The organism is Nocardia sp. CC227C (assembly GCF_030767025.1).
Classification (GTDB): Bacteria; Actinomycetota; Actinomycetes; order Mycobacteriales; family Mycobacteriaceae; genus Nocardia.
This window is the reverse complement of the sequence record NZ_JASITE010000007.1, coordinates 339245-396915: the sequence shown is the minus strand read 5'-3', so window position 1 is coordinate 396915 and position 57671 is coordinate 339245. Positions and strand designations below refer to the sequence as shown.

General features: G+C 69.5%; 51 protein-coding genes and 1 riboswitch (2 of these 52 running past the window's edge). Of the genes, 21 read left to right on the top strand and 30 right to left on the bottom strand.

What is annotated here, in order from left to right; translation table 11 throughout:
* Nucleotides 1-826, bottom strand: partial view of an NAD(P)-dependent oxidoreductase gene (locus tag QMO76_RS17435; protein WP_306362353.1) — the 5' portion only. The gene continues 56 nt to the left of window position 1, outside the view; only the first 826 of its 882 coding nucleotides appear in the window; it begins with the start codon at nt 824-826; its stop codon lies off the left edge, out of view.
* Nucleotides 827-911: 85 nt separating this feature from the next.
* On the opposite strand from QMO76_RS17435, the gene QMO76_RS17430 reads away from it, so the two are divergent.
* Nucleotides 912-1328, top strand: coding sequence for a helix-turn-helix transcriptional regulator (locus tag QMO76_RS17430; protein ID WP_306362352.1), 417 nt, complete (start codon nt 912-914; stop codon nt 1326-1328).
* A 46-nt stretch (nt 1329-1374) separates the two neighbouring features.
* On the opposite strand, the gene QMO76_RS17425 is transcribed toward QMO76_RS17430, so the two are convergent.
* Together QMO76_RS17425 and QMO76_RS17420 are read right to left on the bottom strand one after the other, a co-directional pair.
* On the bottom strand, nt 1375-2790 hold the full coding sequence (locus QMO76_RS17425; protein ID WP_372341996.1) for an NlpC/P60 family protein: 1416 nt from the start codon (nt 2788-2790) through the stop codon (nt 1375-1377).
* Between the two features lie 336 nt (nt 2791-3126).
* Nucleotides 3127-3678: a DUF6676 family protein gene (locus QMO76_RS17420; protein ID WP_306362350.1), complete on the bottom strand. Its 552-nt coding sequence runs from the start codon at nt 3676-3678 to the stop codon at nt 3127-3129.
* Between the two features lie 213 nt (nt 3679-3891).
* Here QMO76_RS17420 and acnA point away from each other — a divergent pair, with 213 nt between their 5' ends.
* The gene (acnA, locus tag QMO76_RS17415) at nt 3892-6690 is read left to right on the top strand and encodes an aconitate hydratase AcnA (RefSeq protein ID WP_306362349.1); all 2799 of its coding nucleotides are present in this window, start codon (nt 3892-3894) and stop codon (nt 6688-6690) included.
* A 227-nt stretch (nt 6691-6917) separates the two neighbouring features.
* Nucleotides 6918-7484 carry a TetR/AcrR family transcriptional regulator gene (locus tag QMO76_RS17410; protein WP_029925007.1) on the top strand — a complete coding sequence of 189 codons (567 nt, stop codon included), beginning with the start codon at nt 6918-6920 and terminating at the stop codon, nt 7482-7484.
* A gap of 80 nt (nt 7485-7564) precedes the next feature.
* Here the strand turns inward: QMO76_RS17410 and QMO76_RS17405 are convergent, their stop codons facing one another.
* Nucleotides 7565-7942, bottom strand: coding sequence for an MmcQ/YjbR family DNA-binding protein (locus tag QMO76_RS17405; protein ID WP_306362348.1), 378 nt, complete (start codon nt 7940-7942; stop codon nt 7565-7567).
* Between the two features lie 170 nt (nt 7943-8112).
* Between QMO76_RS17405 and QMO76_RS35370 the strand changes: the two genes are divergently transcribed.
* The 4 genes from QMO76_RS35370 (at nt 8113) to QMO76_RS17385 (ending at nt 10497) form a co-directional block, all read left to right on the top strand.
* Complete coding sequence (locus QMO76_RS35370) at nt 8113-8283, top strand: hypothetical protein (RefSeq protein ID WP_372341994.1); 171 nt, start codon at nt 8113-8115, stop codon at nt 8281-8283.
* Between the two features lie 154 nt (nt 8284-8437).
* Nucleotides 8438-8854 (top strand): thioesterase family protein, encoded by a 417-nt coding sequence (locus QMO76_RS17395; protein ID WP_306362346.1) that lies wholly within the window; start codon nt 8438-8440, stop codon nt 8852-8854.
* 171 nt (nt 8855-9025) lie between these two features.
* Nucleotides 9026-9511 carry a hypothetical protein gene (locus tag QMO76_RS17390; protein ID WP_306362345.1) on the top strand — a complete coding sequence of 162 codons (486 nt, stop codon included), beginning with the start codon at nt 9026-9028 and terminating at the stop codon, nt 9509-9511.
* Nucleotides 9512-9534: 23 nt separating this feature from the next.
* Entirely contained in the window at nt 9535-10497 is a 963-nt protein-coding gene (locus tag QMO76_RS17385; protein ID WP_306362344.1) for an MvdC/MvdD family ATP grasp protein, read from the top strand.
* Between the two features lie 63 nt (nt 10498-10560).
* Here the strand turns inward: QMO76_RS17385 and QMO76_RS17380 are convergent, their stop codons facing one another.
* Nucleotides 10561-10812: a helix-turn-helix domain-containing protein gene (locus QMO76_RS17380; protein ID WP_306362343.1), complete on the bottom strand. Its 252-nt coding sequence runs from the start codon at nt 10810-10812 to the stop codon at nt 10561-10563.
* Between the two features lie 81 nt (nt 10813-10893).
* Nucleotides 10894-12525, bottom strand: a complete 1632-nt coding sequence (locus QMO76_RS17375) for an ABC-F family ATP-binding cassette domain-containing protein (RefSeq protein ID WP_306362342.1) — start codon at nt 12523-12525, stop codon at nt 10894-10896.
* 417 nt (nt 12526-12942) lie between these two features.
* Between QMO76_RS17375 and QMO76_RS17370 the strand changes: the two genes are divergently transcribed.
* Nucleotides 12943-13689, top strand: coding sequence for a VOC family protein (locus QMO76_RS17370; protein ID WP_306362341.1), 747 nt, complete (start codon nt 12943-12945; stop codon nt 13687-13689).
* Between the two features lie 237 nt (nt 13690-13926).
* On the top strand, nt 13927-14862 hold the full coding sequence (locus QMO76_RS17365; RefSeq protein ID WP_306362340.1) for a cutinase family protein: 936 nt from the start codon (nt 13927-13929) through the stop codon (nt 14860-14862).
* Between the two features lie 4 nt (nt 14863-14866).
* Here the strand turns inward: QMO76_RS17365 and QMO76_RS17360 are convergent, their stop codons facing one another.
* The 5 genes from QMO76_RS17360 to pruA form a co-directional block, all read right to left on the bottom strand.
* Nucleotides 14867-16105, bottom strand: coding sequence for a YhgE/Pip domain-containing protein (locus QMO76_RS17360; RefSeq protein ID WP_306362339.1), 1239 nt, complete (start codon nt 16103-16105; stop codon nt 14867-14869).
* A 48-nt stretch (nt 16106-16153) separates the two neighbouring features.
* Nucleotides 16154-16525: a glycine cleavage system protein GcvH gene (gene gcvH, locus QMO76_RS17355; RefSeq protein WP_306362338.1), complete on the bottom strand. Its 372-nt coding sequence runs from the start codon at nt 16523-16525 to the stop codon at nt 16154-16156.
* Between the two features lie 15 nt (nt 16526-16540).
* A complete protein-coding gene (gene gcvT / locus QMO76_RS17350; protein WP_306362337.1) occupies nt 16541-17659 on the bottom strand; it encodes a glycine cleavage system aminomethyltransferase GcvT in 1119 nt (372 codons plus the stop codon).
* A 134-nt stretch (nt 17660-17793) separates the two neighbouring features.
* Nucleotides 17794-17881: riboswitch (glycine riboswitch) on the bottom strand.
* Between the two features lie 137 nt (nt 17882-18018).
* On the bottom strand, nt 18019-18984 hold the full coding sequence (locus QMO76_RS17345; protein WP_306362336.1) for a proline dehydrogenase family protein: 966 nt from the start codon (nt 18982-18984) through the stop codon (nt 18019-18021).
* Nucleotides 18981-20636 (bottom strand): L-glutamate gamma-semialdehyde dehydrogenase, encoded by a 1656-nt coding sequence (pruA, locus tag QMO76_RS17340; protein WP_306362335.1) that lies wholly within the window; start codon nt 20634-20636, stop codon nt 18981-18983. Before pruA ends, QMO76_RS17345 begins: the two co-directional genes overlap by 4 nt.
* Before the next feature lie 138 nt (nt 20637-20774).
* Between pruA and QMO76_RS17335 the strand changes: the two genes are divergently transcribed.
* Both QMO76_RS17335 and QMO76_RS17330 read left to right on the top strand, forming a co-directional pair.
* Nucleotides 20775-22409 (top strand): CdaR family transcriptional regulator, encoded by a 1635-nt coding sequence (locus QMO76_RS17335; RefSeq protein ID WP_306362334.1) that lies wholly within the window; start codon nt 20775-20777, stop codon nt 22407-22409.
* A 270-nt stretch (nt 22410-22679) separates the two neighbouring features.
* On the top strand, nt 22680-23123 hold the full coding sequence (locus QMO76_RS17330) for a hypothetical protein (protein ID WP_306362333.1): 444 nt from the start codon (nt 22680-22682) through the stop codon (nt 23121-23123).
* A gap of 103 nt (nt 23124-23226) precedes the next feature.
* Here QMO76_RS17330 and QMO76_RS17325 read toward each other — a convergent pair whose 3' ends face one another.
* From QMO76_RS17325 to QMO76_RS17305, 5 genes are all read right to left on the bottom strand, one after another.
* Complete coding sequence (locus tag QMO76_RS17325) at nt 23227-24240, bottom strand: LLM class flavin-dependent oxidoreductase (RefSeq protein ID WP_306362332.1); 1014 nt, start codon at nt 24238-24240, stop codon at nt 23227-23229.
* 59 nt (nt 24241-24299) lie between these two features.
* A complete protein-coding gene (locus tag QMO76_RS17320; protein WP_306362331.1) occupies nt 24300-24929 on the bottom strand; it encodes a TetR/AcrR family transcriptional regulator in 630 nt (209 codons plus the stop codon).
* A gap of 272 nt (nt 24930-25201) precedes the next feature.
* Nucleotides 25202-26563 carry a cytochrome P450 gene (locus tag QMO76_RS17315; RefSeq protein WP_306362330.1) on the bottom strand — a complete coding sequence of 454 codons (1362 nt, stop codon included), beginning with the start codon at nt 26561-26563 and terminating at the stop codon, nt 25202-25204.
* A gap of 100 nt (nt 26564-26663) precedes the next feature.
* Nucleotides 26664-27827: a lipase family protein gene (locus tag QMO76_RS17310; RefSeq protein ID WP_306362375.1), complete on the bottom strand. Its 1164-nt coding sequence runs from the start codon at nt 27825-27827 to the stop codon at nt 26664-26666.
* A 127-nt stretch (nt 27828-27954) separates the two neighbouring features.
* Nucleotides 27955-28452 carry a TetR/AcrR family transcriptional regulator gene (locus QMO76_RS17305; RefSeq protein WP_306362329.1) on the bottom strand — a complete coding sequence of 166 codons (498 nt, stop codon included), beginning with the start codon at nt 28450-28452 and terminating at the stop codon, nt 27955-27957.
* A 194-nt stretch (nt 28453-28646) separates the two neighbouring features.
* Between QMO76_RS17305 and QMO76_RS17300 the strand changes: the two genes are divergently transcribed.
* On the top strand, nt 28647-29147 hold the full coding sequence (locus tag QMO76_RS17300; protein ID WP_306362328.1) for a nuclear transport factor 2 family protein: 501 nt from the start codon (nt 28647-28649) through the stop codon (nt 29145-29147).
* A 32-nt stretch (nt 29148-29179) separates the two neighbouring features.
* Here the strand turns inward: QMO76_RS17300 and QMO76_RS17295 are convergent, their stop codons facing one another.
* Genes QMO76_RS17295 through QMO76_RS17285 form a run of 3 tightly spaced genes read right to left on the bottom strand, consistent with a single transcriptional unit; the run spans nt 29180 to nt 33105 of the window.
* Complete coding sequence (locus QMO76_RS17295; RefSeq protein WP_306362327.1) at nt 29180-30610, bottom strand: aspartate ammonia-lyase; 1431 nt, start codon at nt 30608-30610, stop codon at nt 29180-29182.
* Nucleotides 30611-30628: 18 nt separating this feature from the next.
* Complete coding sequence (locus QMO76_RS17290) at nt 30629-31657, bottom strand: asparaginase domain-containing protein (protein WP_306362326.1); 1029 nt, start codon at nt 31655-31657, stop codon at nt 30629-30631.
* On the bottom strand, nt 31654-33105 hold the full coding sequence (locus QMO76_RS17285; RefSeq protein WP_306362325.1) for an amino acid permease: 1452 nt from the start codon (nt 33103-33105) through the stop codon (nt 31654-31656). The genes QMO76_RS17290 and QMO76_RS17285 overlap by 4 nt, the downstream gene beginning before the upstream one ends.
* Before the next feature lie 166 nt (nt 33106-33271).
* Between QMO76_RS17285 and QMO76_RS17280 the strand changes: the two genes are divergently transcribed.
* The 3 genes from QMO76_RS17280 to QMO76_RS17270 all read left to right on the top strand — a co-directional run bounded on the left by QMO76_RS17280 (nt 33272) and on the right by QMO76_RS17270 (nt 39517).
* Entirely contained in the window at nt 33272-33949 is a 678-nt protein-coding gene (locus tag QMO76_RS17280; protein ID WP_306362324.1) for a FadR/GntR family transcriptional regulator, read from the top strand.
* A gap of 205 nt (nt 33950-34154) precedes the next feature.
* On the top strand, nt 34155-38183 hold the full coding sequence (locus QMO76_RS17275; protein WP_306362323.1) for a Pls/PosA family non-ribosomal peptide synthetase: 4029 nt from the start codon (nt 34155-34157) through the stop codon (nt 38181-38183).
* Nucleotides 38180-39517, top strand: coding sequence for a M1 family metallopeptidase (locus QMO76_RS17270; protein WP_306362322.1), 1338 nt, complete (start codon nt 38180-38182; stop codon nt 39515-39517). The genes QMO76_RS17275 and QMO76_RS17270 overlap by 4 nt, the downstream gene beginning before the upstream one ends.
* A gap of 9 nt (nt 39518-39526) precedes the next feature.
* On the opposite strand, the gene QMO76_RS17265 is transcribed toward QMO76_RS17270, so the two are convergent.
* The 4 genes from QMO76_RS17265 to QMO76_RS17250 all read right to left on the bottom strand — a co-directional run bounded on the left by QMO76_RS17265 (nt 39527) and on the right by QMO76_RS17250 (nt 42049).
* Nucleotides 39527-39970, bottom strand: a complete 444-nt coding sequence (locus tag QMO76_RS17265; protein ID WP_306362321.1) for an SRPBCC domain-containing protein — start codon at nt 39968-39970, stop codon at nt 39527-39529.
* Entirely contained in the window at nt 39964-40344 is a 381-nt protein-coding gene (locus QMO76_RS17260) for a metalloregulator ArsR/SmtB family transcription factor (RefSeq protein ID WP_306362320.1), read from the bottom strand. The genes QMO76_RS17265 and QMO76_RS17260 overlap by 7 nt, the downstream gene beginning before the upstream one ends.
* Nucleotides 40341-40793 (bottom strand): SRPBCC domain-containing protein, encoded by a 453-nt coding sequence (locus QMO76_RS17255; RefSeq protein ID WP_306362319.1) that lies wholly within the window; start codon nt 40791-40793, stop codon nt 40341-40343. Before QMO76_RS17255 ends, QMO76_RS17260 begins: the two co-directional genes overlap by 4 nt.
* Nucleotides 40794-40867: 74 nt before the next feature.
* A complete protein-coding gene (locus QMO76_RS17250) occupies nt 40868-42049 on the bottom strand; it encodes a glycosyltransferase 87 family protein (protein WP_306362318.1) in 1182 nt (393 codons plus the stop codon).
* 485 nt (nt 42050-42534) lie between these two features.
* Between QMO76_RS17250 and QMO76_RS17245 the strand changes: the two genes are divergently transcribed.
* Complete coding sequence (locus QMO76_RS17245; protein ID WP_306362317.1) at nt 42535-42771, top strand: hypothetical protein; 237 nt, start codon at nt 42535-42537, stop codon at nt 42769-42771.
* A 60-nt stretch (nt 42772-42831) separates the two neighbouring features.
* On the opposite strand, the gene QMO76_RS17240 is transcribed toward QMO76_RS17245, so the two are convergent.
* Nucleotides 42832-43785, bottom strand: coding sequence for a class I SAM-dependent methyltransferase (locus QMO76_RS17240; protein ID WP_306362316.1), 954 nt, complete (start codon nt 43783-43785; stop codon nt 42832-42834).
* A 177-nt stretch (nt 43786-43962) separates the two neighbouring features.
* Here QMO76_RS17240 and QMO76_RS17235 point away from each other — a divergent pair, with 177 nt between their 5' ends.
* Nucleotides 43963-44673: a S1 family peptidase gene (locus QMO76_RS17235; RefSeq protein ID WP_306362315.1), complete on the top strand. Its 711-nt coding sequence runs from the start codon at nt 43963-43965 to the stop codon at nt 44671-44673.
* A 3-nt stretch (nt 44674-44676) separates the two neighbouring features.
* On the opposite strand, the gene QMO76_RS17230 is transcribed toward QMO76_RS17235, so the two are convergent.
* Genes QMO76_RS17230 through QMO76_RS17220 form a run of 3 tightly spaced genes read right to left on the bottom strand, consistent with a single transcriptional unit; the run spans nt 44677 to nt 49589 of the window.
* The gene (locus tag QMO76_RS17230; protein WP_306362314.1) at nt 44677-48501 is read right to left on the bottom strand and encodes a SpoIIE family protein phosphatase; all 3825 of its coding nucleotides are present in this window, start codon (nt 48499-48501) and stop codon (nt 44677-44679) included.
* Between the two features lie 19 nt (nt 48502-48520).
* Entirely contained in the window at nt 48521-48871 is a 351-nt protein-coding gene (locus QMO76_RS17225) for an STAS domain-containing protein (RefSeq protein WP_306362313.1), read from the bottom strand.
* Nucleotides 48872-48911: 40 nt separating this feature from the next.
* Nucleotides 48912-49589: an ANTAR domain-containing protein gene (locus QMO76_RS17220; protein WP_372342002.1), complete on the bottom strand. Its 678-nt coding sequence runs from the start codon at nt 49587-49589 to the stop codon at nt 48912-48914.
* 268 nt (nt 49590-49857) lie between these two features.
* Here QMO76_RS17220 and QMO76_RS17215 point away from each other — a divergent pair, with 268 nt between their 5' ends.
* The gene (locus QMO76_RS17215) at nt 49858-50733 is read left to right on the top strand and encodes an RNA polymerase sigma factor SigF (RefSeq protein WP_306362312.1); all 876 of its coding nucleotides are present in this window, start codon (nt 49858-49860) and stop codon (nt 50731-50733) included.
* Between the two features lie 132 nt (nt 50734-50865).
* Nucleotides 50866-51975, top strand: coding sequence for an alanine dehydrogenase (ald, locus tag QMO76_RS17210; protein WP_306362311.1), 1110 nt, complete (start codon nt 50866-50868; stop codon nt 51973-51975).
* On the opposite strand, the gene QMO76_RS17205 is transcribed toward ald, so the two are convergent.
* Entirely contained in the window at nt 51972-52496 is a 525-nt protein-coding gene (locus tag QMO76_RS17205; RefSeq protein WP_372341993.1) for an Lrp/AsnC family transcriptional regulator, read from the bottom strand. The two genes, ald and QMO76_RS17205, sit on opposite strands and share 4 nt — an antisense overlap.
* A 277-nt stretch (nt 52497-52773) precedes the next feature.
* Between QMO76_RS17205 and QMO76_RS17200 the strand changes: the two genes are divergently transcribed.
* Both QMO76_RS17200 and galK read left to right on the top strand, forming a co-directional pair.
* Entirely contained in the window at nt 52774-53580 is an 807-nt protein-coding gene (locus tag QMO76_RS17200) for a carbonic anhydrase (RefSeq protein ID WP_306362310.1), read from the top strand.
* A gap of 631 nt (nt 53581-54211) precedes the next feature.
* Nucleotides 54212-55309 carry a galactokinase gene (gene galK, locus QMO76_RS17195; RefSeq protein WP_306362309.1) on the top strand — a complete coding sequence of 366 codons (1098 nt, stop codon included), beginning with the start codon at nt 54212-54214 and terminating at the stop codon, nt 55307-55309.
* A 22-nt stretch (nt 55310-55331) separates the two neighbouring features.
* On the opposite strand, the gene QMO76_RS17190 is transcribed toward galK, so the two are convergent.
* Nucleotides 55332-57035 carry an L-lactate permease gene (locus tag QMO76_RS17190; RefSeq protein WP_306362308.1) on the bottom strand — a complete coding sequence of 568 codons (1704 nt, stop codon included), beginning with the start codon at nt 57033-57035 and terminating at the stop codon, nt 55332-55334.
* Between the two features lie 105 nt (nt 57036-57140).
* Nucleotides 57141-57671 carry the 3' portion of an AraC family transcriptional regulator gene (locus tag QMO76_RS17185; RefSeq protein ID WP_306362307.1) on the bottom strand. 282 nt of this gene lie beyond the right edge of the window, so only the last 531 of its 813 coding nucleotides appear in the window; the start codon falls outside the window, past its right edge; it ends in the stop codon at nt 57141-57143.

Here is a 57671-nt window from a genome sequence, read left to right as displayed (position 1 = left end):
CCGCATTCAACGCGCGTCGGAGTACGGTGTTCGCGGCATCGACTATGCCGGTGTCGATTCCGTGGCGTGCGATCACGCCGCGGAGCGAGGCGAATGCTTCGGACGCTGATGCGATGGTGGTGTCATGGCCGGGATAGTGACCGGCGTCGACCTGTTCGGCGGTGTGCGCCATCATCTCCAGGAGCAGATCGACCACGGCGGGCACGAACGGGACGAGTTCGCCGCCCTTGATCCCCTCGGCCTCAGCGAGTGAGATGCCGAGTGACACACCGAAGAACGAGAGCCAGAACACCGACACCAATGCGGCGTCGAACGCGGCGGCGCGACCGAAGTCCGCGCCCAGATACGACCCCTGTCCGGCGAGTACCTTCAGTGCCGGTTCGGCTGTCCGATAGCCAATTTCGGAGCCCGAGTACAGCATGAGCGCTTCCGCCGTCCCGATGCCGTGCGGAACCGCCATGACAGCACCATCCACGTAATCGGCGCCGTGGTCCGTGGCCCATCGAGCACGCGTTCGCGACTGCTCGGGGGTCGAGGACGTCAGGTTCACCAGGACCCGTCCGCGCAGCGCCGGGCCCACGGTGCTCAACGTCTCCGCCACCGCCGCATCATTGAGCAGCGACACCACGACCAGCGGAGCGGCCGCGACCGCCTCGACCACCGACGATCCACGTGTCGCTCCGAGGCCGACCAGGGCCTCGGCCTTCGTCTCGGTCCGATTCCATACGGTCGTCGGATATCCCGCCGCCAAGAACGCCTTGGCGATCGCCGATCCCATCGGCCCGAGCCCCAGCACCGTGACGGGCGTGCGCGATTCTTCGGACATCCGATACCTCCACATTGTTTGAGATTTGTCCAACAATAATTGTTGTATGATCGTCAAACTGTCAAGGGCTGGAGGAGGTGAGTAGGTGCCCGCGGAACTGCCACACCCGGAAACCGCCGACCTCGAGCTGGCGGCGGTCATGCACGCACTGTCCGATCCGGTCCGCCTCCAGTTGGTGGCCTGCCTCGCCTGCGACGAGGGCGAGAACTGCGGTGAGCTCAGCCAGAGCATCGAGCTGCACAAATCCACGCTGTCGCACCACTACCGCGTATTGCGGGAAGCGGGAATCACCAGAACGACCGTCAGCGGCCGCACCAGGCTGATACGCCTGCGCTACCAGGATTTGCAGGCCCGGTTCCCCGGGCTGCTGGATGTCGTGTTCCGCGGCCTCGTCGACATGATCGAGGACGACGAACGGTGGGACGGTTCCCCCGCGGACCGCGCGAAGTTGCTCACCGCGTTGAAGCGACCGGTGGACGCGCGCCCCCTACCCCAACCGTGACACGGGATCGGCGCGACGCGCCGGGCGGTTCGTGCGCGATTCGCGTTCAGACGATCCGCACCGCGTAGGGCATGATGCCGTCCTCGCGGACCGGGGAGACGCGGACGACGTCACCGGATTGTGGTGCTTCGACCATTTTGCCGCCGCCGAGGTAGAGGGCCACGTGTTGGCTGCCGCCGGGGCCCCAGAAGAGCATGTCGCCGCGTTCTCGGGCGGAGACGTCCACGCGGGTGCCCATGTTGTACTGGTAGCCGCTGTAGTGCGGGAGGGAGACGCCGACGCCCGCGAAGGCGTAGATCATGAGGCCGGAGCAGTCGAAGCCGACCTTGTTGTAGTCGCCGTAGCTGTCGGCCACGCCGCCGTCGCGGATGCCGAGGGTGGGGCCGTTCTCGTTGCCGCCGCCCCAGGCGTAGTCGACGCCGAGCTGCGACATGGCGCGGTCGACGACCGTTTCGATGAGTTCGGCGCGGCTGCCGGAGGGGATGCCGGGGAGCGTGCCGGAACGCTGCGGGGGTGGGGAATCGCCGAGTTGGGTGTGCGGGCGGTGGGTGGCGGCGGCGCCGGCGGCGCGTTCGGCGGCGGCGCGATCGGCCGCGACCCGGGCGGCGGCGGCCGCGGCGGCCGCGCGGTTCGCGGCTTCCTCGGCCTGACGCTGCTGATCCCAGGCGATGAAGGCGTCGCGCTGGCTTTGCAGACCATCCACCCGGGCACGGGCCTCGTTGAGCCGCTGCTGCGCCGAGTCCCGTTGCGCCACCAGGCCGTTGCGGACGGCCGTCTGCTGGTTCAGCTCGGCCTGGGCGGCGGCCACCGCGTTCTCCGCCTCCACCTTCTTGCGTTCGGCATCGGCCGCGGCGGCGTCGGCGATCTGCTGGGCGCGGCGCGCCTCGGCATTCTTGTTGGCCTGATCCACTTGGGCGCGCCGCAGCCCGTCCACCACCTGCCGCTGATTCTTCGAGGCGATGGTCAGCACCTGGGCGCGCGCCAGCGCGGTCTCCGGATCGGGCGCGGACAGGTACGTCACCAGCGAGGTGGAGCCGGGGCGCATGTAGATCTGGGCGACGAACTTGTTGAACTCGCGATGCGCGGCGTCGACGCGGGCACCCGCGTCGGAAAGCTCCTGCTTGCTCGTCACGACGGCCTGGGCGGCGGCATCGGCGGCGGCGCGTGCCCGCTGCAGATCCACCAGCGCCTTGTTGACCGCCTCGCGGCGCGCGGCCACCGCGTCGTCGAGATGGCGCAGCTGCTGTTCGATCGAGGCGACCTGGTTGATCAGGGCGCCCACCTCGCCGACCCCGGCATCGACCTGCGCGCCCGCGTCGGCGATCTCGCTGTCGCTCGGATTGGGCGGGGGTGGCGGCACCGCGTGGCCCGTATTCACGCCCACCGCGAAAACCGTTGCCACGACTAGCAATCCCGCAGCGACCCGTACCGGGCGTCCCCGCCACGTCGCCGGTAGTCGCATCGCACCTCCCTGGATCCCGCTCGGCCCCGGGGAAAGGGAGCGAACAACTGCCCCATGGACCTCAACCACACCATCCGAAACACCGGACTCCCGAGGCCCGCACGACACTTCTTCCCCAGGAGTGGCGTGGCGCCACGCTACGACACCCGCGCACCGAGATCGGGGAGGCACGCCACAATGACCAACATTCAATTCACTCGTTGCCGGTTATTAACCCGATCCATATGACGCGTCAGGCATCGGGGACAGCACTCTCGCGGCCGGTCAGCACCCGGCCGCTGGCAACCAACGAGTGAACGAGAACCGGATGCGAGAGCGCACCGGATTTCGGAGAGATCAGGCGACCGGGTCGCGGTCCTTCGCGGTGCCGGACGCCCCCGCCGCGCGTCGTGACTTCACCACGTACAGCCCGGCGATGATCGCCACCAGACCGGCCACCAGCACGGCCGTGATCAGGGTCCATGACAGACCCTCTTCGGACTTCATGCGGTCCACGAAGATACGCGCCGCTTCCTCGGTGTGCGCCGGTCCGCGGTATTTCGCCTTGTCCTCGGCCCATTCCAACCGCGCGCGGCTGTAGGTGTCGCTCCAGGTACCCACCCAGTCGTCGCTGAAGACGACCACGGTGCCCTGTTCCTGCTTGCCCACCTCGGTAGCCAGATCGCGGAGCTTGGCTTCGATACCCGGATTGCCGGGTATGACGACAATGTTCAGGTCGATGCCGTGTTCACGAGCATCGGCGGCGATATCGGCGAGGCCGTCCTGCTTCCGTCCCTCGGGTGCGGCGACGTGGTTGTCGGCGAGATCGCGGAGAATGGCATCCAGATCGGTGTCCGGCGGTAGCTCGGCGAGCGCAGGGGTGAAAGCCTGGGTGTACGAGACGGTCACGGGTGCAGAGTACGGGACCGGTTGTCACATCACCTCACCACGGCGCGCCGACCGGCCGGCCACATCGGTCCGAATGCGCCCGGGACCCCTCCCCCGCGCGTTCACAGGACAAGCGTACTGTTAGGGTTGCACCCGGACGAGGCCGCGCGCCTCGACGAGCCATCGGCACAGCCCCGCCGGTGGCCCCCATTCACAGACGAGTGGAGCTGAAACGTGACGAGTATCGATACTTTCGGCGCCAAGGGCACCCTAGAGGTCGGAAGCAACTCCTACGAGATCTTCCGTCTCTCGGCCGTGCCCGGCACCGAGAAGCTGCCCTACGCACTGAAGGTCCTCGCGGAGAACCTCCTCCGCACCGAGGATGGCGCCAACATCACCGCCGACCACATCCGCGCCATCGCCAACTGGGATCCGAGCGCGGACCCCGACACCGAGATCCAGTTCACCCCGGCCCGCGTGATCATGCAGGACTTCACCGGCGTGCCGTGTGTCGTCGACCTCGCCACCATGCGTGAGGCCGTCACCGCCCTGGGCGGCGACCCGAACAAGGTGAACCCGCTCTCCCCCGCCGACATGGTCATCGACCACTCGGTCATCCTCGACGTCTTCGGCCGCGCCGACGCCCTCGAGCGCAACGTCGACCTGGAGTACCAGCGCAACTCCGAGCGGTACCAGTTCCTGCGCTGGGGCCAGGGCGCCTTCGACGACTTCCGCGTCGTCCCGCCCGGCATGGGCATCGTGCACCAGGTCAACATCGAGTACCTGGCCCCGACCGTCATGGTCCGCAACGGCCAGGCCTACCCGGACACCTGCGTCGGCACCGACTCGCACACCACCATGGTCAACGGCCTGGGTGTGCTGGGCTGGGGCGTCGGCGGCATCGAGGCCGAGGCCGCCATGCTCGGCCAGCCGGTCTCCATGCTGATCCCGCGCGTCGTCGGCTTCAAGCTGACCGGTGAGATCCAGCCCGGCGTGACCGCCACCGACGTCGTGCTCACCGTCACCGACATGCTGCGCAAGCACGGTGTGGTCGGCAAGTTCGTCGAGTTCTACGGCAAGGGCGTCGCCGAGGTGCCGCTCGCCAACCGCGCCACCCTGGGCAATATGAGCCCCGAGTTCGGTTCCACCGCCGCCATCTTCCCGATCGACGCGGAGACCATCAACTACCTGCGCCTGACCGGCCGCACCGACGAGCAGCTCGCGCTCGTCGAGGCGTACGCCAAGGAACAGGGCATGTGGCACGACCCGGACCACGAGCCCGCCTACTCGGAGTACCTGGAGCTGGACCTGAGCACCGTGGTGCCGTCCATCGCCGGTCCGAAGCGCCCGCAGGACCGCATCCTGCTGTCGGAGAGCAAGATCGCCTTCCGCAAGGACATCTACAACTACGTCACCGAGGGCGACACCACCCCGCACACCCAGCTGGACGAGGCCGTCGAGGAGTCCTTCCCGGCCAGCGATCCGGCCGTGCTGTCCTTCGCCGAGGACGACGCGGTGCTGCCGACCGCCGCCAACGGGTCCGAGGGCCGTCCCACCAAGCCGGTCAAGGTCTCCGATCCGGAGCGCGGTGACTTCGTGCTCGATCACGGCGCGGTCGTGGTCGCGGGCATCACCTCCTGCACCAACACCTCCAACCCGTCGGTCATGCTGGGCGCCGCCCTGCTGGCCCGCAACGCGGTGGAGAAGGGCCTGTCCTCCAAGCCGTGGGTCAAGACCAATATGGCCCCGGGCTCGCAGGTCGTCGCCGACTACTACGAGAAGGCCGGTCTGTGGCCGTACCTCGAGAAGCTCGGCTTCTACGTGGGCGGCTTCGGTTGCACCACCTGCATCGGCAACACCGGCCCGCTGCCGGAGGAGATCTCCAAGGCGATCAACGACAACGACCTGTCGGTCACCGCCGTGCTGTCGGGCAACCGCAACTTCGAGGGCCGCATCTCCCCCGACGTGAAGATGAACTACCTGGCCTCGCCGCCGCTGGTCATCGCGTACGCGCTCGCGGGCACCATGGACTTCGACTTCGAGCACGACTCGCTGGGCAAGGACAACGACGGCAACGACGTCTACCTGCGTGACATCTGGCCGTCGCCGCAGGAGATCGACGACACCATCAAGTCGGCGATCAACCGCGACATGTTCACCAAGTCCTACGCCGACGTCTTCAAGGGCGACGAGCGCTGGCAGAACCTGAGCACCCCGGAGGGCGACACCTTCGAGTGGGACGAGAACTCGACCTACGTGCGCAAGGCCCCGTACTTCGACGGTATGGAGCTCGAGCCCGCCCCGGTCGAGGACATCAAGGGCGCGCGGGTGCTGGCACTGCTCGGCGATTCGGTCACCACCGACCACATCTCCCCGGCCGGTCCGATCAAGCCGGGCACCCCGGCCGCCCAGTACCTCGACTCGCACGGCGTGGAGCGCAAGGATTACAACTCCCTGGGCTCGCGTCGCGGCAACCACGAGGTCATGATCCGCGGCACCTTCGCCAACATCCGGCTGCGCAACCAGCTGCTCGACGACGTCTCGGGTGGTTACACCCGCGACTTCACCCAGGAGGGCGGCCCGCAGGCGTTCATCTACGACGCCTCGCAGAACTACCAGAAGGCCGGTATCCCGCTGGTCGTGCTGGGCGGCAAGGAGTACGGCTCCGGCTCCTCGCGCGACTGGGCCGCGAAGGGCACCCGCCTGCTGGGCGTGAAGGCCGTCATCACCGAGTCGTTCGAGCGCATCCACCGCTCCAACCTCATCGGCATGGGCGTGGTTCCGCTGCAGTTCCCGGCCGGTGAGAGCGCCAAGTCGCTGGGCCTGGACGGCACGGAGACCTTCGATATCGAGGGCGTCACCAAGCTGAACGAGGGTGTGACTCCGAAGACCATGAAGGTGACCGCCACCAAGGAGAACGGCGAGAAGGTCGTCTTCGACGCGGTCGTCCGCATCGACACCCCCGGTGAGGCGGACTACTACCGCAACGGCGGCATCCTGCAGTACGTGCTGCGGAATATGATCCGCGGCTGATGCGCCGCCGTCCCCGCCGGTGCGGGGATGAGCCCTGTTGCGGCACAACCGAATAGCGAACTCCCCGGCATTCGTGCCGGGGACTCGCGTCCGGTATCGGTGGTAGGTGGCGGGTCACGCCGTCACCTGCCGCGCGACCTGTCCGGGTCGCTTCGCTCGTCGCTCGTGCGGGGTGTGTGCGCCACTTCCGGCGCACGCGCCCCGCACAGATGGTTTCGGAGGAGTCCATGCCCAAGGTCAGTGACGACCACCTCGCCGCCCGGCGCGGCCAGATTCTCGACGGCGCCCGTCGATGCTTCGCCGAGTACGGCTACGAGGGTGCCACCGTGCGCCGCCTGGAAGAGGCGACCGGCCTGTCCCGAGGCGCGATCTTCCACCACTTCCGCGACAAGGACGCGCTCTTCCTCGCCCTCGCGCAGGAGGACACCGCCCGCATGGCCGAGGTCGCCGCCACTCAGGGCCTGGTGCAGGTGATGCGCGACATGCTCGCCCATCCGGAGGACTTCGACTGGCTCGGAACGCGTTTGGAGATCGCGCGCCGCCTGCGCAACGATCCCGAGTTCCGAGGCCACTGGGAGCAGCGCTCCGAGGAGCTCACCGCCGCCACCGTCGCACGCCTGGAACGCCGCAAATCCGAAGGCGCGCTGCGCGACGACGTGCCCACCGAGGTGCTGCTCGGCTACCTCGACCTGGTGCTGGACGGTCTCATCGCCCGCATCGCCTCCGGCCACGCCGGCGACAACCTCTCGGCCGTACTCGATCTGGTGGAGGCGTCGGTCCGCCGCAAGAACTGACCGCCGCGAACCCGCAGGTCCGCCGCGCGACCGGCGCGGCGGACGCTAGCCCGAGCCCAACTCCTACCCGCGCCCAACTCCTACCCCGCGCCCGGCTCTCGCCTCGAGTCCAACTCCGCGACCAGCCGTTTCGGCGCGACGGCGCGATAGGCGTCCTCGACGATCTCCGCGACCTCGGCCCAATCCACGGGCACGTCCAGATACACCCCGAGCCAACCTCGGTGCCCCACGTAGGGCGGGCGGAAGTAGCGATCGGGCGCGGCCGCGGTCAACGCCTCCTGGACGCCGGGCGGAGCGGCGCACCAGAATCCGAGCCGATCGTCGTGATGGTGGTCGGCGAACATCACGAACAGCTTCTTGCCGCGCACGAACCAGCACGGTTCGCCGTGGCTGACGCGCTCGCTCACCTCCGGCAGCGCCACGCACAGCGCCCGCAGGGATTCCAGTGGCTCGCTCATGAGCGGAGAATAGCGGCCCGGATCCGGCGGCGGCTTGGACGAATGGGAAGCGACCGGCCGCCGTCCGCCACCCCGCCGACGCGGAGACCCTCCGGACCACCGATGTCACCCTGCGCCTGCTCATCGACGCACCCGAGGCGAACCGGGCCGCCAGCACCCTCGAGGTCACCATGGCACCGGGCGCGGACGGCGCCGCACCGCACTACCACACGCGGTCCGACGAGCTGTTCTACGTGGCGGACGGGGAACTTCAGGTCCTCGCGGCATCCCAGGAGGAGTTCGACAACTGGTTCGTCGACGCCCCCGAATGGTGGGCCGAACGCACCGCCAACCGCCGCTGACACGCCGAGGCCGCGACGCGAATCGGGCGGCGCGCCAACCTCGCGCAATGCATTCGCCCGTTCGCGTTCGCGGTGGTAGCCGGGTGGTCGCCGATGTGCCGAAGACCACCGCGGCACCGGGAATGCGGCCTCTCGTGGGCGGGTTTGTCCGGTTATGGCTTTCTCTGTGCCCGTCACCGTGCGCGGTTACGAACTCGACATCAACGGTCACCTGAATCAGGCCGTATACCTGCAGTACGCCGAGCACGCTCGCTGGGAGCTGATGAAGGCGGCCGGTATTCCGGGCGAGAAGATGGTCGGATCGGGGATCGGCCCCGTGGTGCTGGAACAGACGCTGAAGTACCAGCGCGAACTGCATCTCGGCGACGAAGTGACAGTGAGCTGCGAATTCCGCTGGAGCGGCGGCAAGGCGTTCCGCATGCACCAGGAGATCCACAAGCTGGACGGGACCGTATCGGCCACCATCGACGTGGTGTGCGGCATCATGGACCTGCGGCTGCGCAAGCTCGTCGCCGATCCCGCGGCCGCGCTGCGGGAGGTCGCGGAGTTCCCGGACGCGCTGGGTCTCTGAGCCCGATTGCGAACACCGAAAATCTTTCGGCGGTAGCGGTTTCCGCAGTGTCGGCACGGGTTTGCCGGTATGCCTGAAATCTTTCGTTGCGAACCGAGCAGGCCATGTCGCGGGATATGATCTGGATCACGCTCGGCTCTACAGCAAATCCCGAGCAGATCGGAGTTCAGTATGACTGGCGCCCTTCGTCCACGCGTTTCCGCGCCACCGGGCACCGCAGCCCCTCCCACCGCTACCGCCTCGCCACCGCTACCGGGCTACCTCGTCGACGCCACCGAACGCCATATCCGCGTGCGGGTCACCGACGGCACCTGGACCTTCCGCTGGGCCGATGTGCTGGCGCTGACCGATTGCGAGTTCGGCGCGCTGGGTCCGCGTCTCGGCGACGCCCGCCCGGTGCTGGTGCGCGTCCGCGCGGGCGCGACCGCCGATTTCACCCAGCGCCGACGGATCGAGCTCACCGAACGCCCCCTGACCCTGCCGCTGGACCAAACGCCCACCCGCGGCGACGAGGAACTGGCGCGGCTCACCGAGAACTGGGCTCGCCGCCTGGAACTCACCATCGGCCCCGGTATCGGCGGCGCGACCATGACCTGCTGTCAGACCCGTTCGCATTCCGGTAGCGACGACGGCGCGGCCTGCGACAGTCTCGACTGACGAGCCGATCGAGGCTCACCGTTATGACAGCCCGCACAGCGGGTTCGGTGCTCATCGTGACCGAATCCGACGATCTCCATGGCGACGCCCTCGCCGTGACACTCCGAAAGCATCACGGGCTCACCCCGATTCGGCTCGATATGCGCGACTTTCCGCGCGAGAACGGGACTTTCCGCCTTGCCCGTGACGGCACCGCCCGCAGTCTGTCCCATGTGCTCGGACTCGATGACGTGGCCTCGGTGTGGTGGCGTCGCCCGCACCCCTGCCTGGTGCCCGGCAGCGCGCAACACGGCGACGACGAGTACCGGCAGGCCGAATGCGACGGTTTCCTGCAAGGCATGCTCTGGTCCATTCCGGCGCTGTGGGTGAACGATCCGGGGGCCGACCGCACCGCCACCCGCAAGATCGTGCAGCTGGAGACGGCCTACCGCGCCGGATTCGTCATTCCGGAGACCCTCGTCACCAATGACGCCGAGGAGGCGCGCGCCTTCGTCGCGTCCCGCCCCGGCCCGGTGGTGTACAAGCGCACCGGCACCGGACGCGGACCGTTCGCCGAGACCCGCGTGGTCACCCCGGGCGAGCTGACGCGGCTGACCTCGATCCGCCATTCCCCGACCACGTTCCAGGACTACATCGTCGCCGCGTACGACCTGCGGGTGGTGTGGATCGACGGACTGGAGTGGGCGGTGCGCATCGACTCGCAATCCGGTGTGGGCCAGGTCGATTCGCGCCTGGACACCTCGGTCGCCTTCACGCCGGAACGTCTGCCCGCATCGGTGAGCAAATCGCTGTCCACCCTGATGGGCGCGCTGGGGCTCAGTTTCGGCGTGCTGGATCTGCGGGTGGGCCTCGACGGCGAGTTCTACTTCCTCGAGGTCAACCCGCAGGGCCAGTTCGCGTACCTGGAGATCAAGACCGGGCTACCGATCTTCCGGAGCCTGGCCAATCTCCTGGTACTCGGCGACGGCACGGTGGCCGACGACTGATCGGCACGCGCGACACCGGCGCGCGACACCACCGGCCGTGGCGCCGCGCGTCGGCGAAATCGCCTACTTGCTGGCGGATTTGGCGTTCGACTTGCGCCGGTTCGCCCCACCCCGGCTGCGGAGTTGCACATGCGACTCCACGAGCACGTTGTGGATGAAACCGTACGACCGCCCGGTCTCTCGCGCCAGCGAGCGGATGCTCGCCCCCGCCTCGTACTGCTTCTTGAGCTGGGTCTGCAGGCGATCTCGCGACTTTCCGGTGACGCGCGTGCCTTTACCCAATCCGGCTTTACCCTGTGCGGGCCTGTCACTCATGGCTTCCTCCGAGTCGCCCTGCAGCCTCTTTCCAGGCTAGACACTCGGAGAGCTGTGATCAACGGATTCTTGTGACGAGAATCACGCCAGCTGAATGAGTTCCAGATAATCCTGCGACCAATGGTCCTCGGTGCCGTCCGGAAGCATGATCACACGCTCGGGATTCAGGGCCTCGGCGGCGCCCGGGTCGTGGGTCACCAGCACCACCGCGCCCGCATAACTGCGCAGCGCGTCGAGCACCTGTTCGCGCGAGACCGGGTCGAGGTTGTTGGTCGGCTCGTCGAGCAGCAGCACATTGGCCGCCGAGGACACCAGGCCGGCCAGCGCCAGTCGGGTCTTCTCACCGCCGGACAGCGTGCCCGCGGGCTGCTCCAGCTGCGGGCCGGAGAACATGAACGCGCCCAGCAGGCCGCGCAGGTCCTGTTCACCCGCATCGGGGGCGGCGTGCCGGATGTTCTCCCAGACGCTGGCCCGATCGTCCAGCGTGTCGTGCTCCTGGGCGAAGTATCCGACCTTCAGGCCGTGCCCGGGTTCCAGCTCACCCGCGGTGGGGGTCTCGACGCCCGCGAGCAGCCGCAGCAGCGTGGTCTTACCCGCACCGTTGAGGCCGAGGATCACCACCCGGCTGCCGCGGTCGATGGCCAGGTCCACGCCGGTGAAGATCTCGAGCGAGCCATACAGTTTGGTCAGGTTCTTGGCCATGAGCGGCGTCTTGCCGCAGGCCGCGGGTTCGGGGAACTTGATGCGCGCCACCTTGTCGGCCACGCGAATCTCGTCCGCCTCGGCCAGCATTCGCTCGGCGCGCTTCATCATGTTCTGCGCGGCAACGGCTTTGGTGGCCTTCGCCCCCAGTTTGGCGGCCTGCTGCTTGAGCGCGGACGCCTTCTTCTCGGCGTTGGCGCGTTCGCGGCGGCGGCGCTGCTCGTCGGTGGCTCGGGCGTCGAGGTACTTCTTCCAGCCCATGTTGTAGATGTCGGCCTCTCCGCGCACGGCGTCGAGGAACCACACCTTGTTCACCACATCGGCCAGCAACTCCACATCGTGGGAGATGATGATGAGGCCGCCGTCGTGATTCTGCAGGAAGCCGCGCAGCCAAGTGATGGAGTCGGCGTCGAGGTGGTTGGTGGGCTCGTCGAGCAGCAGCGTGGTGTCGGATTTGCCGCCGGAGCCGTCGGAGGCGGCGAACAGGATGCGCGCCAACTCGATTCGACGGCGCTGACCGCCGGATAGGGTGCGCAGCGGCTGGGCCAGCACCCGGTCGGGCAGGCCCAGGCTGTGGCAGATGCGCGCGGCCTCGCTCTCGGCGACGTAGCCGCCCAGGGCCGAGAAGCGCTCCTCCAGCCGGCCGTACTTGCGAATGGCCTTCTCCCGCTCGGCGTCGTCGACCACCTCGGCCATGAGCGCCTGCTGCTTCTCCATATCGCGCAGCAGCTTGTCCAATCCGCGCGCCGAGAGCACGCGGTCCTTGGCCAGCACGTCGAGATCGCCCTCGCGCGGATCCTGCGGCAGATAGCCGATTTCTCCGGAGCGAATCACCTTGCCCGCGTACGGTTCCCCCTCGCCCGCGAGAATACGCAGGGTGGTGGTCTTGCCCGCGCCGTTGCGCCCGACGAGACCGATCCGGTCACCGGCCTGCACCCGCAGTGCCGACCCGGGTGCGGTCAGCAGGGTGCGGACTCCGGCCCGGACCTCCAGATCGGTCGCGGTGATCACACGGGGCTCCTCGGTACGCGGCGGATGTCGAACGTGTCGATTGTGCGTCCCCTCGACACACAAGAACCACCGATTTTACCGCCGACACCCCGGTTCGGCCGAATCGAGCGTATCGCCCGCAACCCGACACCCACGCCGCTCACCTGCGCGCTCCGTGCGACGGCCGCACCGCGCGCGCCCTCCGGCGTCCGACAGTGACGCATCTCACCGCCGCGATCGCGCTTCGCGCTGTCGTGCGCGTCCCGACCGCCCGTCGCCATCCGCCGCGATTTCGCCCGATAGATACGCCGCTGTGGTTAGCTGGCCATGTGCTGAAAGTCGGACAAATGTCTCGCCGAACTGATTGCAGGAGGTCCGATCATGCCCACCCGTGATTCCGCGTGGCCGCAGGGCACACCGTGTTGGGTCGATTGCTCGGTGGACGACCCGACCGCCGCGCGCGAGTTCTATTCGCGCCTGCTGGGCTGGGAGGTGCACGACAGTCCGCCCGAGGCGGGCGGATATCTGATGGCGATGCGCGGCGGCCGCCCCGCCGCCGGAATCGGGCCGAAGATGGGCGACGGCCCCATGCCCTCGGTGTGGACCACCTACTTCGCCGCCGATGACGTGGACGCCATCGCCGCGGCCGTCACCTCGGCGGGCGGCACGGTGTACGCACCGCCGTTCGACGTGATGGATGTCGGGCGGATGTGCGTGGCCGCGGACACCGACGGCGCCGTCTTCGGGGTCTGGCAGGCCAAGGCGCACACCGGGGCAGGGATCTTCGACGAACCGGGCGCGTACTGCTGGAACGAACTGCACACCAATCGATTCGACGATGCGAAGCAGTTCTACCTGAGCGTCTTCGGATGGTCGTACAAGTCCGTGAGCGATACCGACCGGTTCCGCTACGCCACCTTCTCCACCCCGGGCTCCGCCGACGATGCGGGTGGACTCATGGACTCGACAACCATGCCCGGCGAGACGCCGTCCTACTGGCTGACCTGGTTCCAGACCGCCGACACCGACACCAGCCTCGACACAGCGCGAGAACTCGGTGCGAGCGTGCTGATGGGACCGGAGGACAGCCCGTTCGGGCGGATGGGCATCGTCCAGGGTCCGCAGGGCGAGGTGTTCGGTCTCATCGACACCACCCGCACGGTCGGCGAACCCCCGACGGGCTAGTCCCACCGCCCCGCGGATCTCCGGGCGAACACCGCCCATCGCACACTGTTTGCGCATCGGTCGCCGACACTAGGGTTCAAACGACAACCGGACCACCCGGTTCTTGGTATCTTCTGCCCGGAGCGCCGCCGTCCACCGGGCCGATACACCGGGTTAGGAGCTCGGGACGTGGATAACGCGGCGCTGTCGCGCGATCCGAGGAGTCAGTCCGAACGTTCCGAACAAGGAGTGTGCGCCTTGTCTTTTCGAACTACCCGATCGTCCTCGACAGCCTTGTGCCTGGCAGCGGCCACCGTGGTGGCCGCGTCCGCAGCGCTGTACGCCGCGGATGCGCCACCGGCCGCCGCCGCACCGAGCACCTGCCCCGATCTCAATGTGATCGCCGTGCCCGGCACCTGGGAGACCTCCAAGGAGGACCCCGGTCAGGGCATGCTGGCGCAGGTCACCCAGGGGTTGCCGGGCAACGTGCACACCGATTACGTGACCTACGCGGCCACCGCCCTGCCCTGGGAGGGCGCGGTCTACGGCCGGTCCAAGAAGGAGGCCGTCGACACCGCGCGGGGGCTGATCTCCGCCACCGCGGCCCGGTGCGACGCAACGCGTTTCGCGCTCATCGGCTACAGCCAGGGCGCCGACGCGGCGGGTGATCTGGCGGCCGAGATCGGCACCGGGCTCGGTGTGGTGCCGCCGGACCGGATCGCGGCGGTCGGCCTGGTGTCCGACCCGCGCCGCTCCCCCGCCGACGCCCTGGTCGGGCCGCCGGTGCCGGGCGCGGGTGCGGGCGGGGCGCGCATCGGCGGCTTCGGCTGGCTGTCGGACAAGGTGCGCACCTTCTGCGCGGAGGGTGATCTGTACTGTTCGGTGCCGAATGACGATCTCGCGGGACGCTTCGCGGGATTCGCCACCCAGCTGTCGGCCCCGGATCCGCTGCAGGTCGGCAACTACGCGTACACGCTGCAGTCGATTCTGGGTGAGGCGCTGATCCCGGGCGGCACCGCCATCCTGGCCGCACCCGCCGAGGATCCGGCCGGTGAGCAATGGGTGCGCCAGGTGCAGGAGTTCCTGCTCTCCGGCGTGCACCAGTCCTATCCGCGCTATGTGGTGGACGGCAGCGGTGCGACCGCAACGCACTGGCTGCACAACTGGCTCGCCGACGTGGCCGTGGCGGACTGAGAGCTCACGCCGCACCGGTGGATGTGCGCGCCCGCAGTCGGTCGTAGCCGAGGGTGGTCAGGACGCCCAGCCCGACCGCCAGGCCGACGCCGAGCGTGCACATCCCCACCGCGCGGGTCAGTCCCGCGTCGGCACGGGCGTCGAAATACAGGATCGAGCGGATGCCGAGGTAGACCTGATGCATCGGCTCGAACCACGACAGCGCCCCGTAGGCCAGCGGGGTGGCCTCGATGGGCACGATGCCACCGGACGACGGCAGCCCCAGCGCGAGGAAGAGCAGCATATTGATCGGCATGCCGAGAGTGTTGAGCACCGGCAGGCGCAGTGCCGTCGCGGCGGTGGCCACCATTGTCAGGATGGTCATGGCCGTCATGCCGATGGCGAGCGAGGCATAGGCGCTGAAGAGGTAGAGCGCCGGGTGGTGGTCCATGGACATGCCCAGCTCCGCGGCGATGAGCTGGTAGACACCGGCCATCACCACCGCCACCACCGCCACGAGCCCCCACTTGTAGAGCAGCACCTGCCAGCGCGAGATCCCGGTATCGTGCTGCACGGCCGCGTCCACGCCGCCGTTGATGAGCAGGCTGCCGGTGAATCCGGCGAAGACCACCAGCAGTGTGTAGTAGAAGGCCGAGATGCCGTTGGCGCTGCCCGCGGGCAGCGGATGGAACTCGACCACCGACACTCGGATCGGTTCGGCGAGGGTGATCAGGGCGGCATCGGTCAGCGGCACCCCGTTCGCCCGCGCCCGGTCGAGCACATCGGCCCCGAGCTGGCGGTTGGCGCGCTCGAGGACCGGATTCACCAGTTGCACGGCCAGCGAGACCGCGGTGGCACCGGTGCGCGGATTGGTCCGGACCTCGACCACCGGCGGCGCGCCCACGCCGGTCGGCTGTTCGAGCGCGGTCACGCGACTGCTGAAGTCGGCGGGAATCACGATGGCGGCGTACGCCTTTCCCGCCGACAGCACCGACTCCGCGGTCGCGGCGTCGGTCACCCGCAGGCTGACCTGATCACCCCGCAGCCCGCCGGTCACCGTAGCGGCCACGGCCGCCCCGTACTCGCCTCGATCCTCGTTCACCAGCAGCAGCGGGAAATCGTGGAGATTGCGCTGAGGATCGAGAATGCTGGCCAGATACGACAACGCCAGCAAACTCAGCAACCCCATCGCGACAAGCAGGGGAACCGCCCACAGCTTGTGGTCCCGACCGGGTGGGACCGGATTCGGCTCGTCGGTCGTCACCCTGGCGACGCTAGCAGCACACCCGGAGCGAACGCTGGCGGCGGGTCGTCAGTCGCCGGTCAGGGCGGCGTAGGCGGCGGCGTCCAGCAGCGCACCGGTGGATTCGACCCGCACCCGGAACAGCCAGCCCGCGCCGTACGGGTCGGAGTTGACCGTATCCGGATCGTCGACGACGGCGGCATTGATCTCCACCACCTCACCCGTCACCGGGGAGTACAGGTCGCTGACGGATTTGGTGGATTCGATCTCGCCGCAGATCTCCCCCTGCTCGACGCGGTCGCCGACGGCGGGCAGTTGCAGGAAGACCACGTCACCGAGTGACGAGGCGGCGAAGTCGGTGACGCCGACGGTGGCGGTGCCGTCGACGACGTGCAGCCACTCGTGTTCTTCGGTGTAGCTCAGATGTTCGGGAAAACCCATGGTGGACGACCTCTTTCAGGAACGGGAGTAGAAGGGCAGGGCGGCGGTCTCGACCGGTTCGCGGCGTCCGCGCACATCGATGGCCAATGCCGTGCCGGGGGCCGCGCGGTCGCTGTCCACCATGGCCATGGCGATCGGCACGCCGAGGGTCGGGGAGAGCGCTCCGCTGGTGACCACGCCGACCACCCGGTCCCCGGCGAAGACCTCGTAGCCGTGGCGACCGGCGCGGCGGCCGGATCCGGTGAGCCCGACCAGTGTTCGGCCGCCATCGGCCCGCTCCCGGGCGGCCAGGGCGGCACGGCCGACGAAGGTACCCGGCTTGTCGAACTTGACGACCCGCCCGAGACCGACGTCGAACGGGGTGACGCCGACATGGAGTTCGTTGCCGTACAACGGCATTCCCGCCTCCAACCGCAAGGTGTCGCGGCAGGCCAGACCCGCGGGCAGCAGGCCGTGCGGCGCTCCGGCCGCACTCAGCGCCCGCCAGATATCGGCCGCCCGCTCGGGCGCGCAGTACACCTCGAATCCGTCCTCGCCGGTGTAGCCGGTGCGCGCCAGCAGCACATCGATCCCGGCCACCCGGGCGGGCATGCTCGCGTAGTACTTCAGCGGGCTCGGATCGGTGTCGGTCACCGCGCCGACGATCGCCGCCGCACGCGGGCCCTGCACCGCGATGAGGGCGACATCGTCCGACCGGTTCGCCACCTCCACCGCGAAGCCGTGGGCCCGATCGCGCAGCAGAATGTAGACGATCTGGGCATTGGCGGCATTGGCGACCACCAGGAACCGATCCTCGGCCAGCCGGTACACCACCAGATCGTCGAGGACGCCGCCGTTGTCGTGGCAGAGCATGGTGTAGCGGGCGCGACCGACCGGCACCGCCGACAGCCGCCCGACCAGGGCGAAGTCCAGCATGCGCGCGGCCTCCGGCCCGGACACCTCGATGTCGCCCATATGCGAGAGGTCGAAGATCCCGGCCGCTTCCCGGACCGCACGGTGTTCGGCGAGTTCGCTGCCGTAGCGCACGGGCATCCGCCAGCCGGCGAAGTCGATGAAGACGGCGCCGTGCTCGGTGTGGACGGCTTCCAAGGGTGACGACGTGCGGGTGGGCACGCCGTCGCGAGTGACAGTCATGGGAGGTCCTCGAGTCGACCGGGACGCGCCCGGTGTCCGGAACTCCCCCTCTGTCATGGGACCTGAGAGCTTCACCGCCGCAGGCGGTTTGCACCGTGGGTGAGGCGCTCGGTGCGCCTGCTTTCCAGAGTGGCCTGGTCGATGCGGTACCTGTACCTGAGAGATTCCGGGGAGTTTGCTCCTTCGGCGCCCCGCTGCCGGGGGCTCTCCCGCTACGACTCGTCGCGGCCCGATATGCGGTTGTGGCGGTCAGCATATGCGAAGACCGCGCGCGAGGCATCCTGCGCCTCGCGCGCGGTCGCCGATCCCGACGGGTGCGGCGGTCTTGGCGTCGGGTCACGCGGCACCGCCGGGTCGGTTCACCTCCGCGGGGCCGTCGCCCGCAGGAAGAACATGAGGTTGGCGGGGCGCTCGGCCAGCCGCCGCACGAAGTAGGCGTACCACTGGTCGCCGAAGGGCAGGTACACGCGCAGCCGCTGTCCCAGCCCCGTCAGCCGGGCCTGCTCGTCCTCGCGCACGCCGTAGAGCATCTGGTATTCGAAGTCGTCGGTACCCCGCCGCGCGCCGGTTGCCAGCAGTGCGGCCGATCCGATCAAGACCGGGTCGTGGGTGGCTACCATGGGGTACCCCTTGCCCGCCATGAGGATTCGCAGGCAGCGCAGGTAGGCGGCGTCCACGGCGCGGCGGCCGCGGTGGGCGACGGTCGCGGGTTCGTCGTAGGCGCCCTTGCACAGCCGGATGCGCGCACCCGAGTCGGCGAATTCCTCGCAGTCGGCTTCGGTGCGGCGCAGGTACGCCTGGAGCACGGTGCCGACGGTGTCCGGGTGGTCGCGGCGCAGCTCGCGCACGATGGCCAGGGTGGCATCGGTGGTGGTGTGGTCCTCGGCGTCGAAGGTCACCCAGATGCCCCGCGCGGCGGCGGCCTCGACAATGGTGCGCGCGTGGGCGAGGGCGGTGTCGTGGCCGGTACCGGGGAGCGACCGGCCGAGGGCCGAGAGTTTGACCGACACCTCGAGCGGCTGGGGACGATCGTCGTGGGCGTCCTCGGACTCCGCCAGGGCGCGCAACAGCGTCAGGTACTGCCACACCACCTGCTCGGCCTGCTCCGGACGGGTGATGTCCTCACCGAGGTAGTCGACGGTGACCGAGCGGTGCCGCCGCCGCAGCTCGCGCACCACCGCGAGCACGGCGTCGGTGGTGTCGCCCGCGACGAAGCGGTCGACGAGGCCGCGGGTCACCGGCATGCGGGTGACGGCGTTCTCGAGGCGCGCCGAACGCGCGGCGGCCAGTAGCGCGGGGCGCAGCGGATTGCGCGGGATGCTCATCGACGCTCCTCGGATTCCGGTCGCTGATGCGGATACTCGTGGGTCACGGCGGGGACGAAGGTTTCCTTGATCGAGCGCGGCGAGGTCCAGCGCAGCAGATTCAGCGGCGATCCGGCCTTGTCGTTGGTGCCCGAGGCGCGTGCGCCGCCGAACGGCTGCTGGCCCACCACGGCACCGGTCGGCTTGTCGTTGACGTAGAAGTTCCCGGCCGTGAAACGCAAAGCCGCACTTGCCTTGTCGATGGCCTGCCGGTCCTGGGCGAGGATCGCACCGGTGAGCGCGTAGCCGCTACCGGAGTCGACCAGCCGCAACACGTCGTCGAAGGCGTCGGCGCGACCGTCGTCGTAGACGTGCAGGGCGAGAATCGGCCCGAAGTACTCGGTGGCGAAGGCCGCGTCGGCGGGATCGTCACCGAGCAGCAGGGTCGGCGCGATGAAATAGCCGACACTGTCGTCGTAGGTGCCGCCCGCCGCGATGGTCAGTCCGGCGGTGGCCTTGGCCCGCTCGATGGCGGCGGCATTGCGGTCGAAGGCGCGCCGATCGATCACGGCCCCACCGAAATTCGTGAAATCGGTGATATCGCCGTAGGTCAGCGACCCGATCCGGCCGATCAGCTCGTCGCCGATGCGCGTCCACAGCGAGCGCGGGACGAAGGCCCGCGAGGCGGCCGAGCACTTCTGCCCCTGGTACTCGTACGCGCCGCGGATCAGCGCGGTGATCACGGCGTCCGGATCGGCGGAGGGGTGGGCGAGCACGAAATCCTTGCCGCCGGTCTCGCCGACCAGTCGTGGATAGCCGTGATAGCGCTCGATCCGACCGCCGACCTCGCGCCACAGGTGCTGGAAGGTGCGGGTCGAGCCGGTGAAATGGATGCCCGCCAGCCGGGGATCGTACAGCGCCACTTCCGAGACCTCGGGGCCGTGGCCGTGCACCAGATTGATCACGCCCGGCGGCAGTCCGGCGGCCTCGAGCAGGCGCATGGTGTGATAGGCCGCCACGGCCTGCGTAACCGACGGCTTCCACACCACCGTATTGCCCATGAGCGCGGGCGCGGTCGGCAGATTGCCCGCGATGGCCGTGAAATTGAACGGCGTCACGGCGTAGACGAACCCTTCGAGGGGCCGGTGATCCGACCGATTCCACACGCCCGGTGACGAATTCGGCTGCTGCGCCAGAATCTGGCGGGCGAAGTGCACATTGAACCGCCAGAAGTCCACCAGTTCGCAGGGCGCGTCGATTTCGGCCTGGTACGCGGTCTTGGACTGGCCCAACATGGTCGCGGCGGCGAGGGTTTCGCGCCACGGCCCGGCCAGCAGGTCGGCGGCGCGCAGGAAGACCGCCGCGCGTTCGTCGAAGGGCAGTTCCCGCCATGCGGGGGCGGCGGCGGTCGCGGCGTCGACGGCGGCCCGCACATCCGGCGCGGCGGCCGTGTTCAGGGTGCCGAGCACGGCGGCGTGCCGGTGCGGTTGCACGACATCGATGCGCTCCCCGCCGCCGATGCCATGCACACCGCCGATCACTTGGTGAATCTCGATGGGGTCGGCCGACAGCGTGCCGAGGGCGGCCCGCAGCCGGGCCCGCTCGGGACTGCCCGGCGCGTACTGGTTGACCGGTTCGTTCGTCGGTGCGGGGACCGTGGTGATCGCGTCCATGCCCCAGCAATAAACCCGAGAAGCGGTCGGATGGGATTGGCCGATCGGACGAAATCACGCACGGGATTTCATCCGATGCGATGACGAAGGGGAGCATGCGACTATCGCTGGATGGCAGCCGTGCGTAGTTCCATACTTTTGTCAGAGCTGCTGTCCGCCCTGACCGATACCGTCGCCGACTTGGTGGACGCTCCCGCGGGCACCTCGATCGGCATCGGTTCCGTGGCGTTCATGGATATCGGCGACCTGACCGCCGACATATCCCCCGCCCGTGCGCTACCTCATGTGTTTCTCCAGGTCAGCGTGAGCGTCGAGGATGCCGTCCGGTGGCTCGAACTGCTCGCCGACGGCTGCCCCGCCGAATTGCGACCCCGCGCGGTCTTCATCAAGGACGCCGAACTCCCGCGGGTCCGAGCCGCCGCCCGCGCCGCCGGCGTTGCCCTGGTGAACGTCAACCCGCAGGCGCGCTGGGAGATGGTGCACGCGCTGATCAATCGCATTATCGGCGCGGGCGGCGGGACCTATCCGACCGGTGCTCCCGGTGCGATGATGCCCGATACCGACCTCTTCGGGCTGGCGCAGACCGTCGCGGAGTCGACCGGCGGGCTGGTCACCATCGAGGACGAGCAGTCTCGCGTCCTGGCCTACTCCGCCGACAGCACCGATGCCGCCGACACCGTGCGACGGCTCTCGGTGCTCGGCAGGCAGGGGCCGCCCGGCTATCTGCGGTGGTTGCAGCGCACCCGCGTGTTCGAGCGCCTGCACGGTTCCCCGGATGTGGTGGCGGTTCCGGCCAACAGTGAGTGGGAGACCCGTTCTCGCCTCGCCATCGGCATCCGCGCCAGTGGACGCACCGGTGATCGACCGGTGGCGCTGGGCACCATCTGGGTGCAGCAGGCCAACGGCGTGCTGCGCGCCGACTGCGCCGATGTGCTGCGCGGTGCGGCCGCCATCGCCGCTCGGGTGCTGTGGCGGGCCCGGCACGCGCCCAGCACGGACACCCTGCTGATCCAGCGCCTCTTCGGCGAGCACGGCGGCGATATCGACATCCCCTACGTGGCAGCCACGTTCGGCATCGCCGCCGAGGGCAGTGGCGCGGTGGTGGGCTTCGGCTGTGCCGGCCGCGCGCGCCCCGCCGACGCCGCCATCCGGCGCGCGGCCGTCACCCTGCGCCTGCACGCCAGCAGCTTCCGGCAGGACTGCATCACCACCCTGATCGACGGCCGACCGTATGTGCTGTTCCCGGAGCATCATTCGATCGACAGCGTGGAATCCTGGACCCGCCAGATCATCCTCCGCCTGGAGGAGCAATCCGGCTCCCCGCTCCGCGCCGCCATCAGCGCACCGGTCGCCGGACTCGCCGACGTCGCCCGCGCCCGCGCCGAAGTGGACCGCGTCCTCGACCGCACCGCCGCCCTCCCCCACACCGAACCGGTGACCACCCTCGCCCGCTCCCGCACCACCGTCCTACTCGGCGAAATCCTCACCCTCATAACGGATAACCAGCATCTGCGCGACCCCCGCCTGGACACCCTCATCGCCTACGACACCCGCTATTCCGCCGAACTCCGCGACAGCGTGGAACGGTATCTCCACCACCACGGCGACGTGCGCACGGCAGCCCGCACCCTGCGAATCCACCCCAACACCCTGCGCTACCGCCTCCGCAGAGCCGAACACATCCTGCACATGAATCTCGACGACGCCGCCGATCGCCTGCTGCTCGAGCTACAACTCGCCGCCGACAGAGAGAACGGTAGCGACAGACGATGACGTTCGCCTGAATACATCCATCGCGAACAACGGCGTGCGTATCGAACGCGAGGACCGATGTCCCGGACACAGTCGACAAGGGCGCGCCATTGTTGCACCAGATTGGATCGCTTGCTTGTCCCGACGCCGGGACCGTATGACTCGGACGCTCCGTACCCGTCGGTGGTCACCCCCGCAGCTCATGACTTCTTCTCCGGTGCAACGAAATACGGTGCAGCTGAATGCGCGGCCTATCGATACACTGCATCTCCGAGCAGACGGGGGGTTCCGATGACGAATGCGATGGCTGCGCGGCCGGGCTACGCGACCGGCGGCGGCACAGCATTGGGTGCCGCAGCGCTGACGCTACTCATGGGCATCTGCTGGGCACTTGCCGCGAGAAGTGCTGCGGACGGCGCTGCCATGTATGTCGCAGAGAATGCATCGCTGAGGTCCAGCGGACTGGTCCGGGAGCTCCGGCAGGCGAGCTATGCCACCGGGGCCCAATCCATCGCCTGCTTCGCGGGCGCGATTCTGCTGTTCTTCCGCACAGCATTCGGTCGAGCGGTCGTCATCGTCAGCTCCGTCCTCGGGATCGTCTACATCGGCGTCACAGCGATCGGCGACGACTACCTGCCAGCGCTCGCCGTGTACGGAGTGCCGTCTCTACTCGCCACGATTCTGACCGTCGCGAAACCGACCGGTCGCTGGATCGCCGCCAAGCCGGGCCGGTGACTCACCGCAGCGGCGACCACGGCACAGTCCGACGACACCACGCAGGTTCTGACGCGAACGTCCAACCGGGGTGACCCTTGCCGCATACCGTGCGGGGCACCTTTCACGAAGAAGCCGCTGCCGCGGGTGATTCCGCGTTCGTCCGGCCGGTCAGCTCCACCGACCGGATGCGGTCGTCGATGTCCATGGCGTGATGGGCGAGGATGAGTTCGTCGGCTTCGATGTCGGCGGCGAAATCCTCCAGGTAGGACTGGACTTCGGTGGGGGTGCCGGCGGCGGTGTACCGGGTCATGGCCGCGAGTTGGCGGCCGTTCGGGGAGGTGAGGAAGGCGTCGATCTCGGCATCGGTGAAGTCGTGTCCGGCCGCGCCGCGTTTGATCATCGCGCGGGTGCGGGCGCGGTAGGCGATGGTCTGCTGTTCCACCGCCGCGTCGTGGTCCTCGGCCGCGAAGACGTTCACACCGGCCATGACGTACGGTTCGGGCTGCTGCCGAGAAGGGCGGAAGGTGTCGCGGTAGACGGTGACCGCCTGGTGCAGGGCGTCGGGGGCGAAGTGGGAGGCGAAGGCATAGGGCAGGCCCAGGTGGGCGGCGAGTTGAGCGCCGAACAGGGAGGAACCCAGGATGTAGAGGGGCACAATGCCTTCGGCGCGCGGCACGGCCTGGACGCCGGGAACGCGGGAGTCGCCGCTCAGGTAGCCCTGGAGTTCCAGCACATCCTCGGGGAAGGAGTCCGCCGACGCGTGGTCGCGGCGCAGCGCACGCATGGTGGTCTGGTCACTGCCGGGTGCGCGGCCCAGTCCGAGGTCGATGCGGCCCGGATAGAGGGTTTCCAGGGTGCCGAACTGTTCGGCGATCACCAGCGGCGAATGGTTCGGCAGCATGATGCCGCCCGCGCCTACGCGAATGGTCTCGGTCTTGGACGCCACGTGGCCGATGAGCACGCTGGTGGCGCTCGAGGCGATGGACTTCATGTTGTGGTGTTCGGCGTACCAGACCCGGCGATACCCGCTGCGCTCGGCGGCCCTGGCCAGGGCGACGCTGTTGTCGAAGCTGTCGCGGGCGGACCGGCCGCGCGCGATGGTCGCGAGATCGAGGATCGACAGTGCGAAGGGCATAGCAGGGGCAACGCCGCGACGGTCCCGCGATATTTCGCCGCCCGCTGTGACCTGGGCTATCAGTCCGGTGGGTGGGCACGCGGGCCGATGACCGCCAGGGCCGTGTCCACCGCCACGTCGATGACGCTGGTGACCGGCTCCCCCGCCTCGATGGTGGTGGCGATCAGCTCCCGGAAACCCCCGTAGAGGATGGTGGCCATCTGCCGGGTGGGCGGATGCAGTTCGGCGGCCTGGAATTCCGGTGAGGCGGTGAGGTTCTGGATGAGGGTGATGAAAGCCTCGGCCTCGATCTGATGCTGTCGGTGCGCGCCCTCACCGAGCGCGGGCGACTCCCGGATCCAGACCAGGCTGATGGCGAGGTCCTCCTCGGTCGAGTCGATCCAGGCCCGCACTGCCTGCCGGATCTGCTCCCGCCACGGCGCGGCGACGTCCACGGCCGCGTAGATCCGCGCGATGGTGCGCTGGTTCCATTCCTCGAGGACCGCGATGAAGCAGTCCTCCTTGCCGGTGAAGTGCTCGTAGAACGTGCGCCGCGAGGTGCGGGCGCGGCGAACCACGTCGGCGACCGTGGTGTCCTTGTAGCCGCGTTCGCGCACCGATTCCACCATGCCGTCGAGCAGGCGACGCCGGAATCCGGATTCCGGCGTCACCGCGCTGATATTCGAGGTCGCGGGCTCGGCACGGGTCACGAAGCTCAGCGTAGTTGCTCGGCCCGGACCGCCGACCGCACGAACCGCACGACCGTCCCCGATGTGGCCGTGCCGGAGGATGAGCACGCGAGCGTCGACGGTACGGTCGGACTCCGGAGCGCCGGCGGATCCGGTCGGCGAATCCGTCTGCCGCCTGCGGCGGCACACGGACGCCCACGGCTACGACCGATCCGGGAACGCGTCCTGGATACGGTGTGCCGCACCGATTCCCGACCGTCCCGCTCCGACGATGAGCACATCGACGTGCCCGCTCATGCCGTGACCTCGGAGGTCCGCGCCGGTTCGGGCAGCTCCACCACGCGCTCGCGCTCCGGCCGAATGCGCCTGCGCACCACGGCTCGCCCCTTCTTCGCGGGCACCAGCGCCACGCCGCGGAAGTGCGAGCGTTCGTCGGGAGCGGTGGTGGTCTCGAGGGTGAAGTCGCGCAACAGCGTGCGCAGCACGATATTCAGCTCCAGGCTGGCGAAGGACGCGCCGATGCAGCGCCGCGCCCCGCCGCCGAAGGGAATCCAGGTCCAGGTATTGGGCCGCACGCCGAGGAACCGGTCCGGATCGAAGGTGCGGGCGTTGGGGAACAGTTCCTCGTTGTCGTGCACCAGCCGAATATTGACCAGTACCTTCTGACCGCGCGGCAGCGTCCATCGTCCGAGCCGGAACGATTCCGCTCGGATCTGGCGTGGCGTCGCGTCGATCACCGGTCGCACCCGCTGCACCTCCACGAGGGTGGCCTCGCGCAGTTCCGAACCGCCCGCGTCGACCTCCTCGACCAGGCGTCGCAGGATGTCCGGATGCCGCCGCAGTCGCTCGACGGTCCAGGCCAGGGTGGTGGCGGTCGTCTCGTGTCCCGCGGTGAGCAGGCTGAGCAGTTCGTCGGCGATATCGCCGCGGCTCATGGCCGAGCCGTCGTCGTAGCGGGTCTGCAACAGCATGGCGAGCACGTCGTTGCGGTCCGACAGGTCCGGATCGCCGGTGGCCCGGTCGATGAGCCGCCCGACGATCTCGTCGTAGGCCCGCCGGTGCGCGGCGAAGCGGGCCCACGGGCCGTGGTCGCCGAGGAAACCGCGCGGTATCGGCAGCGCCGCCAGTGCCGAGCCGACCAGCACCAATTTCGGTAGCAGCGCCCGCAATTCGTCGAATTCGGCGCCCTCGGCCCCGAAGACCGCGCGCAGGATCACGTTGAGCGTGATCCGCATCATCGAATCCATGGTGGCGAACTCGACGCCTTCGGGCCAACCCGCCATCTCACGGACGGCCTCGTCCTCGATGAGCTGCTCGTAGACGCCCAGACGCCGCCCGTGGAAGGGCGGCGTCAGGAGTTTGCGCTGTGTGCGATGTTCCTCGCCCTCGAGCGCGAAGAGCGAGCCCGGCCCGAGCATCTGGCCGAGGTTGACGTCGACGGTGTCCACCAGATCCGTGCTCGCGGTGAACAGCGCCTTCACCTCCGCCGGATCCGACAGCACCACCGTCGATCCGAAGCGCGGCATCTGGACGGTGAAAGCCGAACCGTATCGCCGATGCCAGCGCCGCCAGGCGCGTGTGCGGCCGCCGAGTATCTGTATCCCGTGGACGAATCCGGGCGTGGACGGCCCGGAAGGCAGTGTCGGAGTGGACATGCGCCACCTCTCCCCGTGGTACTGCTATGTACCACCAGTACGGTACGCTCACGTACCAGCTGTGGCAAGGGTCACTGCGGGGAGCGGTGGGCGAGCAAGATCAGCAGGTGGTGGGCACCGGATCACCCCGGAATCGCGCCTCCACGTAATCCCACGCCTCCGGGAATCCGGCGACCGCGGTGGTCAGGTGTTCGGCGATGTCGTACGGGCGGAACACCAGCGGCACCCCCGCCGCGCAGTAGCGCTCGGCGACCTCGGCCACCGGACCGAAGTGCGTCATGGTGTCGTAGCGCCCCTGCCAGAAGAAGGTCGGCACGGTCGGAATCCCGTCGTGGTAGCGCAGGCTGTTCTCCCGCAGCACCGCGTGCGCCTCGGGGCTGTTCATCATGTCCCTGGAGGCGGCGAGCTGTTCGGCGTTGCGGGCGACACCGTGGAACAGCAGGAAGCGACGGCAGGCGTCCTTGGTGAAATCACGGAACCACAGGCCGTTCTCGTTGAGCTGATCCGACACCGGCAGGCGCTCCGGGTATTCCCGCTCCAGGCCCATGGCGGCGGCGAAGGCCAGTCCGAATCCGGGATGCGGGTCGAACCCCAAGGCGAGGGCCATTTCCCGCAGGTCGGCCGGAATCCCGCCCGCCACCACCGCGGTCAGCTCCAGATCCGGGGCATAGGTGGGTTGCAGCGCGCCCGCCCACGCCGTGGCCATCCCGCCACCGGAGTATCCGGCCAGCACGACCGGCACCGTACCGAGGCCGAGTTCGGTGGCCTGACGCACGGCCTTCACGCTGTCCAGGGTCACCATGCCGCCGAGCCGGGCCGCGCCGTAGGCGACATGCGGACCCAGGTAGTCGGGTAGGGAGATGGCCCAGCCGCGCCCGATCGGCAGCATCGCGCCCACCGCGTCCTGGAGTTCGCCGTTGAACAGCGAGCGCGACGGATTGCACTGCGCACCCAGGGAATTGATCAGCGCCTGGTAGGAGACCAGCGGCGGGTTCGCCACCCCGCGCGGCAGCAGGACGGTGGTGACGCCCATGATCGGGTCGCCCCCCGAATTGGTGGACCGGAAGGCCACCTGCCACATGTCGGTGCCGACGTAGGGCCCGGAGTCGATGCGCCGGGTCCGCACCACGTCGCCGGGCTGCTTGTCGGCCAGGTCGTCGGGTGCGTGGTAGAAGGGGTCCGGGTCGGGCGTCGGGTACAGCGGCGAGGCACCGGAGGGGGAGGCCAACGCGCCGATCGACAGGACAGTCATCACCAAGATCATCAGCTTGGTCGCGGCTCTGATCACGGGCGAAAACTACTTCCAATTGGGCCTTTTGCCCAAATCTGGGGTCAATATTTTGTCACGAAGACAGACATGCCAGGTCAACGCTGTTGAATGTCACAGCGCCTCAGGGGGCGCGCAGCCCCGAGATGATCACGTCCGTCATGGTCCGCCAGTCACTCCCGGCGCTGAGTGCGACGGCGAGGCCGACCAACAGTCCGTAATACCCGGCTGCCGTGACTCCGGGGCGCAGCACCCGCGCCCCCTGGGCTCGGACGATCAGCTCGGCGAGTCCCTCGACGAAGGCCGCGTCGGTCTCTCCCGCCAGGTGAGCCTTGGCCGATACGTCCGTGAGCAACCTGCGCAACCCCGGTTCGCGGCTCATGATCTCGCCACACCACCGGACATGGCCGACGACGGCCTCCCACGGATCGCCAACCGACAGGCAGCGCAGCAGAGCTTCGTCCCGCTCGGCGGCCCACTCCCGCGCCATCGCCTCGACCAGCTGCTGCTTGGTGGGGAAATTGCGGAAGACGGTGCCAACGCCCACTCCCGCGTCCGCGGCGACCGACCGTATCTCGAGCTCGGTTCCGTGCGCCGCGAAGGCCGTGCGCGCGGCGCTCATGATTCGCTCACGGTTCTGGCGCGCGTCCGATCGGCGCGCGGGCGGAGTGCTGTCCGACATCACCCGACCCAGTCTAATCGGACTTCAAGTTCCGGTTCCGAATCGCCGACATCGGGGCTACACTCGGAACCGGAGTTCCAGTTCCGTTAAGTGAGGAGAGTCTGTTGAGGTCACATCGAGTGGGGGTCGCGCTAGTGCTGCTCGTCGTCGCGATCGGGATGGCCGGTTGCGGTTCGCACAGCGACACCGGAGACCGGAATGAAGCTCATCAAGCGGTGCGCGATGGCGTACAGCGCCTGATGTCGGCCCTGGATCGACGCGATCTCGACGGATTCGTCGCGGAGTTCCATCCTGCCGCCGACTTCCACAACCCGATCGGAATGGTGCTGCACGGACGGGCCGAGATCCGATCGCTGCACGAGAAGCTGTTCTCGCCAGCACCGCCGCCGGGCTTCCCGAGTTTCGTCGGCACCTCGTCGACAGGCTCGATTCAGTCCCTGCGCGCGCTGAGCGACGACGTCGTGGTGGTGGATTGGCAATGGACGCAGCAAGGAGCCCGCACCGGCGCGGACGATTGGCCGGACCGGCAGGGGACGAACACCCTCATATGGACCCGGGAAAACGGCGAATGGGGTGTCGCCGCTTGGCGCGACAAGGACTTCCCGCCCGGCTACCAACGACCGCCGGGGTTCTGATCACCGGCATTCAGGACGAACCGTCGCGGCGGCTATGCCGTGGCAGGTTCGCCCGTGTCGGCCGGTGCCGCCAGCCCCGCCAACCGGTGCGGCGCGAGCAGTTCGGCCACGGCCTCCGGCGAGAGCAGACCGAGTTCGGTCGCGATATCGCCGACGTACTGCCCGGTCACCAATGCCTGCTTGGCGATGGCGGCACTGGCGGCGTATCCGATGTGCGGCGCCAGCGCGGTGACGATGCCGACCGAACGGCGCACCCCGGCCGCCAGATGATCGCGATTGGCGGTGATGCCCGGAACGCACTTGGTGGCCAGCGCATCCGCCGCGGCGATGAGGTGGGTGGTGGTCTTCAGCAGGCTGTAGGCGATGATCGGCTCGAAGGCGTTGAGCTGCAACTGTCCGGCCTCGGCGGCCATGGTGACGGTCAGGTCGTTGCCGATGGCCTCGAACGCGATCTGATTGACCAGTTCGGGAATGACGGGGTTGACCTTGCCCGGCATGATCGACGATCCGGCCTGCCGGGCGGGCAGCCGGATCTCCCCGAAGCCGGTGGCCGGCCCGGAGGACATGAGCCGCAGATCGTTACAGGTCTTGGACAGCTTCACCGCGACCCGCTTGAGAATGCCCGACACCTGCACGAAGGCCCCCGCGTCCTGGGTGGCCTCGATGAGGTTCTCCGCGGATGTCACCGTCTCCCCGGTGATCTCGCTCAGATGCGCGCAGGCCAGCGCGGAATACCGCGGGTGGCCGTTGATCCCGGTCCCGATGGCGGTGCCGCCGAGATTGCTCTCGCACAACAGCGCCCGTCCCTCGTCGAGCCGCTGGCAGTCCTCGCGCACCATGACCGCGAAGGTGGCGAACTCCTGCCCGAGGGTCATGGGGACGGCGTCCTGGAGCTGGGTGCGGCCCATCTTGATGACGTCGGCGAATTCCACCGATTTGACGTCGAAGGCGTCGGCGAGCCCGGCCAGCGCCGCCGACAGCTTCCGAATGTGCTGCACCACGGCCAGATTCACCGCAGTCGGGTAGACGTCATTGGTGGATTGGCCGAGGTTCACATGATCCAGCGGATCGAGTTCGGCGTAGCTGCCGCGCTCGAAGCCGAGGATCTCCAGCGCCCGATTGGCGATGACCTCGTTGGCGTTCATATTCGTGGAGGTGCCCGCACCGCCCTGGATGGGGTCGATCGGGAACTGGTCGTGCAGCCGACCCGCGCGGATCTCCGCGCAGGCTCGGTCGATGGCGTCGGCGCGGCGCGCGTCGAGCACGCCCAACTCCCGATTGGCCCGGCAGGCGGCCTGTTTGACGGCGGCCAAAGAGCTGATGAGCGCCGGGTAGTTGCCGATGGCGTCGCCGGTGACGGTGAAGTTCTCCAGGGCGCGCGCGGTGTGCACGCCCCAGTAGGCGTCCCGCGGCACCGACAGGGAGCCGAGGGAGTCGCTGTCGATACGGGTGCTGTCGGTCATGGCTCGCTCCAGATCCTCTCAGTGCGCGGCATAGGTGTGGTCGATGCTCGAATCCCGGGCCGCCGCGGGAGGATTCGAGAGTTCACCGAGCAGATTGGTTTCCATGGCGTGCCGCAGCCGCGCACCGTGGAACCCGCTGTCCACCAGATACGACAGCTTGGCCAGCGCGGCCTCCCTGGTCAGATCGCCACCGCTGATCACGCCCGCGTCCAGGAGCGCGCGGCCGGGCTGGTAGCGGGCGAGATCCACCGCCCCGCTGTCGCACTGGGTGATGACCACGACCGGCGTCCCGCGCAGGATGGCCCGGCGCAGCGAATCCATCATGTCGGTGCCGTGCAGCGGAGCGGTGCCGGAGCCGTAGCACTCCAGTACCAGGCCGCCGCGATAGTGGTCGACGGCGGCGTCGAGCAGGGCGGCGTGCATGCCGGGGAACACCGTCAGCAGGCCGACCGGTCCCCGGGCCTCGCGCGGGCGCGACCCCCCGGGCAGGACCGGGGGCACCGGCGGCGGCGTCAGCGGCCGAATGGTGGCGAAGCCGTCGTAGTCCTCGACGGCGCGCTTGGAGGCCCGCACCGCCGGGTGCAGGCCCGCACCGAAGGCCAGGTAGGTGCCCGGGTCGGTGCGCGCCACAATCGATTTCAGCGCCAGGCGCAGGTTGTCGCGGGCATCGCTGCCGGGCTGCCCGAGCGGGATCTGCGCGCCGGTCAGCAGGATCGGGATCGCGCAGCCACGCAGTTCGAACGCGATCCGCGCGCCGACGTAGGCCATGGTGTCGGTGCCGTGGATGACGATGACGCCCTTGGGCCGCCCCGAGGCGATTCCGGCGCGCACGCGTTCGGCGATGCGGCGGCCGGTGCCCGCGTCGGCCTGCGCGCTGTCGATGACCCGGTCGAGTTCGCTGTACCGGTAGCCCACCGACAGCCCCGCCGCGACTTCGAACTCGGCCACGATCTCGGCGATGTCGGCACCGATGCCCGCCCGGGGACGCATGCCCGCACCCTGGTCGACCATGCCGAAGGTGCCGCCGGTGTAGAGGATGTCGATCACGGGCGCTCCACCGGTGCCAGCACGTCGTGGTCGAGCCGATCGCGCACCCGGTACCACCCGACCACCATGGCGACGGCCACGGCCAGGAAGGCGACCACGGTGATGCGCCCGATCTCTTCGTCGAAGATCATGAGCACCACCACCCCCACCAGGAAGGCCAGCGTCGCGATATTGAGGACGGGGGCCAGCGGCAGTCGGAAGTCGGGCCGGGTGTAGTCGCCGCGCTCGGCACGGCGCACGAAGATCCAGTGACAGATCATGATCGACGCCCAGGTGCCGACGATGCCGAGCCCGGCCAGATTGAGCACGATCTCGAATGCCTTGTGCGGCATGACGAGATTGAGCACCACCCCGCCGATCCCCACCGCACTGGTGATCAGGATGCCGCCGTAGGGCACCCCCTGGCGGTTCATGCGCGCGGCGAAGCTCGGTGCGGTTCCGGCCACGGCCATCGACCGCAGGGTGCGCCCGGTCGCGTACAGGCCCGCGTTCAGGCTCGACATGGCGGCGGTGAGCACCACCAGGTTCATCACATCCCCGGCGTGCGGGATGCCGACCTTGCTCATGACCGTGACGAACGGGCTCTCGCTGGCGGAGTAGGCCGTCCACGGCAGCAGCAGGGTGAACAGGATGACCGATCCGGCGTAGAACAGGATGATCCGCCACATGATGGAGTTCACCGCGCGCGGCACCACGGCCCGCGGGTCGTCGGACTCACCCGCCGCCACGCCGATCATCTCGGTGCCGCCGAAGGCGAACACCACGCCCAGGGCGATGGTGAGCATGGGGGCCAGCCCCTGCGGGAACAGTCCGCCGTTGTCGGCGATGGTGCCGATGCCGGGCACATTGCCGTCGATCGGGGTGCCGGTGACGATGAGCCCGACCGCCACCAGCATGAAGATGACGATGGTGCCGACCTTGATCAGCGCGAACCAGAACTCCATCTCGCCGAACAGGCGCACCGACACCACATTCAGCGCGACCACCACGGCGAGGGCGATCAGCGCCAGCACCCACTGCGGAATCGAGGTGAACATGGACCAGAAGTGGGCGTACAGCGCGACGGCGGTGATGTCGGCGACCAGGGTGGTCGACCAGTTCAGGAAGTACAGCCAGCCCACCGTGTAGGCCCCGCGCTCCCCCATGAACTCGCGGGCGTAGGAGACGAACGCGCCGGAGGAGGGCCGGTACATGACCAGTTCGCCCAGGGCGCGCACCACCATGAAGGTGAACAGGCCGCACACGATGTAGACGATGGCCAGCGACGGTCCGGCCATGGCCATGCGGCCGCTCGCACCGAGGAACAGGCCGGTGCCGATGGAGCCGCCGATGGCGATCATCTGCAGATGCCGTTTGCGCAACTGTTTCTGGTAGCCGACATCGCCGATATCGAGCGTGGGCGCAGGCGCGGGCGCGGTGGCCGTGCGCGCAGCCGGTTCGTCGTGCATGAAGACCTTCCTCGGGCGGACCCAGCCTGCGTGGCGAACCGAACATGCCAGGCTGTCAGGCTGTAAGACAGGCTGACGGTAATGGCGGTCACACCGCGCTGTCAATGTCCGCGACACCGACCGTTCACGTTTTGACCCTCCCCGGCCAGGTATCCATACTGATCGCGTGACGGTCGAAGAGGGACAGGTGCAGCGCATCGGCGCTACCGAAGCGGTCTTTCGTCGACTCAAGAGCCTCGTTCAGGGTGACGAGTACGCCGTCGGCGACCGGCTGCCCGGAGAGCTCGCGCTCGCCAAGGAGTTCGGCGTGAGCCGCCCGGTGGTGCGTGAGGCCCTGCACGCCTGCGCGACCCTGGGTCTGACCGAAACCCACACGGGGCGCGGCACATTCGTCATCTCCAAGAAGGAGAATCCGCGCCTGACCTTCGCGGGCGTCGACGCCGAGGACCTCATCGAGGCGCGTCGGCTGGTGGAGATCCCCACCGCCGGTTACGCCGCGCAGCGCCGCACCGAGGAGCAGCTGCGCCGCCTCTTCGACATCCTGGACCACCTGGCGAACGCCACCGACGATCGCGAATGGGTGCGCTACGACGGCGAACTGCACACCGCCATCGCCGCCGCCAGCGGGAACACCATGCTCACCACGTTCGTGGCCGATACGCGCAGCGCCCTGGATCTGCAATCGGAGTTCCTGAATCTCACCCAGGACCGCCGCGCCGACTCCGATCGCGAGCACGAGGCCATCGTCCGCGCCATCGAAGCCCGCTCGGCCGACGCCGCCCGCGCCGCCATGACCGAGCATCTGGAGCGGGTGGCCGACACCATCGCCCGCATCGGCGACTGACCGACCACCGGCGGTCTTCCGCCGGGTTGCCCGCGGCGATCGTGCCGCGGCCCACACTCGTGCCCACGTTCGGTGAACGCCCGCCGACCGGCATGCCGGGTAGTCTGGACATTTGGTCACCGCAGAGTTCGCTCATTGGTAACCCAAGTGTGAAACAACGAATGCCGAAACGTTGGGGAGTGCTGTGAGAGGTGGTCAGGGCGTGATGGCGCAGCCGGATACGGATACCGCGGTGGGTGAGAACCCGATGCTGCGGGCCACGCTCGCTCCACCGGCTCGCACCCTGGTCGACATCATGTCCGCCACCGCCCGGGCCCACCCCGACGCCCCCGCCGTCGACGACGGCGAGACGGTGCTCAGCTACGCCGAACTGCTGACCGAGATCGACGCCGCCGTGTCGCGACTGGCGGCGGCGGGCGTGCGCGCCGGTGATCGCGTCGGCGTGCGCATGCCGTCGGGCACCCGCGACCTCTACGTCACCATCCTGGCCGTCCTGCACGCCGGTGCCGCCTACGTCCCGGTCGACGCCGACGACCCGGACGAGCGGGCCCGCCTGGTCTTCGGCGAGGCCCGCGTCACCGCGATAGTCACCGCCGCCGGGATCGAAAGCACCGGCGCGGCAATGGATTCGACCAACGAGCCCGGGTCGAGTGCCGCCATCTCGGCGGACGCCACCAGCACAGCGGCCACCGCACCGGCGAGTACCACGCGGGCGTGGGGCGCGGCGGCATCCGGCGCGGTCGCGGGTCGCACGACCGGTGCCGCGACCCCCGCACCCGAGGACGATGCCTGGATCATCTTCACCTCAGGGTCCACCGGGACGCCGAAAGGCGTCGCGGTGACGCATCGCAACGCGGCCGCGTTCGTGGACGCCGAGGCGCGGATGTTCCTGCGGGACGCGCCGATCGGGCCGGGTGACCGGGTGCTGGCCGGACTGTCGGTCGCCTTCGACGCCTCCTGCGAGGAGATGTGGCTGGCGTGGCGGCACGGCGCGTGCCTGGTGCCCGCCCCGCGCGCGCTGGTGCGCACCGGCGCGGATCTGGGACCGTGGCTGGTGCGCCGCGAGATCAGCATCGTGTCCACCGTGCCGACCCTGGCCGCCACCTGGCCCGCGGAGGCGCTGGATTCGGTGCGGCTGCTCATCTTCGGCGGCGAGGCGGTGCCGCCGGAGCTGGCGGAACGACTGGCCGGGAACGGGTCCGGCGAGCGCGATACCACCCGCGAGGTGTGGAACACCTACGGTCCCACCGAGGCCACCGTGGTGGCCTGCGGCGCACTGCTCGACGGTTCCTTCCCGGTGCGCATCGGCCTGCCGCTGGACGGCTGGGATCTGACCGTCGTCGACGCGGACGGAAATCCGGTGGGCGAGGGCGAATCCGGGGAGCTCGTCATCGGCGGCGTCGGCCTGGCACGCTACCTGGATCCGGCCAAGGACGCCGAGAAGTACGCGCCCCTCCCCTCGCTCGGCTGGGAACGCGCGTACCGCAGCGGCGATCTGGTGCGCAACGACCGCGCGGGCCTGGTGTTCCTGGGCCGCGCCGACGATCAGATCAAACTCGGCGGCCGCCGCATCGAACTGGGCGAGATCGACAACGCCCTGCAACACCTGCCCGGGGTGACGGGCGCGGCCGCGGCCATCCGAACCACCAAGGCGGGCAACAAGATCCTTGTCGGCTATCTCACCGGACCGGCCGCCGACCACGACCTCGCCGCCGCCAGAGCCCAACTCGCCGAGCGACTTCCGGCCCCGCTGGTCCCCCGCCTGGCCGTGGTCGCCGATATGCCCACCCGCACCTCCGGCAAGGTGGACCGCGACGCGCTGCCCTGGCCGCTGCCCAAGACCACCGCCGCTCCGGCCGAGGCGGGGCTGTCCGCGACCGAGCAGTGGGTGGCCGGGCTCTGGGACTCCATACTCGGAGCCGAGGTCAGCGACCACAAATCCGACTTCTTCGATCTGGGCGGCGGCTCGCTGGCCGCCGCCCAGCTGGTCGCCGCCCTGCGCGAACGCCACCCGCGCATCACGGTCGCCGACCTCTACGACCATCCCCGCCTGGGCGCGCTGGCCGCGTTCCTCGACGACAGCGCCCCCGCCGACGCGGTGCGCGAGCGCGTCGTACGCCCGGTGCCGCTGCCCGCCCAGCTGTTCCAGGTGCTGGCCACCGTTCCGCTCACCACGCTGACCGGGTTGCAGTGGCTCACCTGGCTGGGCATCGTCGGCAATATCGCCGCCTGGTCCGGTTCGCTGCCATGGCTGCCGCACCTGTCGTGGTGGTGGGCCCTGATCGCCTTCCTGCTGTTCATCTCCCCGCCCGGCCGCATGCTGCTGTGCGTGGCCGGTTCCCGCATCCTGCTGCGCGGCGTGACACCGGGCAGCTATCCGCGCGGCGGCAGCGTGCACCTGCGGCTGTGGACCGCCGTGCGGCTGTCCGAGGCCAGCGGCGCGGAGAACCTGTCCGGCGCACCCTGGATGGTGCCGTTCGCCCGCGCCCTGGGCGCGCGGATCGGCAAGGGCGTCGATCTGCACACCCTGCCGCCGGTGACCGGCATGCTGGAGCTCGGCGACGGATGCAGCGTCGAACCCGAGGTGGATCTGTCCGGCTACTGGATCGACGGCGATGTGGTGCATATCGGCCCGATCGTCATCGGACCGGGTGCGGTGGTCGGCGCGCGCTCGATCCTGTTGCCGGGCAGCAGGATCGGCAAACGCGTCGAGATCGCGCCGGGCTCGGCGGTCTCGGGCAGGGTGAAGGCCGAACAGGAGTGGGCGGGCTCCCCCGCCGTGAAGGTCGGCAAGGCGCGTCACCGCTGGCCCGACCACGCCCCCGCCCGTGCCGCGCACTGGGTCGCGATCTTCGGCATCACCTCCATGGTGCTGGCGGCGGTGCCCGTGCTCGGCCTGGCCACCGGTGGCGCGTTCATCGCCTGGTGCATTCGCGACACCCCCACCCTCACCGCCGGGCTCGGTCGCGCCTTCGCCGTCCTGCCGGTCGCCACCTTGCTGAGTCTGGGCGTATACGCGGCGGTGACCGTCCTCGCCGTCCGCCTGTTCGGCATCGGGCTGCGGGAGGGCTACCACCCGGTGCGCAGCCGGATCGGCTGGCAGGCATGGGCCACCGAACGCCTGCTCGATTCCGCCCGCACCTTCCTGTTCCCGCTCTACGCCAGCCTGCTGACCCCGATCTGGCTGCGCCTGCTCGGCGCGAAGGTCGGCAAGCGGGTGGAGGCGTCCACGGTGCTGCTGCTGCCCAAATTCACCACCGTCGCCGACGGCGCGTTCCTGGCCGACGACACCATGATCGCCAGTTACGAACTCGGCGGCGGCTGGCTGCACATCGGTGAGGCCAAGGTCGGCAAGCGTGCCTTCCTCGGCAATTCCGGGATGACCGCACCCGGTCGCCGGGTGCCCAAGAACGGCCTCGTAGCGGTGCTCTCGGCCGCGCCGTCCAAGGCCAAGGCGGGGTCGTCGTGGCTGGGCAGTCCGCCGGTGCGGTTGCGCCGCGCCGCCGAGAACGCCGACACCGCCCGCACTTTCGATCCCCCGCCGCACCTGCGCCTGGCCCGCGCGGTGGTGGAGACCTGCCGGCTGATCCCGGTGCTGGTGACCTTCGCCATCGGTCTCGCCGTGCTGTTCACCCTGGCCTGGCTCGCCCACACCTTGGGCCACCTGCCCGCCGCACTGCTGAGCGGACTGGTGCTCATGGCCGCGGGCGCGGTCGCCGGAGTCGCTTCGGTGGTGGCGAAATGGCTACTGGTGGGGCGGATTCGGGCCGAGGAGCACCCGCTGTGGAGTTCGTTCGTGTGGCGCAACGAGGTCGCCGACACCTTCGTCGAGCACGTCGCCGCCCCCTGGTTCGCTCGTGCGGCGACCGGTACGCCCGTACTCAATCTCTGGTTGCGCGGACTCGGCGCGACCATCGGGCGCGGGGTATGGTGCGAGTCCTATTGGCTCCCGGAGGCGGATCTGGTGACACTCGGCGACGGCGCGACGGTGGAACGGGGCTGCGTGGTGCAGACCCACCTGTTCCACGACCGCATCATGGCCATGGACACCGTGACCCTGCATGCCGGAGCCACGCTCGGCCCGCACTGCGTCGCCCTGCCCGCCGCCGCCATCGGCGCGGGCGCGACCATCGGCCCGGCCTCGCTGGTCATGCGTGGCGACAGCGTGCCGCCGTCCACCCGGTGGTGGGGCAATCCGATCGCGCCGTGGCCGGGTGCGGAAGCGACGCGATGATCCGCGACAAGTTCTACGAGGACCCCATCGACGACTACCTGCCGCAGAACGGCAATCGCGGCTACCGGGTGTCGCGCTACGAACTGGAACTGGTCTACAAGGTCGCCAGCAACCGGCTCGCGGGCCGCGCCGCCATCACCGCGGTCACCACCGGGGTGCGCGATCGGTTCGCCCTCGACCTGTCGCAGGCGCTGAACGTGTCCAAGGTGTTCGTCAACGGCTCCAAGGCGGCGAAATACAGTCACCAGCGCGGCAAACTGGTGATCACGCCGCAGCAGCGGATCCCCTCGGGCGGTGCGCTGCACCTGGTGGTCCAGTACGCGGGGGTGCCGAAACCGGTGCGCGGACCGTGGGGCGAGGTCGGCTGGGAGGAACTGTCGGAGGGTTCCCTGGTCGCCAGCCAGCCCAATGGCGCGGCGTCCTGGTTTCCCTGTGACGACCATCCGAGTTCCAAAGCCAGCTACCGGATTTCGATCACCACGGACTCCCCGTACTACGCCCTGGCCAACGGCACCCTGGTGCGCAAGCTGACCAAGGCCAGCCAGACCACCTGGGTCTACGAACAGCCCGAACCCATGTCCAGCTACCTGGCAACCGTCCAGATCGGGCACTACCGCAAACAGCGGGTCGACGCCCCGCGCGGATCCGTGCCCATGCAGGCCGTGCTGCCAACACGCCTGCGCGCGGATTTCGAACACGATTTCGCGCGCCAGCCGCGCATGATGGAGGTATTCACCGAGAAGTTCGGTCCTTACCCGTTCGAGGGCTACACCGTCGTCGTCACCGATGACGAGTTGGAGATTCCCATCGAGGCCCAGGGCATCTCGGTGTTCGGGGCGAACCACTGCGACGGGCGGCGCGGCTCCGAGCGTCTCGTCGCGCACGAACTGGCCCACCAGTGGTTCGGCAACAGCCTCACCATTCGCCGGTGGCGCGATATCTGGCTGCACGAGGGATTCGCCTGCTACGCCGAATGGATCTGGTCCGAGGCCGCCGACGGCCCCACCGCCGATCAGCTCGCCCGCGCGGCCCGCCACAATCTGGCCCGCGAACCGCAGGACATCAGCGTCGGCGATCCCGGTCCCACCCGCATGTTCGACGATCGCGTCTACAAGCGCGGCGCGCTCACCCTGCACGCCCTGCGACTCGAACTGGGTGAGCGCGCCTTCTTCGACCTGCTGCGCGAGTGGACCGCCCGCTACCGGCACGCCTCGGTCACCACCGCCGAATTCACCGACCTGGCCGGGCATTACAGCTCGGTGCCGCTGCGACCGCTCTGGGAGAGCTGGCTCCAGGACAAGCCGCTCCCCCAGTTGCCGCCGCACGGGGGCTGACCGGTTCGCTCAGTTCCAGTCGTCGATCTTGACATCGTGCGGGTGCGGGGCGCCCTTGCCGGTTTCGCCCAGCGCCTTCAGGCTGAGCAGGAAGGTGGCCCACTTGGTGCTGCAGTGGTGCATGAACTCCACCGGTTCCTTCCAGCCCTCGTGTGCGAACAGCACGATGGTGTAGTCACCGGCCGGTTTCAGATCCCAGCGCACATGGGTGCCGACCCATTCCTCCGGTCCCCCGACCACTTCCCACAGCACGTGGCGGTCCGGGTCCAGGTCGCGCACCCGCATATCGAATCCGTCGGCCTCGAAACGGAATTGGAGCAAGCCGCCGATCTCGTCGCCGTCTCCGGTGGTATCGGTGGTCCACCATCCGGCCAACCCCTCGACGGTGGTCAGGGCGGTGTACACCTCGGCCTCCGACGCACGGATGCCGACCCGGTGCAGGATGTCTACCATTTCCTCGCGTCCTTCTGCTTCTGGATTGTTTCTGCCTGCTGGATTGTTTCGGCGTGCTGGATTGTTTCGGCGATGCGTTTGATGCGCCGGAGCCGGGCATCCCAGGCCGCTCCGACCGAGGACAGCTGCGCCACCGCGCGGGCCAGCCGTGCCTCGTCCACCCGGTATCGACGCTCCCGCCCGGCGGCCGTGGCGTGCACCAGGCCGACGCGGTCGAGGACGCCGAGATGTTTGGCGATGGCCTGCCGGGTCACCGGCAGTTCCTCGCTGAGACCGGTGGCCGTGCCCTCGCCGGAGGCCAGCAGCAGATCGAGCATGCGCCGCCGGGTGGGATCGCCGATGGCCGACCACAGTTCGTCGTCGATGACGGTCACGGCGCGGACACCAACCGGGTGACGTACTCCCCGAGCCTGGGGAGGTAGAAGTCCCAGCCGGTGACGTGCTCGCCGTACTCCTTCGCCAGTTTCGCTTCCTCCCAGCCCATTTCCCGGAATCCGGTCTCGGTGAGCCGAATCAGGGTGCCCGCGCCCGACGGTACGAGTTCGAAGGTCACCAGCAGCGAGTCCGCGATCTCGTCGGCCGTGCCGCCGGGATAGGACCAGCGGAAGGCGAACAGGCGCGGCGGATCGGCCCGGATGACCGTCATGGCCTCCACATGCTCCCGATTCCCCCAGGCGAGTTCGCCGACCGAGCCCGGGGTCGCCTCGAACTCGGCCTCGTCACTCCACCACCGCGCCATATGCCGGGGATCGCTGACCACCTCGTACACCACCTCCGGGGTGGCGTCGACGTGTATCTCACGTTCGATGCTGCCGTATTCCATGACCACCTCCACATGCAACCATTTGTTGCGCACTACCGTAGCCCGCGACCCGGAATTACGCAACCGTTGGTTGCTTATGGATTCTGCGGAACCGCCGTGCGCACCCGCCGCAGCGCCGCCGCGGCCGCCACCAGGAGAACGGCGTAGGCGATCACGTATCCGTTCATGAGCAGCGGGGCGATCGGCCACGAGGGCGGAAACAGGAACAGCCCCACCGACACCCAGGTATCGCTCCAGTGATACGCCCACGCCCCGGTCCACAGCCACAGGGCCGCCGCCACCAGCCACCAGCGGGAATCACGCTGTGCGCGATGGGCGCAGTAGACGAACAGCGGCACGAACCAGACCCAGTGGTGACTCCACGAGAACGGCGACACCGCGCAGGCCGTCGATCCCGCGAGGGTGACCCCGAGCAGTCGTTCACCGCGGCGGTCCAGGGCCGCCACCACGGTGAGGGCCACGGCGACAACGCATACCGCGACCAGCAGCCAGATCCACAGAGGCACCACACCGTCGGTCAGGTGGGCGAGCGTGCCCCGAAGCGACTGATTGGCCGGATGCCCCTCGGGCGCGATGCGATCGGAGCGCAGAAAGGTCGAGCCCCAGTACTGCCGGGAGTCGGCGGGCAGCACGATCCACGCCAGCACGACGGTGGCGACGAAGGTCGCCGCGGCGGTGACGGCAGCCCGCCATTGGCGCAGCGCGAGGAAGTAGAGGATGAAGAAGCCCGGCACGAGCTTGATCCCGGCGGCCAGCCCGACGCCGACACCGCGGAGCCGGGCGTCCTCCGGCCGCGAGACTCCCCACAGCACGAGCAGCATGAGCATCAGATTGATCTGCCCGTAGTACAGGGTGGTGCGAACGGGCTCCAGAAAGACGCAGGTGATCGCCAGCAGTGCGCTGAGCCCCACGATCCGGGGACCGATCCGGTAGCCGAGAATGCGCCAGCACAGCAGGACACAGCCCAGGAGCGCGACCAGATTGAGCGCTAGCCAAGTATCGGTGACATACGCCCAGGGAACCGCCGCGATCGGCAGGAACACCAGCGTGGAGAACGGCGTGTAGGTGTACAGCAACCCGTACAGCGTGGCCTCGGTGTAGAGCGGCTGTCCCCACAGGATGCGCAGTGCGCCGTCGCGGTAGATGTGCGCGTCCAGGCCGCCGACCAGGATCCCGACCTTGTCCAGCCAGGGATCGACCGTGGTGAACAGCAGCGATACCGCCACCACCGCACTCACGGAGAGCAGCAGGAACATTCGGGCGGAGCGTGATACCTCCGGCGACCGCGCATTGTCCACGGGCGGTTAGGCTACCTAATCAGAAGATCGCGGACATGCCCCCGAAACCGCGGGTCGCCCGACCCCGCTCACGGGATGAGCGAACTCTCGGAAACCTATGACGGTGCGTGCCGGAAATCTCTGACATTCCGTGCCATCAGGCGTGCAATGCCGCGCCCGGCGCGCCGGCACCATTACCGTATCGACGGGCATTCCGATCACGAGGCGCGGCAGGCGGACTCCCGGCCGATCTGCCGCTACCTTCCAGCAGCCTCGTGCTCGGAGTGTTTGGGGGTTGCCCGCCCAAGGCGACCCCCGGCCCCGTCCCGTTGTGGGGCCGACGCGGTACACGAAAACGCCGACACCGGCGGTGGCAGTGCTCCCGTGACTCCCTGCCCCGCCGGTGCGGTCGTGTGTGCGGCCGAGGCCGTGCGCCGGGATTCCCCCCGCAAGCGTGGAGGATGATGACGGAGGTGATCACGGCGAGCACCGACGCACAACGGCTGCTGGCGGAAATACTGACCCGCTACGGCAGCATGCAGGCCTTCTTCGACCAACTGCAACGCGAACTCGACGGGCCCACCGAAGAACTCCCCCGGGTGGCGGAGCCCGTCACCTCCCCGTGGGCCGATCCCGCCGAATGGCCCATCCGGCCCGTCCCCACCGGCGGCGGTGGCAGACACGCCCGCAAGGACCGCTGAGCACCCGCCGATCCCGCCCGGTTCCGGCGCGTGCGCACCCGCCGCGGCACCGCTCGATCCTCACGCGCGAGCGCCGACCAGCCAGCAGGCCGCCGGATACCGGACCATCCCGCCGTCCACGTACGGTTCGAAGGCGGAACGCACCACGTCCACCACGCGCGGGCGCAGCTGTTCCGGCAGGTCGGCGAAGACGGTGCCGAGCGGGCCGAGACGGGTGAAGTAGGCGACCAGATGCTCCTCGGGCAGCGTGCACACCGGATCGACGGGATCGATGGTGATGTCGGACCAGCCGCTGTCGGCGAGCACGCCGGCCACTCGGTCGCGATCGGCGAAGGCGAACTGTCCGGGTCCGGATGGATCGCGGCCGGGAAGACCGGGCACCAGCGGTGCGGCGGCCCGCTCGGCGGTGGTCATGAAGGGGTTCTCCTCGATACCGCGCCAGGCGACGAAGCGCAGTGCCGCGCCTTCGCGCGCCGCGCCGCGCAGATTCGCGAAGGCCGCGACCGGATCCGCGAAGAACATCACCCCGAACCGCGAGATCAGCGTGTCGAAATCGGGGGTGAACGCGTAGGTCTGCGCGTCGGCGAGCAGGAATTCCGCCGGAAGTCGCGTCCGGCGCGCCCGCTCCCGCGCGACGGCGATCAGCGGTTCCGAGATATCGACCCCGACGCTGCGGCCATCGGCGCCCAGCGATCGGGCCGCCGCCAGGGTGGTCGTTCCCGCCCCGCAGCCGATATCGAGCACGCGGTGACCGCCCGCGGCGCGCACCGCGGTGACGAGCAACTCCTCGAACGGCCGCAGGGCGGTATCGAGAGCTTCCTGAAGGTCGGCCCAGGCGTGCCCGGAACCCCCGCGCCACTGCCGCGACTTCTCGTAGGCCGCTGTCGTGTCGGCCGCTGCCGTGTCGGCCGTCGTCGTGTCGGCCGCTGTCTCGTTGGCCGTTGCCCCGTCGCCCGGCGTGTCGCGAGCGGTCCGATCAACGTCGTCGTGTCCGGTCGTGCCCTGTGCGTTCATGGCGTGCTCCCCTGTCGGTGCGGTGTCTGCCGAACCGGAATATCTCACTTCGGGTCGACCTGAGGTCAAGACCGCGTAACGGCGCGGGATTTTCGATCTTGATTCCCGCGCCCGGGCATAGGCTCGCACGGTCACATCGCAGTCGTCGGATCGGAAGGAGTGGGCGTGGTTCGCACAATGGGTACAACCGTCAAAGTCGCCACCGGAACGGTCATGACCATGCTGGCGCTGGCCGGGCCGGGTGCCGCACCGGCCCACGCCGACGGCGCGCCGGTGGTCGGCGGCGGCTCTGGCATCGCACTGCAGACCGGTAATCCGCGCATGGTCGCGCTGTGCACCATGACGGCGGTGGGCTACGACCGCGAGAACCGTCTGGTCGGCATCACCGCCGGGCATTGCGCCGAGGACGCGGGGGTGGCGGTGTGGGCGGAGGCCGATCCGCACGCCGGGCCGATCGGCTTCGCCGCGGTCAAGGACGTCGACCACGACTGGGCGGTCATCGAACTCGATCCGGCCCGCGTCACGCCGGTCCGCCAGGTCGGCCCCACCGTGGTCGCGACGGTCGGCGCGCCCGCCCAGGCGATGGAGACGGTCTGCAAGAACGGCCGCACCACCGGATTCACCTGCGGCGTGGTCTGGGATGCCTATCCCGACGAATTCCTCAGCCAGGTCTGCGCGAACCACGGCGATTCGGGCGGACCGGTGCTGCGCGGCGACCAGTTGGTGGGCATGATCAACGCCGGTATCGGACTACCCGGCTCCTCCGAAATGCCCTGCACCGGACCCGGAAACCCGTTCCACGATCCGGATGTGTCCAACCAGATCACCGCGGTACTGGCCGAAATCGACCGACTCGGGGTGGTGGGCGCCGGATTCCGCCCACTGTAGCGATCACGCCCCGCAGTTCTCGAACCGCAGGGTCACCCGGGTCCCGTGCGGGGTGCGCACGGTGTCGATCTCATCGGCCAGCCCGTTCATGAGGGTGAACCCGCGGCCGCGCTCACTGTCGATCGTCGTGGCGGGGGCCGGTATCCACCGGCCCGCGTCGCTGATCGTGGCGACCAGCGATTTCCCGTGCCGGAACGCCTCGAGGGTCACGGTGGCGCGGGGATCGAATCCACCGCCGTGCTCGATGGCATTGGCCAGTGCCTCGCCGACCGCGAGCAGGATGTCGTATTCGCGGTCGGGGGCCACGTCGTGCGCGGTCAGCCAGCGCCGCAACCGATCTCGGATATCGGGCACCTGCGCCGGGGCGGCGGGCAGCACGGCGGCGAAGCTGCGCGCCGTCGCGTGCACGGGACGCACCGCCAGCAGCACCACGTCATCGGTGTAGCCCTGCGGCGGCGCCAGCCGCCGCAGCAGTTCCGAGCAGATCTCGGCGACCGGCAGGTCGGCGCATTCGGCGAGGGCCGCGCGCAAGCGCGCGAAGCCCTCGTCGAGGCTCTCCCCGGGCCGCTCGATCACGCCGTCGGTGTACAGCAGGATGACGCTGCCGGGAGCGATATCGGCGCGGCCGGTGCCGCCGCGGTCCGGCGGCGGGACCGCGACCGGCGTCCGGCGTCCGCCGGTCAGGAATCCCGCCGAACCGTCCGGGCCGAGTACCAGCGGATACGGATGTCCGGCGCAGGTGTACTCCAGCGTCCGGGCTCGGCTGTCGACGACCGCGTAGGTGACGGTCGCGCACCGGCTGCCGGGCACCACGGCCGCGTAGCGGTCCATCAGTTCCAGCACCGTGGTCGGATCGGCCGCCGTGATCGCGCCCGCCGCCACCCCGGCACGCAGTTTGCTCATCACCACGGCGGCGGGCAGCCCGTGCCCCACCACGTCGCCCACCGAGATGCCGAGCCGATCGGATCCGTGGAACGGCACCACCAGGTACCAGTCGCCGCCGACCCGCATGGCCTCACCGGCCGGCTGGTACACCGCCGCCACCGCGGCCGCGGTGGAACGCCGGTCCAGATCCAGTAGCTGGTCCTGGAATTCGACGGCGATCCGATGCTCGCGCTGCATGGTCCGCACCCGGCTCAGCGCGGTCTGCGTCACGGTGGCGGTGCGGGCCAGCACATCCAGGTCCTCGGCCGCGAAGTTGCGCGATTCGGCCCACAACAGCCCGACCGCGCCGATCACGCGATCCGCGCCGTCGCGCAGCGGGTAGGCGACGCTGGACCGGTGGTCGGCCACGCCCCCGATCACGTCGATGCCGCCGCCGGAGTGGGCGTCACCCACCACGACGAGCCGACCGGTGCGGATGACGTCGACGATGGGCAGTGGCGCGTCCAGCGCGAGCACCTGCTGCCCGACCCGCATCGGAGTGTCCGTTATGTTGATGTATTCGGTTCGCACACAATCTGTTTCGGCGTCCAGCAGCGCGATGGCCGCACCCCGAACCCCCACACCGGACAGCGAATCCAGCAGCGCCGCCAGGATCGACGCGACGGTATCGGCCGTGCGCAGCACGGCATCGAGTTCGGTCACCGCCGCCATGGCGAGCGCCAGCGCGTCACCGCGCAGCCGTCCGGCCCGTTCCCGCGCCACCGCGGCCAGCCGCGCCGCGACCCGGTCGACCAATTCCTGCGAGGTGAACGGTTTCGCCACGTAGTCGTCCGCACCACCGGCGAAGCCCTCGCGGGTGGCCTCCCGGCCCGCGCGCGCGGAGAGCAGCAGCACCGGCGTCGACGCCAACTCCGGATCGGCGCGGACGGCGGCCAACAACTCGAACCCGTCCAGCCCCGGCATCATGACATCGGCGACGACCGCGTCCGGGCGATGCTCGCGGATGACGCGCAGGGCCGACTCACCGTCCCCGACGGCCAGGGTGTCCCACCGCGCCGCCAGCACGCGATCGAGGTGGTCGCGCATATCGGCGTTGTCGTCGGCGATGAGCACCAGTTCCCGGTGACCGCCGCGCGGTCGCGGTGCGGCCGGGAGGCTGAGCCACTGCCCGGCCTCGGCGATGTAGGGGTTGTTCGCCAGACTGGGCAGCATGCCGGATTCGACGGTCCGGGCCGGGTCCGAACGCGGCAGCCGGATGATCACCGAGGTACCGCGGCCCGGCGTGCTCTCCACCGCCACCGTGCCGTGCTGCAATTCCACCAGGCCGCGCACCAGCGACAGCCCGATACCGCTGCCCTCGACGCTGCGCCCGCGCGCGTTGTCGGCCCGGTAGAACCGCTCGAAGAGCCGGTCCAGATCACCCGGGTCGATACCGATACCGGTGTCGCGCACCGTAACCCGGCACAGTTGCGGTTCCTCGGCCCGCACCTCGACCCGGATCGAGCCGTCGAAGGTGAACTTCACCGCGTTCGACAGCAGGTTCAGAACGACGGTCTCCCACATGTCCGGGTCGATCTCGGCGGCCACCGAGTCGCAGTCCAGTTCGAGTGCCAGCCCGGCCCGCTGGCACAGTTCCGCGAAGGACGCCGCGATATGGGCGGTCAGCACGCCCACGTCCAGACAGCGCGGCCGGGCGGTGGCGCGCCCGGCCTCGATGCGGGAGAAGTCGAGCAGCGAATCCACCAGTCGCAGTAGCCGTCCCGCATTGCGGCGGGCGGTGTGCAGCCGGTCGGCGAGGACCGCGTCGTCGGCGGCGGCATCGGCCAGCGCATCGTCGAGCGAGCCGAGCAGCAGTGTCAGCGGCGTGCGGAACTCGTGGCTGACATTGGTGAGGAAAGCCGTTTTGGCCCGGTCGATCTCGGCCAGCGCGTCGGCGCGTCGGCACTGCTGCTCATAGGACACCGCCGCGGCCAGCGCGGAGGCCAGTTGGTCGGCGAACAAGCGGCAGAACCCGCGATATTGCTCGTCGAGCGGCCTACGCGGGCTGACGCCGACCACCAGCGCGCCGACGATCGCGCCCTCCCCCAGCGGCAGCACCAGGGCCCGCTCCGGAACACCGTCCGCGAACGCCCGCGCGAGACCGGGAACGACGGCGGGCAGATCGGCGATCTCCCGGCCGTCGGCGCGGGTGGGCCGCGCGGGCGACCCGGGGGCCAGGTCCGACAGCGACCGCGGCAGCAGCGACGACACCGCCGCACTCGCCCCGTGCAAGGTCACGCGACCGTCCGGGTCTTCCACGTAGACCGCGATGAAGGGCAGATCGGCGGCTTGCTCGGCGCACACCGTCACCGCCGCGCGCACCGCGTCGTGCACGGTGCGCGACTCCATGACCGCCGCGGCGACGGCATTGAGGGCGTGCAGCCGTCGTTCGCCGAGCACCCGCTCGGTCGTCTCGGTGACGGCGCAGAACACTCCGCACACCGCGCCCGTGGCGGCGACGAGCGGACTGTAGCTGAAGGTGAAATACCGTTCCTGCGGACGGCCCTCGGTCAGCAGCGGCAGCATCAGATCGTCCGACCAGGTGGCCGCGCCGGTATCGACCACGCTGGTCAGCATGGGACCGATCGACTCCCAGATATCCCACCACACCTCACGTCCGGCCCGCCCCAGGGCGGCGGGGTGCCGGTCACCCAGGATCGGCAGATAGGCGTCGTTGTAGACCAGGAACAGCTCCTGCGCGTCCAGCCACAGCAGGATGGGGAACCGTGACGTCAGCGCCACGGCCACGCTGGTGCGCAGTTCCGCGGGCCAGTCCGCGGGCACACCGAGCGGGTGTGCGGCCCAATCGAATTCGGCGAACAGCCGGCCCATCTCGCCGCCGAGGGCGATCGCGGCGCGCAGGTCGGGCGGGATCGCGGGGCCGGGCGGCGGGGGTGCGGTCATGGGTGCCTCCTCCGGGTCCTCAGCACTGCCTGGCTTGCGCGGATGTCGGGTAGACGGCCAGCACGCTGTCGAGGTTCGTCACCTGCAGCGGCCGGACCACCCGCGGATCGGAGGCCACCAGCCGCACCGCTACACCGGCGTCGACACCGTGCTCATGGCAGTCGAGCAGGGCGTTCAGTCCGGCGCTGCCGAAGTACGTCACGCCGTCGAGGTCGACGACGAGCAGGCGGGCCCGGTGTTCGAGGGCCGACTTCAGGGCGGCCCGCAGGCCCTCGGCGAGGATGGCGACACCGCTGATGTCCACATCGCCCTCGGCTCGCACCGTCACCGCATCGTGGTCCACCTCGTGGTCGACCCGCAACCGATTCATCCGCCGTCCCATATCCAACCGTCGTATACCGCCGTCGAGATTACGGGCGTGGACCCTCCGGCGTGGCGCTACCGCACGGACCGGCGTTCGGCGGGATGCGTTCGTGCACCGTGAGCAACAGGCGATCGAAGCGGCTCCGTACGTGCGGTGGCACGGGCGGTACCGATTCCAGCTCCGCGATCAGCTGCGCGGCCAGATCGCGGATCTTCGTATTGGTCTCCTGGGACCGCCACCGCAGTACCTCGAACGCCTGCTCGGCATTGATCCGATAGACGCGCATGAGCACGCCCTTGGCCTGCTCGATGACGGCCCGGTTCTCGAAGAGTCCCGGCAGCGTCTCGTCCAGCATGGTCTGCGCCGTGTCGACGATGGTGTCGGTGAGGTCGATGTAATAGCCGGAGGTGCCGACCACGGTGCCCGCGTCGTCGAACATGCGGTCCGCCATCACGATCACGTTGTGAATGCGCCCGGAGGTGTCGACGAAGCGGTGCCGGCTAGAGAACGACTCCCCGGAGTGCAGGGCGTAATCCAGGATGCCCTGGACGTGCGCCCGGTCGTCGGGATGCTTGTGCGACAACAGCAGCTCCGTCGTCGGTTCGACGGCGCCCGGTGTGTAGCCGTGCATCCACGCCACCTCGTCGGACCATTCCCAGCGCTGCCCGACGAACCAGAAACGGAATGTACCGACGGCCTGCCGCTGCTGCCCGGTCCCGGCGATCTCGTACGTGCCCGGATCGCTCTCCGGAATCTGCACTGGCCCCTTCACTCCACGGAGTATCCCATCCCTCGAACTCCCGTACGAGCGGCTCGCCGGAACCGCTCAATAGTGCTGCGCGGCATGCGCTCTGAGAACCGGACGGCATGTACGCACCCCACGGTGACGGGGAGGTTTGGCACGGGCGGGAAGTGGGCATCCACGGGAAGTACGTCGACTCGGTGAAGAAAGCCGCCGGTTCGACGAAGTCAAAGGGAACGAGGAGAACCCGATGGCTGAGTCGACCTTTGCGCGCCCCACTGCCGCCGACGCTCGCGCGACCCGGCACGGTGACGCTCGCAATGACAGCTATGAGCATCTCGAGCCGTTGTTGGCCCGGCTCGCCGCCTTCGACCCCGACGACCCGCGCCGAGCGCGGGCACGCGCGGAGATCGTGCGCCTCGGACTGCCCCTGGCCGAGCACATCGCCCGCCGCTTCGCGAACCGCGGCGAACCGTTCGACGATCTGCTGCAAACCGCCCGGGTGGGCCTGGTGCAGGCGGTCGACCGCTTCGATCACACGCGCGGCGCGGCCTTCCTGTCCTTCGCGGTGCCGACCATCATGGGTGAGGTGCGCCGCCACTTCCGCGATCACACCTGGTCGGTGCGGGTATCCCGGCACACCAAGGAGGTCCACGGCCGGATCGGTGCGGCCACCGAGACCCTGGCCCATCGGCTGGGCCGGATGCCGACCGCCCGTGAGCTCGCCGAGCAACTCGAGGTGGAGGTCAGCGAGATCAGCCGGGCCATGATCGCGGCCAACTGCTACACCACGGACTCGCTGGACATGACCGTGCGCGACCAGGACGGCGACAGCTCGACTCCGGCCGTGGAGCGGCTGAGCACCGAGGAGCCGTGCTATCGGCTGCTGGAGGACGCCATGGCGGTGCGGCCGCTCATCGCGCGCCTGCCGCAGCGGGAGCGGCAGATCCTGATCTGGCGCTACTTCGGCGTGATGACCCAGCGCCAGATCGCCGATCGGCTGGGCATCTCCCAGATGCAGGTGTCCCGCATTCTGTCGCGCACGCTGACCCAGCTGCGGGAACAGGCACTCGCGGAGCCGGAACCCGCCGAAGATGATTCGAGATCAGCGCTGAGCGTGCGTTAGATTCCGCAGATTCTAATCGCAGGTCATCCAGTTCACGAATTATCTTCAGTTCACTGGACCTGATCTCGCATTATTTTCATACTTTCACTCCGAAGCTGCTCACCCGAGACCAATCGACAGTCAGGAGTGCCGGTGCAGATCGGAATCCCCCGCGAGGTCAAGAACCACGAATATCGCGTGGCCTGCACACCCGCCGGTGTGCACGAACTCGTCACGCGCGGACACGAGGTGTTCGTCGAGGCCGGAGCCGGAGTGGGCTCGGCCTTCGCCGACGACGCCTACGCGGCCGTCGGCGCGCGCGTGCTCGACACCGCCGACGAGGTCTGGGGCCGGGCCGACCTGGTGCTCAAGGTGAAAGAGCCGGTGGCCGAGGAGTTCTCCCGGATGCGCGCCGATCAGGTGCTGTTCACCTACCTGCACCTGGCGGCCTCGAAGGAATGCACGGACGCGCTGCTGAGCTCCGGCATCACCGCCATCGCCTACGAGACCGTCACCGGCCCGGACGGCTCGCTGCCGCTGCTGGCCCCGATGAGCGAGGTCGCCGGGCGGCTGGCCCCGCAGGCGGGCGCGTACCACCTCATGCGCAGCCAGGGCGGGCGCGGCGCGCTGCTGGGCGGGGTGCCGGGGGTGCGTCCGGCCAAAGTGACCGTGATCGGCGCGGGCGTGGCGGGCGGCAATGCCATCGCCATGGCGGTCGGCCTGCACGCCGAGGTCACCGTGCTGGACCTGAACATCGCGCGGCTGCGCGCCGTCGACGAGCAGTACGGCGGCCGGGTGCAGACCGTCTCCTCCAATGCCTACGAGGTCGCGCACGCGGTGCGCGAGGCCGATCTGGTGATCGGCGCGGTGCTGGTGCCCGGGGCCAAGGCGCCTACTTTGGTGTCCAATGACCTTGTCGCCCAGATGAAGCCGGGATCGGTACTGGTCGACATCGCCATCGACCAGGGCGGCTGCTTCGCCGATTCGCGGCCGACCACCCACGCCGAACCCACCTACCGGGTGCACGACTCCATCTTCTACTGCGTGGCCAATATGCCTGGGGCGGTGCCGAATACGTCCACCATCGCGCTCACAAACGCCACGCTGCCCTATGTCACGGCGCTGGCCGATCGCGGCTGGCGCGACGCGGTGGCGGCCGACCCGGGCCTGGCGGCCGGGCTCAGCACCGACGGCGGCCGACTGCTGTCGGAGTCGGTGGCGGCGGCGCACGGCTACGCCGCGCAGGAACTGGTCGGCGTCTAGGACCGGTCGCTCTCGCCGCCCGCCGGGCGCAGATGTTCGAAGATGAGAATGGTCTCGGTCGCGGATACCGCCGGGTGCGCGCTCAGATGCTCGAGGACGAAGCCGCGCAACCCGTCGGTGTCGGCGGTGGCGACGTGGATGAGGTAGTCGTCGGCCCCCGCGATGAAGTAGACGTTCAGCACCTCCGGCAATGCCGCCAGCGCTCGCCCGAACTCGGCGAGGTATTTGCGCGAATTGCCGTGCAGCCGAACCGAGATCATGGCTTGCAGACCGCGTCCGAGGGCCGCGGGGTCGATATCGGCGTGGAAGCCGCGGATGACGCCGCGCTCCACCAGCGACCGCACCCGGCCCAGGCAGGTGGACGGCGCGATACCGGCGGCCTCGGCCAGGGCATTGTTGGTCATGCGCCCGTCGCGTGCCAGATGATCCAGTAGGACTCGATCGATGGCGTCGATCGCGACCGGGCCACGCCCGGGGATCGGGGGTACGGGTGGACGCGCGGGCGAATCCTTCCTGCTCACCGGGCTACCGTACCGAACGTTCGGGACCGCATCGGCCGGTCCGCACCACGCCGCGCGGACGCGGCGGGTGAGCTGTGACCCGGGTCGCCGCCCACGGGTATGGCGCGACCGGCCGCCGAGGGCATACGCTCACGACGGCACGAACGCGAAAACCCTTGTTCCAAAAGAACATTCGTTGCAAATAGGACAAACTATCGCAGGATCGCCGTAGTCCGTCGCACCTCGTGCCGGTTCCCCGACCACGCCGTCAGGCGCATTGTCGCAAGGAGTTGTGCCGGTGCCGGTTCCTTCACATCCGCACGTCCCGCTCACCCGCCGCCGCGCCCTCGCCGCGCTGACCCTGTTCGCGCTGCCGGTCGCCCTCGGGGCGCGCTCGGCCGCCGTCGGCGACCATGCGCCCGCCCGACCGCACTGGGACTACGCGGCCGACGGTCCCGACCACTGGGCCGATCTGGACCGCCGCTTCCTCGCCTGTCGGATGGGCCACCAGCAGTCCCCCATCGACCTGCCCCGCCATACCCCACTCGATCCCGCCGACCACCTGACCTTCGCCTACGGCCCGCTGCCCGCGGTCGCCCTCGCCGACAACGGGCACACCCTCCACGCGGCCGTGCCCGCCGACAGCGGGTACCACATCACGCTGGACGGCCGCCGGTACGCGCTGACCCAGTTCCACTTCCACACGCCCAGCGAGCACACCATCGACCGCGCGGGCACCGCGATGGAACTGCACCTCGTGCACACCGATGCCCGCGGTGCGCTGGCGGTGGTCGCGGTGCTGATGCGGATCGGGCCCGCGCCCTCGGCCTTCCTGCCGCTGTTCGCCGAGATGCCGCCGACGGGCGGCACCCGCACCGTCGGCCCGATCGACCTGCGCGATTTCCTGCCCGGCGATCACGCCCAGTTCCGCTACGCCGGGTCGCTCACCACCCCGCCCTGCACCGAGGGCGTGTCGTGGACGGTGCTGCGTCGGCCCGTCGCGGTGTCCGCGCCGGAGGCGGAGCGCTTCCGCGCCCGGTTCCCGCACAGCAACCGCCCCACCCAGCCCCGCTACGACCGACCGGTCCTCCTCGCGGGCGGCTGACCGTACGCAGGTCCCGACTGCCGGACTGCCCGACTTCCGCGAGGCGATGCGCGACACCCACGATCGGTCTATCCGAACCCGTCCCACGCGTGCCCGCCGGTTGCCGAGCGGTCGCCCTCGCCGAGCGGTCGCCCTTGCCGGGCGGGACCCGTCTGCACCAGCAGACTCCGATCACCGCGGCGCGCGGCGCACAATGAGCGCGGGCCGTTGCCACGTGCCACGACACGCCGGAGGCGACCGGAGCAGACCGCGATCGGGGTGAGCGGGCCACAGCGTGCGACCTGGGACGAGCCACGTCGACGAAGCCGGACCCGACCGTAGTCGCGGGGATCGAACCCCGACGCGCAGCCGGATCCGGACCACGTGGGCAAGGCCGGAACCGACCGTGATCGCGGTGAGCAGACTCCGACGCACGGCCGGACCGGACCACGTCGGCAAGACCGGAACCGACCGTGATCGGAGTGGTCGGATTCCGACGTGCGGCTCGGCATCGGCCGCGTCGGTGCCGGTACCCGGCCGATCGGCGGTGTAGGAAGGAGCACAGCGGCTATAGCCGGATCGGACGGACAGCAACGTCGTCCACGAACCGCCACCGTCCGGGAGCGGTGGCGGCACGATCGCAGGAGGTGCGATGACGCGGGGTGTGTGGGCCGCGCCGGGCCGAGTGAACATCATCGGGGAGCACACCGATTACAACGGCGGCTACGCCCTGCCGATCGCGCTACCCCAGGTGGTGCGGTGCGCGGCGGCGGCGAAAACCGATGGGCGCGTGCGGGTCACATCCCGGCAGCACCCGGGTGAGCGGATCGACGTCGGTGTCGCCGAACTCGGCGAGGCGGCCGTCACCGGGTGGGCGCGCTACCCGCTCGGGGTCGTGCACGAGTTCCTGCGACGCGGGCATCGCATTCCCGGTGTCGTCCTCGAGCTCGACGGCGCGGTGCCGATCGGGGCGGGCCTGTCGTCGTCGGCAGCCGTGGAGTGTTCGGTGGCGCTCGCCCTGCGCGATCTGTTCGAACTTCCGGTGGAGGCGCCCGAGCTGGTCGATATCGCCCGCACCGCCGAGAACGACTACGTGGGCGTGCCCACCGGCAGCCTCGACCAGTCCGCGGCCGTGCTCTGCACCGCCGGGCACGCCCTGTTCCTGGATTTCGGCAAGGGCGACCACGAACAGGTCGCCTTCGATCTGGCCGGGGCGGGGTTGGAGCTGCTCGTCGTCGACACCGATACCCCGCACCGGCTGGTGGACGGCGAGTACGCCCACCGCCGACAGCAGTGCGAGGCCGCGGCCACCGCGCTCGGTGTCGCCACCCTGCGCGAGGTCGCCGACCCGCGCGCGGTCGACACCCTGGTCGATCCCCTGTTGCGCCGCCGGGCCCGCCACGTGGTCACCGAGAACGCCCGTGTCCTCACGGTGGCCGACGCCCTGCACACCGGTGCGGACCCGCGCACCATCGGACCGGTGCTCACGGTGGCGCACGCCTCCCTGCGCGACGACTTCGAGGTGTCCACGCCGCAACTCGACACCGCCGTCACCACCACACTGGAGGCGGGCGCGCTCGGCGCCCGCATGGTCGGCGGCGGATTCGGCGGGAGCATGGTGGCGCTCGTCGAACACGGTACCGCCGAGCCGATCGCCGAGGAGGTCGAGAAGCGTTTCCGCGACTGCGGTTTCACCGCACCGAAGTGGTTCGTGGCGCTCCCCTCCCCGGGCGCTCGCCGCCTGTCCTGAGCGTCGGCGGTGAACATCGCCGTCACAGCAGCGAAATCGTCACCAACACCGCGGCCAGAGCCGCGTAGATCGCCAGCGCCACCCGTAACCCGAAGCGCAGCAGCGTATTCTCCGATACACCCGCACCGCTCGCCCGGTCACCCGCGACCGCAAGAACCAGCATGATCATCGGCAGCGAGGTGAAGACGGCATGGCCCGCGCCGCTGTTCTGCACCGCCGCGAACCAGGTGTCCAGCCCGGCCGGTGCGAGCTGCTGCTGCAACGGCAGCATGAGCGCATTGCCGCCCACATTCGACCCGGTGACGAAACCCGCGAGCATGCCGAGCGCCGGTGCGGCCAGCACGATCACCAGCGGCGGGGCCGTCGACACCGCCGCGCCCAACCGGTCGATCATGCCGCTGTCGACCATGAGCCGCCCGAGCACGACGAATCCCGTCAGCGCCAGCAGCGGCCGCCCGACCCGCCCCAGCGCCGCCCGCGCCTCCGCCCACCGCGGCCGCCTCCGGTCCAGCACCAGCGCCGCCATCAGCAACGGCAGCCCCGGCGACGCCAGCAGCGCGAAACTCGCCCCGCCCGCGTGCAGCACCCCGGGCGGAACCCCCACAGCCGTGGCCGCGCGCAGCATCGCGATACCGACCAGCACCAGCCCGTAGGCGTACAGCACCGTCGCCGGCGGAACCAATCGCCCCACCCGCTGGGACCGGCCGCCGACCCAGAACCGCACATCCCCACTCCGCACACCGCTTCCGGTCCCACCGCGCACGACCCGCGACCCGCTCCCGCCTTGCGCGAACCGCACCGCACCGTCGTTCCCCGCTCGTCCCGCGGCGGTGCCGCGCGGGAACGTCCGGTGCACCTCCACATCTCGCGAAGCGCTCTCTCCCGACGGACGGACCCCGTGCCCGCCCTGCGTTCCTTCGACGGTCGCCTCGGTGCTGACAGCCGCGGTCCGGGCGGCTCCGGAGGCCCGCCGGGCGGCGCACAGCAGCAGTCCGACGGCCGTGGTCACCAGTCCGGCCAGCACGCCCGCGGGCGAGACCGCGCCCAGGTGGTTGCAGACGAGCAGGGCGAGGGCGAGCAGGCCGCCGGCCCCCGCCGCCTGCACCGTGGTGCGCAGCCGGTGGTCCGGTCGGGCCAGCAGCGCCGCCCAGACCGTGACCAGGGGGAAGACCAGGGCGCTGGTGATCGCCGTGGCGGTGCCCAGGGTCGGCAGCGGCAGGTCGGTGAGCGTCGCGCCGATGACGGTGGCCAGCCCGAGCGTGCCCCAGGGCATGATGTTCATGCCCAGCATGGCCTGGCGCAGCGCCGTGGCGGGTGGGGCGAGTGCCAGCAGGACGGGCACGGTGACCAGCAGCGATACCCCGAAGCCGGTGAGCGCCTCCACCATCGGCGCGATCCCCGCGACCACCAGCGCGACCTTGGCCGGTCCCGACAGCGGCAGCGCGCGCACCCATTCCTGGAGCGACTCGTGGACGCCCCGGCGGGTGAGCACCTGGCTGAGGTAGACGCCGGGCAGCATGACCGCCGCCGCGTTCAGGACCAGCAGGCCCGCACCGGCGGCACCGGTACCGAGCGCGTCGCGCGGCAGCGCGAATTCCGGCCGCCACCCGATGAGCAGCACCGCCGCGCCGACTCCCGCGCCCGCGGCCCAAGGCGCCGGACGCCGCAGCCCGGTGATCACCCCCAACACCACCACCAGCGGAATCACCGCCGCGATCGACACCATTACCGCCCTCGCCCTCTCATCGCGTACCGAATGCGATCAGCCTGACGGCGGCGACGGTCGGCGGTCTTGAACGAAAGTCTCGGCCAGCGCGGGAGCAGCGCGGTATCAGGGCCGGATCGCGCCCGGTGTCACTCCGAAGTAGCGCTTGCAGATCCGCGTCAGATGCGCCTGGTCGGCGAATCCGGCCGTCGCCGCCACCTCGGCCGGCTGCCGCCCGGCCAGCAGCAGCCGGCGTGCCCGATTGGCGCGCAACCGCAGCAGGTAGGCGTGCGGCGGCAGCCCGTAGGTCTCCCGGAACGCGCTGATGAGGGTCGCGCGCGGAATCCCCGCGGCGGCACCGAGTTCGGCGACGGTGACCGGTTCGGCCCACCGGTCGTGCAGCAGCTGCCGGGCCACGTCCAGGCCCCGTCGCGACGGCGTCCCGCCCGCGGCCGCCCGGCCGTGGCGGGCGTGCCGCCGCAGCACCGCACCGAGCCCCGCCAGCAGCAGGGATTCGGCGGTCAGCGGATCACCGGCGCACTCCTGTTCGCGGTGCACCACCCGCAACCGGGCGAACAACTCGTCGTCGCGCACGGCCGTCTCGGGGAACCAGACCTCCGGTCGGCCCAGCAGTTCACCGGCCAGCTCCCCCACCAG

Bases quoted from the DNA above. Each gene is read 5' to 3' on its own strand.
- QMO76_RS17425 (WP_372341996.1), bottom strand. From the start codon at position 2,790: ATGCGACTACCGGCGACGTGGCGGGGACGCCCGGTACGGGTCGCTGCG.
- QMO76_RS17410 (WP_029925007.1), top strand. From the start codon at position 6,918: ATGCCCAAGGTCAGTGACGACCACCTCGCCGCCCGGCGCGGCCAGATT.
- QMO76_RS17405 (WP_306362348.1), bottom strand. From the start codon at position 7,942: ATGAGCGAGCCACTGGAATCCCTGCGGGCGCTGTGCGTGGCGCTGCCG.
- QMO76_RS35370 (WP_372341994.1), top strand. From the start codon at position 8,113: ATGGCACCGGGCGCGGACGGCGCCGCACCGCACTACCACACGCGGTCC.
- QMO76_RS17395 (WP_306362346.1), top strand. From the start codon at position 8,438: ATGGCTTTCTCTGTGCCCGTCACCGTGCGCGGTTACGAACTCGACATC.
- QMO76_RS17390 (WP_306362345.1), top strand. From the start codon at position 9,026: ATGACTGGCGCCCTTCGTCCACGCGTTTCCGCGCCACCGGGCACCGCA.
- QMO76_RS17385 (WP_306362344.1), top strand. From the start codon at position 9,535: ATGACAGCCCGCACAGCGGGTTCGGTGCTCATCGTGACCGAATCCGAC.
- QMO76_RS17380 (WP_306362343.1), bottom strand. From the start codon at position 10,812: ATGAGTGACAGGCCCGCACAGGGTAAAGCCGGATTGGGTAAAGGCACG.
- gcvH (WP_306362338.1), bottom strand. From the start codon at position 16,525: ATGGGTTTTCCCGAACATCTGAGCTACACCGAAGAACACGAGTGGCTG.
- gcvT (WP_306362337.1), bottom strand. From the start codon at position 17,659: ATGACTGTCACTCGCGACGGCGTGCCCACCCGCACGTCGTCACCCTTG.
- QMO76_RS17345 (WP_306362336.1), bottom strand. From the start codon at position 18,984: ATGAGCATCCCGCGCAATCCGCTGCGCCCCGCGCTACTGGCCGCCGCG.
- pruA (WP_306362335.1), bottom strand. From the start codon at position 20,636: ATGGACGCGATCACCACGGTCCCCGCACCGACGAACGAACCGGTCAAC.
- QMO76_RS17330 (WP_306362333.1), top strand. From the start codon at position 22,680: ATGACGAATGCGATGGCTGCGCGGCCGGGCTACGCGACCGGCGGCGGC.
- QMO76_RS17325 (WP_306362332.1), bottom strand. From the start codon at position 24,240: ATGCCCTTCGCACTGTCGATCCTCGATCTCGCGACCATCGCGCGCGGC.
- QMO76_RS17315 (WP_306362330.1), bottom strand. From the start codon at position 26,563: ATGTCCACTCCGACACTGCCTTCCGGGCCGTCCACGCCCGGATTCGTC.
- QMO76_RS17310 (WP_306362375.1), bottom strand. From the start codon at position 27,827: ATGATCTTGGTGATGACTGTCCTGTCGATCGGCGCGTTGGCCTCCCCC.
- QMO76_RS17305 (WP_306362329.1), bottom strand. From the start codon at position 28,452: ATGAGCGCCGCGCGCACGGCCTTCGCGGCGCACGGAACCGAGCTCGAG.
- QMO76_RS17295 (WP_306362327.1), bottom strand. From the start codon at position 30,610: ATGACCGACAGCACCCGTATCGACAGCGACTCCCTCGGCTCCCTGTCG.
- QMO76_RS17285 (WP_306362325.1), bottom strand. From the start codon at position 33,105: ATGCACGACGAACCGGCTGCGCGCACGGCCACCGCGCCCGCGCCTGCG.
- QMO76_RS17275 (WP_306362323.1), top strand. From the start codon at position 34,155: ATGGCGCAGCCGGATACGGATACCGCGGTGGGTGAGAACCCGATGCTG.
- QMO76_RS17270 (WP_306362322.1), top strand. From the start codon at position 38,180: ATGATCCGCGACAAGTTCTACGAGGACCCCATCGACGACTACCTGCCG.
- QMO76_RS17265 (WP_306362321.1), bottom strand. From the start codon at position 39,970: ATGGTAGACATCCTGCACCGGGTCGGCATCCGTGCGTCGGAGGCCGAG.
- QMO76_RS17255 (WP_306362319.1), bottom strand. From the start codon at position 40,793: ATGGAATACGGCAGCATCGAACGTGAGATACACGTCGACGCCACCCCG.
- QMO76_RS17250 (WP_306362318.1), bottom strand. From the start codon at position 42,049: ATGTTCCTGCTGCTCTCCGTGAGTGCGGTGGTGGCGGTATCGCTGCTG.
- QMO76_RS17245 (WP_306362317.1), top strand. From the start codon at position 42,535: ATGACGGAGGTGATCACGGCGAGCACCGACGCACAACGGCTGCTGGCG.
- QMO76_RS17240 (WP_306362316.1), bottom strand. From the start codon at position 43,785: ATGAACGCACAGGGCACGACCGGACACGACGACGTTGATCGGACCGCT.
- QMO76_RS17235 (WP_306362315.1), top strand. From the start codon at position 43,963: ATGGGTACAACCGTCAAAGTCGCCACCGGAACGGTCATGACCATGCTG.
- QMO76_RS17230 (WP_306362314.1), bottom strand. From the start codon at position 48,501: ATGACCGCACCCCCGCCGCCCGGCCCCGCGATCCCGCCCGACCTGCGC.
- QMO76_RS17225 (WP_306362313.1), bottom strand. From the start codon at position 48,871: ATGAATCGGTTGCGGGTCGACCACGAGGTGGACCACGATGCGGTGACG.
- QMO76_RS17215 (WP_306362312.1), top strand. From the start codon at position 49,858: ATGGCTGAGTCGACCTTTGCGCGCCCCACTGCCGCCGACGCTCGCGCG.
- galK (WP_306362309.1), top strand. From the start codon at position 54,212: ATGACGCGGGGTGTGTGGGCCGCGCCGGGCCGAGTGAACATCATCGGG.
- QMO76_RS17190 (WP_306362308.1), bottom strand. From the start codon at position 57,035: ATGGTGTCGATCGCGGCGGTGATTCCGCTGGTGGTGGTGTTGGGGGTG.